General features: G+C 72.7%; 48 protein-coding genes (1 of these 48 running past the window's edge). 18 read left to right on the top strand and 30 right to left on the bottom strand.

Translation table 11 applies throughout. The features are described from left to right. Window positions 1-165: 165 nt before the first annotated feature. The 13 genes from pgi to ACIBEA_RS09080 all read right to left on the bottom strand — a co-directional run bounded on the left by pgi (window position 166) and on the right by ACIBEA_RS09080 (window position 15,880). The gene (pgi, locus tag ACIBEA_RS09020) at window positions 166-1,818 is read right to left on the bottom strand and encodes a glucose-6-phosphate isomerase (protein ID WP_399259527.1); all 1,653 of its coding nucleotides are present in this window, start codon (window positions 1,816-1,818) and stop codon (window positions 166-168) included. Between the two features lie 151 nt (window positions 1,819-1,969). Next, on the bottom strand, window positions 1,970-2,305 hold the full coding sequence (locus tag ACIBEA_RS09025) for an RNA polymerase-binding protein RbpA (RefSeq protein ID WP_008741068.1): 336 nt from the start codon (window positions 2,303-2,305) through the stop codon (window positions 1,970-1,972). 180 nt (window positions 2,306-2,485) lie between these two features. Then, a complete protein-coding gene (secG, locus tag ACIBEA_RS09030) occupies window positions 2,486-2,725 on the bottom strand; it encodes a preprotein translocase subunit SecG (protein WP_399259181.1) in 240 nt (79 codons plus the stop codon). Between the two features lie 119 nt (window positions 2,726-2,844). Beyond that, window positions 2,845-3,621, bottom strand: a complete 777-nt coding sequence (gene tpiA, locus ACIBEA_RS09035; protein ID WP_399259182.1) for a triose-phosphate isomerase — start codon at window positions 3,619-3,621, stop codon at window positions 2,845-2,847. A gap of 6 nt (window positions 3,622-3,627) precedes the next feature. Beyond that, the gene (locus ACIBEA_RS09040) at window positions 3,628-4,839 is read right to left on the bottom strand and encodes a phosphoglycerate kinase (RefSeq protein ID WP_399259183.1); all 1,212 of its coding nucleotides are present in this window, start codon (window positions 4,837-4,839) and stop codon (window positions 3,628-3,630) included. A gap of 140 nt (window positions 4,840-4,979) precedes the next feature. Then, the gene (gap, locus tag ACIBEA_RS09045; RefSeq protein WP_385776675.1) at window positions 4,980-5,984 is read right to left on the bottom strand and encodes a type I glyceraldehyde-3-phosphate dehydrogenase; all 1,005 of its coding nucleotides are present in this window, start codon (window positions 5,982-5,984) and stop codon (window positions 4,980-4,982) included. A gap of 209 nt (window positions 5,985-6,193) precedes the next feature. Continuing rightward, complete coding sequence (locus tag ACIBEA_RS09050) at window positions 6,194-9,157, bottom strand: M14 family zinc carboxypeptidase (RefSeq protein ID WP_399259184.1); 2,964 nt, start codon at window positions 9,155-9,157, stop codon at window positions 6,194-6,196. A 141-nt stretch (window positions 9,158-9,298) separates the two neighbouring features. Continuing rightward, a complete protein-coding gene (whiA, locus tag ACIBEA_RS09055; protein ID WP_399259185.1) occupies window positions 9,299-10,294 on the bottom strand; it encodes a DNA-binding protein WhiA in 996 nt (331 codons plus the stop codon). Beyond that, window positions 10,285-11,355, bottom strand: coding sequence for a uridine diphosphate-N-acetylglucosamine-binding protein YvcK (yvcK, locus tag ACIBEA_RS09060; protein ID WP_399259186.1), 1,071 nt, complete (start codon window positions 11,353-11,355; stop codon window positions 10,285-10,287). Before yvcK ends, whiA begins: the two co-directional genes overlap by 10 nt. Then, window positions 11,352-12,299: an RNase adapter RapZ gene (gene rapZ, locus ACIBEA_RS09065; protein WP_399259187.1), complete on the bottom strand. Its 948-nt coding sequence runs from the start codon at window positions 12,297-12,299 to the stop codon at window positions 11,352-11,354. The genes yvcK and rapZ overlap by 4 nt, the downstream gene beginning before the upstream one ends. Beyond that, window positions 12,296-14,359, bottom strand: coding sequence for an excinuclease ABC subunit UvrC (uvrC, locus tag ACIBEA_RS09070; protein WP_399259188.1), 2,064 nt, complete (start codon window positions 14,357-14,359; stop codon window positions 12,296-12,298). Before uvrC ends, rapZ begins: the two co-directional genes overlap by 4 nt. Before the next feature lie 85 nt (window positions 14,360-14,444). Beyond that, window positions 14,445-15,290: a hypothetical protein gene (locus ACIBEA_RS09075; protein WP_399259189.1), complete on the bottom strand. Its 846-nt coding sequence runs from the start codon at window positions 15,288-15,290 to the stop codon at window positions 14,445-14,447. After that, window positions 15,287-15,880, bottom strand: coding sequence for a papain-like cysteine protease family protein (locus ACIBEA_RS09080; protein WP_399259190.1), 594 nt, complete (start codon window positions 15,878-15,880; stop codon window positions 15,287-15,289). Before ACIBEA_RS09080 ends, ACIBEA_RS09075 begins: the two co-directional genes overlap by 4 nt. 230 nt (window positions 15,881-16,110) lie before the next feature. Between ACIBEA_RS09080 and ACIBEA_RS09085 the strand changes: the two genes are divergently transcribed. Then, complete coding sequence (locus ACIBEA_RS09085; protein ID WP_399259191.1) at window positions 16,111-17,112, top strand: hypothetical protein; 1,002 nt, start codon at window positions 16,111-16,113, stop codon at window positions 17,110-17,112. A 37-nt stretch (window positions 17,113-17,149) separates the two neighbouring features. On the opposite strand, the gene ACIBEA_RS09090 is transcribed toward ACIBEA_RS09085, so the two are convergent. Next, window positions 17,150-17,584 (bottom strand): Rieske (2Fe-2S) protein, encoded by a 435-nt coding sequence (locus ACIBEA_RS09090; RefSeq protein WP_399259192.1) that lies wholly within the window; start codon window positions 17,582-17,584, stop codon window positions 17,150-17,152. A gap of 143 nt (window positions 17,585-17,727) precedes the next feature. On the opposite strand from ACIBEA_RS09090, the gene ACIBEA_RS09095 reads away from it, so the two are divergent. Further along, complete coding sequence (locus tag ACIBEA_RS09095) at window positions 17,728-18,615, top strand: carbohydrate kinase (RefSeq protein ID WP_399259193.1); 888 nt, start codon at window positions 17,728-17,730, stop codon at window positions 18,613-18,615. Here the strand turns inward: ACIBEA_RS09095 and ACIBEA_RS09100 are convergent. Further along, window positions 18,605-19,219: a TetR/AcrR family transcriptional regulator gene (locus tag ACIBEA_RS09100; protein ID WP_399259194.1), complete on the bottom strand. Its 615-nt coding sequence runs from the start codon at window positions 19,217-19,219 to the stop codon at window positions 18,605-18,607. The genes ACIBEA_RS09095 and ACIBEA_RS09100 overlap by 11 nt on opposite strands. A gap of 70 nt (window positions 19,220-19,289) precedes the next feature. On the opposite strand from ACIBEA_RS09100, the gene ACIBEA_RS09105 reads away from it, so the two are divergent. After that, window positions 19,290-19,940 carry an NAD(P)-dependent oxidoreductase gene (locus ACIBEA_RS09105; protein ID WP_399259195.1) on the top strand — a complete coding sequence of 217 codons (651 nt, stop codon included), beginning with the start codon at window positions 19,290-19,292 and terminating at the stop codon, window positions 19,938-19,940. Between the two features lie 158 nt (window positions 19,941-20,098). Here the strand turns inward: ACIBEA_RS09105 and uvrA are convergent, their stop codons facing one another. After that, window positions 20,099-23,101 (bottom strand): excinuclease ABC subunit UvrA, encoded by a 3,003-nt coding sequence (gene uvrA / locus ACIBEA_RS09110; RefSeq protein ID WP_399259196.1) that lies wholly within the window; start codon window positions 23,099-23,101, stop codon window positions 20,099-20,101. Window positions 23,102-23,279: 178 nt separating this feature from the next. Between uvrA and ACIBEA_RS09115 the strand changes: the two genes are divergently transcribed. The 3 genes from ACIBEA_RS09115 (at window position 23,280) to ACIBEA_RS09125 (ending at window position 26,115) form a co-directional block, all read left to right on the top strand. Further along, entirely contained in the window at window positions 23,280-23,969 is a 690-nt protein-coding gene (locus ACIBEA_RS09115; RefSeq protein WP_399259197.1) for a maleylpyruvate isomerase family mycothiol-dependent enzyme, read from the top strand. Between the two features lie 10 nt (window positions 23,970-23,979). After that, window positions 23,980-24,636 (top strand): MBL fold metallo-hydrolase, encoded by a 657-nt coding sequence (locus ACIBEA_RS09120; RefSeq protein WP_399259198.1) that lies wholly within the window; start codon window positions 23,980-23,982, stop codon window positions 24,634-24,636. Window positions 24,637-24,780: 144 nt separating this feature from the next. Next, on the top strand, window positions 24,781-26,115 hold the full coding sequence (locus ACIBEA_RS09125) for an MFS transporter (protein WP_399259199.1): 1,335 nt from the start codon (window positions 24,781-24,783) through the stop codon (window positions 26,113-26,115). A 13-nt stretch (window positions 26,116-26,128) separates the two neighbouring features. On the opposite strand, the gene ACIBEA_RS09130 is transcribed toward ACIBEA_RS09125, so the two are convergent. From ACIBEA_RS09130 to uvrB, 4 genes are all read right to left on the bottom strand, one after another. After that, window positions 26,129-27,124, bottom strand: coding sequence for a TerC/Alx family metal homeostasis membrane protein (locus ACIBEA_RS09130; protein WP_399259200.1), 996 nt, complete (start codon window positions 27,122-27,124; stop codon window positions 26,129-26,131). 264 nt (window positions 27,125-27,388) lie between these two features. Then, a complete protein-coding gene (locus ACIBEA_RS09135; RefSeq protein WP_399259202.1) occupies window positions 27,389-29,407 on the bottom strand; it encodes a TerD family protein in 2,019 nt (672 codons plus the stop codon). A gap of 58 nt (window positions 29,408-29,465) precedes the next feature. Beyond that, entirely contained in the window at window positions 29,466-30,044 is a 579-nt protein-coding gene (locus tag ACIBEA_RS09140; RefSeq protein WP_399259203.1) for a TerD family protein, read from the bottom strand. 83 nt (window positions 30,045-30,127) lie between these two features. Beyond that, window positions 30,128-32,245, bottom strand: a complete 2,118-nt coding sequence (gene uvrB, locus ACIBEA_RS09145) for an excinuclease ABC subunit UvrB (protein WP_399259204.1) — start codon at window positions 32,243-32,245, stop codon at window positions 30,128-30,130. 330 nt (window positions 32,246-32,575) lie between these two features. Here uvrB and ACIBEA_RS09150 point away from each other — a divergent pair, with 330 nt between their 5' ends. The 3 genes from ACIBEA_RS09150 to ACIBEA_RS09160 all read left to right on the top strand — a co-directional run bounded on the left by ACIBEA_RS09150 (window position 32,576) and on the right by ACIBEA_RS09160 (window position 35,790). Then, complete coding sequence (locus ACIBEA_RS09150) at window positions 32,576-33,526, top strand: glycerophosphodiester phosphodiesterase (RefSeq protein ID WP_399259205.1); 951 nt, start codon at window positions 32,576-32,578, stop codon at window positions 33,524-33,526. Window positions 33,527-33,617: 91 nt separating this feature from the next. Then, the gene (locus tag ACIBEA_RS09155) at window positions 33,618-34,169 is read left to right on the top strand and encodes a methylated-DNA--[protein]-cysteine S-methyltransferase (RefSeq protein WP_399259207.1); all 552 of its coding nucleotides are present in this window, start codon (window positions 33,618-33,620) and stop codon (window positions 34,167-34,169) included. Window positions 34,170-34,512: 343 nt separating this feature from the next. Further along, complete coding sequence (locus tag ACIBEA_RS09160) at window positions 34,513-35,790, top strand: MFS transporter (protein WP_399259528.1); 1,278 nt, start codon at window positions 34,513-34,515, stop codon at window positions 35,788-35,790. 39 nt (window positions 35,791-35,829) lie between these two features. Here the strand turns inward: ACIBEA_RS09160 and ACIBEA_RS09165 are convergent, their stop codons facing one another. Next, complete coding sequence (locus ACIBEA_RS09165; RefSeq protein ID WP_399259208.1) at window positions 35,830-36,234, bottom strand: cupin domain-containing protein; 405 nt, start codon at window positions 36,232-36,234, stop codon at window positions 35,830-35,832. A gap of 185 nt (window positions 36,235-36,419) precedes the next feature. Between ACIBEA_RS09165 and ACIBEA_RS09170 the strand changes: the two genes are divergently transcribed. Together ACIBEA_RS09170 and ACIBEA_RS09175 are read left to right on the top strand one after the other, a co-directional pair. After that, the gene (locus ACIBEA_RS09170; protein ID WP_399259209.1) at window positions 36,420-37,343 is read left to right on the top strand and encodes a pseudouridine-5'-phosphate glycosidase; all 924 of its coding nucleotides are present in this window, start codon (window positions 36,420-36,422) and stop codon (window positions 37,341-37,343) included. Further along, window positions 37,337-38,266, top strand: a complete 930-nt coding sequence (locus tag ACIBEA_RS09175) for a carbohydrate kinase family protein (RefSeq protein ID WP_399259529.1) — start codon at window positions 37,337-37,339, stop codon at window positions 38,264-38,266. Before ACIBEA_RS09170 ends, ACIBEA_RS09175 begins: the two co-directional genes overlap by 7 nt. Before the next feature lie 190 nt (window positions 38,267-38,456). On the opposite strand, the gene ACIBEA_RS09180 is transcribed toward ACIBEA_RS09175, so the two are convergent. Then, on the bottom strand, window positions 38,457-39,104 hold the full coding sequence (locus ACIBEA_RS09180; RefSeq protein ID WP_399259210.1) for a uridine kinase: 648 nt from the start codon (window positions 39,102-39,104) through the stop codon (window positions 38,457-38,459). A 92-nt stretch (window positions 39,105-39,196) separates the two neighbouring features. Between ACIBEA_RS09180 and ACIBEA_RS09185 the strand changes: the two genes are divergently transcribed. Further along, window positions 39,197-40,636: a WGR domain-containing protein gene (locus ACIBEA_RS09185; RefSeq protein ID WP_399259211.1), complete on the top strand. Its 1,440-nt coding sequence runs from the start codon at window positions 39,197-39,199 to the stop codon at window positions 40,634-40,636. Between the two features lie 145 nt (window positions 40,637-40,781). Continuing rightward, on the top strand, window positions 40,782-41,474 hold the full coding sequence (locus tag ACIBEA_RS09190; RefSeq protein WP_399259212.1) for a DUF2293 domain-containing protein: 693 nt from the start codon (window positions 40,782-40,784) through the stop codon (window positions 41,472-41,474). Here the strand turns inward: ACIBEA_RS09190 and ACIBEA_RS09195 are convergent. Further along, the gene (locus ACIBEA_RS09195; protein ID WP_399259213.1) at window positions 41,444-42,118 is read right to left on the bottom strand and encodes a chaplin; all 675 of its coding nucleotides are present in this window, start codon (window positions 42,116-42,118) and stop codon (window positions 41,444-41,446) included. The two genes, ACIBEA_RS09190 and ACIBEA_RS09195, sit on opposite strands and share 31 nt — an antisense overlap. A gap of 162 nt (window positions 42,119-42,280) precedes the next feature. Between ACIBEA_RS09195 and ACIBEA_RS09200 the strand changes: the two genes are divergently transcribed. Next, on the top strand, window positions 42,281-42,823 hold the full coding sequence (locus tag ACIBEA_RS09200) for a hypothetical protein (protein ID WP_399259214.1): 543 nt from the start codon (window positions 42,281-42,283) through the stop codon (window positions 42,821-42,823). Between the two features lie 13 nt (window positions 42,824-42,836). Here ACIBEA_RS09200 and ACIBEA_RS09205 read toward each other — a convergent pair whose 3' ends face one another. Both ACIBEA_RS09205 and ACIBEA_RS09210 read right to left on the bottom strand, forming a co-directional pair. Further along, window positions 42,837-44,048 (bottom strand): SWIM zinc finger family protein, encoded by a 1,212-nt coding sequence (locus tag ACIBEA_RS09205; protein ID WP_399259215.1) that lies wholly within the window; start codon window positions 44,046-44,048, stop codon window positions 42,837-42,839. Next, complete coding sequence (locus tag ACIBEA_RS09210) at window positions 44,045-46,969, bottom strand: DEAD/DEAH box helicase (RefSeq protein ID WP_399259216.1); 2,925 nt, start codon at window positions 46,967-46,969, stop codon at window positions 44,045-44,047. Before ACIBEA_RS09210 ends, ACIBEA_RS09205 begins: the two co-directional genes overlap by 4 nt. Before the next feature lie 239 nt (window positions 46,970-47,208). On the opposite strand from ACIBEA_RS09210, the gene ACIBEA_RS09215 reads away from it, so the two are divergent. Together ACIBEA_RS09215 and ACIBEA_RS09220 are read left to right on the top strand one after the other, a co-directional pair. Beyond that, window positions 47,209-47,835, top strand: a complete 627-nt coding sequence (locus ACIBEA_RS09215; protein ID WP_399259217.1) for a hypothetical protein — start codon at window positions 47,209-47,211, stop codon at window positions 47,833-47,835. 71 nt (window positions 47,836-47,906) lie between these two features. Further along, on the top strand, window positions 47,907-48,164 hold the full coding sequence (locus tag ACIBEA_RS09220; protein ID WP_399259530.1) for a DUF6343 family protein: 258 nt from the start codon (window positions 47,907-47,909) through the stop codon (window positions 48,162-48,164). Window positions 48,165-48,189: 25 nt separating this feature from the next. Here ACIBEA_RS09220 and ACIBEA_RS09225 read toward each other — a convergent pair whose 3' ends face one another. The 4 genes from ACIBEA_RS09225 to rpsA all read right to left on the bottom strand — a co-directional run bounded on the left by ACIBEA_RS09225 (window position 48,190) and on the right by rpsA (window position 52,240). Continuing rightward, complete coding sequence (locus tag ACIBEA_RS09225) at window positions 48,190-48,561, bottom strand: tetratricopeptide repeat protein (RefSeq protein ID WP_399259531.1); 372 nt, start codon at window positions 48,559-48,561, stop codon at window positions 48,190-48,192. 276 nt (window positions 48,562-48,837) lie between these two features. Beyond that, on the bottom strand, window positions 48,838-49,446 hold the full coding sequence (gene coaE, locus ACIBEA_RS09230) for a dephospho-CoA kinase (RefSeq protein ID WP_399259218.1): 609 nt from the start codon (window positions 49,444-49,446) through the stop codon (window positions 48,838-48,840). Window positions 49,447-49,512: 66 nt separating this feature from the next. Beyond that, window positions 49,513-50,451, bottom strand: a complete 939-nt coding sequence (locus ACIBEA_RS09235; protein WP_399259219.1) for a PAC2 family protein — start codon at window positions 50,449-50,451, stop codon at window positions 49,513-49,515. Between the two features lie 265 nt (window positions 50,452-50,716). After that, the gene (gene rpsA / locus ACIBEA_RS09240; RefSeq protein ID WP_399259220.1) at window positions 50,717-52,240 is read right to left on the bottom strand and encodes a 30S ribosomal protein S1; all 1,524 of its coding nucleotides are present in this window, start codon (window positions 52,238-52,240) and stop codon (window positions 50,717-50,719) included. Between the two features lie 350 nt (window positions 52,241-52,590). Here rpsA and ACIBEA_RS09245 point away from each other — a divergent pair, with 350 nt between their 5' ends. After that, window positions 52,591-53,442 (top strand): class I SAM-dependent methyltransferase, encoded by an 852-nt coding sequence (locus ACIBEA_RS09245; protein WP_399259221.1) that lies wholly within the window; start codon window positions 52,591-52,593, stop codon window positions 53,440-53,442. A gap of 3 nt (window positions 53,443-53,445) precedes the next feature. Continuing rightward, on the top strand, window positions 53,446-56,160 hold the full coding sequence (locus tag ACIBEA_RS09250) for an ATP-dependent RNA helicase (protein WP_399259222.1): 2,715 nt from the start codon (window positions 53,446-53,448) through the stop codon (window positions 56,158-56,160). On the opposite strand, the gene ACIBEA_RS09255 is transcribed toward ACIBEA_RS09250, so the two are convergent. Then, window positions 56,157-56,633, bottom strand: partial view of a DUF3068 domain-containing protein gene (locus ACIBEA_RS09255; protein ID WP_399259223.1) — the end only. 531 nt of this gene lie beyond the right edge of the window; only the last 477 of its 1,008 coding nucleotides appear in the window; the start codon falls outside the window, past its right edge — the gene reads right to left on this strand; it ends in the stop codon at window positions 56,157-56,159. The genes ACIBEA_RS09250 and ACIBEA_RS09255 overlap by 4 nt on opposite strands.

Raw genomic sequence — 56,633 nt, forward strand, 5'->3', positions numbered from 1 at the left:
CACCCCCAGCCGGTCCTACGCCTAGACCCCCGGCGGGCAGCCCCCGCCCCCCCCCCCCGGTAAAACCCCGGGGGGGGGGGACCGGGGCTGGGCGGCGGCGTCGCCGGGGGGGGGGCCCCCCCGCGTCCGTACGGCCCGTGCGGGCCCCCTCGGAACGGGGTCGGCTCAGCGGCCGCGCAGCTCGCGGTAGGTGGCCACCAGGGCCCGGGTGGAGGCGTCCAGGCCGGGCACCTCGGCGCCCTCGGTGAGCGCGGGCTCGACCCGCTTGGCCAGGACCTTGCCCAGCTCCACGCCCCACTGGTCGAAGGAGTCGATGTTCCACACGGCGCCCTGGACGAAGACCTTGTGCTCGTAGAGCGCGATCAGCTGGCCGAGCACCGACGGGGTCAGGTCCCGCGCCAGGATGGTGGTCGTCGGGTGGTTGCCGAGGAAGGTCTTGTGCGGGACCAGTTCCTCGGCGACGCCCTCCGCGCGGACCTCGTCCGGGGTCTTGCCGAAGGCCAGCGCCTGCGTCTGCGCGAAGAAGTTCGCCATCAGCAGGTCGTGCTGGGCCGCGAGGGCCGGGGAGAGCTCGGCGACCGGGCGGGCGAAGCCGATGAAGTCCGCCGGGATCACCTTCGTGCCCTGGTGGAGCAACTGGTAGTAGGCGTGCTGTCCGTTGGTGCCGGGCGTGCCCCACACGACGGGGCCGGTCTGCCAGTCCACCGGATTGCCCTCGCGGTCCACGGACTTGCCGTTGGACTCCATGTCCAGCTGCTGCAAGTAGGCCGTGAACCGGGACAGGTAGTGGCTGTAGGGGAGCACCGCGTGCGCCTGCGCGTCGTGGAAGCCGCCGTACCAGATCCCCAACAGGCCCATCAGGAAGGGGGCGTTCTGCTCCGGCGGGGCGGTGCGGAAGTGCCGGTCCATGGTGCGGAAGCCTTCGAGCATCTCGCCGAAGGCGCCGGGGCCGATCGCGATCATCAGGGAGAGCCCGATGGCCGAGTCGAAGGAGTAGCGGCCGCCGACCCAGTCCCAGAACTCGAACATGTTGTCCGGGTCGATGCCGAAGTCGGTGACCTTCTCGGCGTTGGTCGACAGGGCGACGAAGTGCCGTGCCACGGCCGCCTTGTCGCCGCCGAGGCCCGCGAGCAGCCATTCCCGCGCCGACGTGGCGTTCGTGATCGTCTCGATGGTGGTGAAGGTCTTCGAGGCGATGATGAAGAGGGTCTCGGCCGGGTCCAGGCCCAGGACCGCCTCGTGCAGGTCGGCGCCGTCCACATTGGAGACGAAGCGCAGGTTCAGCCGGCGGTCGGTGAAGGCGCGCAGCGCCTCGTAGGCCATCGCCGGGCCGAGGTCGGAGCCGCCGATGCCGATGTTGACGACGTTCTTGATCCGCTCGCCGGTGAAGCCGCGCCACTCCCCCGACCGGACCCGGTCGGCGAAGCCGCCCATCTTCGCGAGCACGGCGTGGACGGCGGGCACGACGTTCTCCCCGTCGACCTCGACGACGTCGTCCGGCGCGGCGCGCAGCGCGGTGTGCAGGACCGCGCGGTCCTCGGTCGTGTTGATCTTCTCGCCGCGGAACATCCGCTCGCGCAGCTCCGCGACGCCCGTCGCGGCCGCCAGCTCGCGCAGCAGCCCGAGGGTCTCGTCGGTGACGAGGTGCTTCGAGTAGTCGATGTGCAGGTCGCCGGCCCGCAAGGTGTACCCGGTGCCCCGGCCCGGGTCGGCTTCGAACAGCTCCCGCAGATGCGTCTGCCCCAGCTCTTCCCGGTGCTTGCCGAGTGCAAGCCACTCCGGCGTCCGGTTGAGCCTCGTACGTCCGTCTGCGTTCATCTCGGACATCAACCCACTTCTTCCGTCCTGTTGTGCCCCGCCGTACCCCAACCTAAGGGATCAGAAGCCGGACAACGCACACAAAGAGACCCGGCCCGCGGAAGAAGCTCTTCCGCGGGCCGGGCCCGAAGTCGTGTGTGGGTCGCGCCGCTCAGATCTCGCCGCGGAGCTTGGCGAGGGCTTCGGCGAGGATCGCCTCGCCGTCCGCGTCCGTGCGCCGCTCCCGTACGTACGCCAGGTGCGTCTTGTACGGCTCCGTGCGCGGGGGCGCCGGAGGGCTGTCCCGGTCCTGGCCCGCCGGGAACCCGCAGCGCGGGCAGTCCCAGGTGTCCGGCACCTGTGCGTCGCTGGCGAAGCTGGGCTGTGTCTCGTGCCCGTTCGAGCACCAGAAGGAGATGCGCAGGCGGGGCGCGGACTCGCCGCGCTCGGCCTCGCCCATCGGCCCCGCTCCGACCCGACTTCCACGGATCGCGTTGCCACTTGCCACGGTCGTAACTCCCTGCGTGATGGTGCCGCGAAGCGTGAAATGGAATTCCGCTGCGGGCGCCCCAGTCTACGTAAGGCCCAACGCGCGTCCAGTGACCGGAGTTACTACTTCCGGACCACTGACGCGGACCTCATGATAGATCGGGCGGGGCCTGCCGGACCGCCGAAATGGCCGGATCGCTCAGTTACCGCTCGACTTCATCAACAGACCGAGCGCGATGATGCTCGCGAACCAGAGCAGGCCGATCACCATGGTGATGCGGTCGAGGTTGCGCTCGGCGACCGAGGAACCACCGACGGACGACTGCATACCGCCTCCGAACATGTCGGAGAGGCCGCCGCCCTTACCCTTGTGCATCAGCACCAGCATCATCAGCATCAGGCTGAAGACGACCAGGGCGATCGAGAACCCCATAATCACGGCTGATTCCTACTTTCTGGCTTTCCCTGGCGTGCGGTGGAACCCCGACGGGGGCCAGCGGCTGTCGATGCAGCCTGCTGGCCCCCGCAAGGGTACGACGGATCCGTCCTACCGCATACTCACTGGTCGCGGAAGCGGACGATCTTGACGAACTCGTCGGCGTCCAGCGCGGCGCCGCCGATCAGGGCGCCGTCGACGTCGGGCTGCGCCATGATCGCGGCGATGTTGCCGGACTTGACCGAGCCGCCGTACTGGATGCGGACCTTGTCGGCCAGCTCCTGCGAGTACAGCTCCGCGAGGCGGGTGCGGATCGCCCCGCAGACCTCCTGCGCGTCGTCCGGGGTGGCGACCTCGCCGGTGCCGATGGCCCAGACCGGCTCGTAGGCGATCACGATGGACTCGGCCTGCTCGGCCGGCAGGTCCTTGAGGCCGCCGTCGAGCTGCGCCAGCGTGTAGGCGACCTGGTCGCCGGCCTTGCGGACGTCCAGGCCCTCGCCGACGCACAGGATCGGGGTGATCCCGTTCGCGTAGGCGGCCTTGACCTTGGCGTTGCAGAGCTCGTCGCTCTCGCCGTGGTACTGGCGGCGCTCGCTGTGGCCGACGGCCACGAAGGTGCACTTCAGCTTCGACAGCATCGCGCCGGAGATCTCACCGGTGTACGCGCCGGACTCGTGCGCCGAGATGTCCTGGGCGCCGTACTTGATCTTCAGCTTGTCGCCGTCGACCAGGGTCTGGACCGAACGCAGGTCGACGAAGGGCGGCAGGACCGCCACCTCGACCGCGTCGTAGTCCTTGTCGGCGAGCGCGAAGGCGAGCTTCTGGGTGTGCGCGATGGCCTCAAGGTGGTTGAGGTTCATCTTCCAGTTGCCGGCCATGAGAGGGGTGCGCGTGGTCATGCGGGGTCAGACCTCCAGAGCGGCGATGCCGGGGAGCGTCTTGCCCTCGAGGTATTCGAGGGACGCGCCGCCACCGGTCGAGATGTGGCCGAACTTCGTCTCGTCGAAGCCCAGGTTGCGGACGGCGGCGGCGGAGTCGCCACCGCCGACCACGGTGAAGCCCTTGCTGTCGAGCAGCGCCTGCGCGACGGCGGTGGTGCCGCCCGCGTAGTCGGGGTGCTCGGCGACGCCGACCGGACCGTTCCAGAAGACGGTCTCGGCATCGACGATCTTCGAGGCGAACAGCTCGCGGCTCCGGGGGCCGATGTCCAGACCCTCCTTGTCCGCGGGGATCTTGTCCGCGTCGACGACCTCGAAGTCGGCCGGGGCCTTGGTCTTGAGGTCGGGGAAGTCCTTGGAGACGAGCACGTCCACGGGCAGGACCAGCTCGACGCCGTTCTTCTTCGCGCGCTCCATGTATTCGAGCACGACCGGGATCTGGTCCTCCTGGAGGAGGGAGATGCCGACCTCGTGGCCCTGCGCCTTGAGGAAGGTGTAGGCCATGCCGCCGCCGATCAGCAGGCGGTCGGCCTTGCCGAGCAGCTCGTCGATGACGGCGAGCTTGTCGGAGACCTTGGCGCCGCCGAGGATGACCGTGTACGGACGCTTGACGTCCGAGGTCAGCTTCTTCAGGACGCCGACCTCGGCGGCGATCAGGTAACCGGCCGCGTGCGGGAGGCGCGCGGGCAGGTCGAAGACCGAGGCGTGCTTGCGGTGGACGGCGCCGAAGCCGTCGCCGACGTAGACGTCGGCGAGCTCGGCGAGCTGGTCGGCGAAGGCGCCGCGCTCGGCGTCGTCCTTGGCGGTCTCACCGGCGTTGAAGCGCAGGTTCTCGATGACGGCGACCTGGCCGTCGGTGAGGGCGGCCACCGTCTCCTTGGCCGAGGCACCGACGGTGTCGGTGGCGAAGGCGACGTCCTGGCCGAGCAGCTCACCGAGCCGGGCGGCGGCGGGAGCCAGCGAGAAGGCGGGGTCCGGGGCGCCCTTGGGGCGGCCCAGGTGGGACGCGACGATGACGCGGGCGCCGGCGGCGGCGAGCTTCGCGATCGTCGGCTGGACGGCGCGGATGCGGCCGTCGTCCGTGATGGTCGTGCCGGCGAGCGGCACGTTCAGGTCGGCGCGGACGAAGACCCGCTTGCCGGAGACGCCCTCGGCGAGAAGTTCGTCGATCGTCTTCATGTGTATTTCTACTCCTTATCCCCATACATGGCATTCGCCTGTGCGGAGCGAGAGGTACGAGGCAAACAACAGGGCCCGCACAGCGCTTCATCGCGCTGCCCGAGCCCTGATGCTTCACATCGCGGTGCCTGCCCTGAAGATTAGAGCTGGCCGCCGACGAAGACGGTGAGGTCGACGAGACGGTTGGAGTAACCCCACTCGTTGTCGTACCAGCCGATGACCTTGACGCTCTTGCCCTGGACCATGGTCAGGGAAGAGTCGAAGGTGCAGGAGAACGGCCAGTTCACGATGTCGGAGGAGACGATCGCGTCCTCGGTGTAGTCGAGGATGCCCTTCAGCTGGCCCTGGGAGGCCTTCAGGAAGGCGGCGTTGACCTCTTCCTTCGTGGTCTCGCGCTCCAGCTCGATGACGAGGTCGGTCACGGAACCGGTGGGAACCGGGACGCGCATCGCGATGCCGTCGAGCTTGCCCGCCAGCTCCGGGATCACCAGCGCGGTGGCCTTGGCGGCACCGGTGGTGGTCGGGATGATGTTCTCGGCGGCGGCGCGGGCGCGGCGCAGGTCCGAGTGCGGGAAGTCCAGGATGCGCTGGTCGTTCGTGTACGCGTGGACCGTCGTCATCATGCCCTTGACGATGCCGAAGTTCTCCAGGAGGACCTTGGCCATCGGCGCCACGCAGTTGGTGGTGCAGGAGGCGTTGGAGATGACGTGGTGGTTGGCCGCGTCGTACTTCTCCTGGTTGACGCCCATCACGATCGTGATGTCCTCGTCCTTGGCCGGAGCCGAGATGAGGACCTTCTTCGCGCCGGCCGCGATGTGCTTGGCGGCGTCGGCCTTCTTCGTGAAGATGCCGGTCGACTCGATGACGATGTCGGCGCCCAGCTCACCCCAGGGGAGGTTCGCGGGGTCGCGCTCGGCGAACGTCTTGAAGGTGTTGCCGCCGACCGTGATGGTGTCGGCCGTGTGGGAGACCTCGTGCTTGAGGCGGCCCAGGATGGTGTCGTACTTGAGCAGGTGCACCAGGGTCGCGTTGTCAGTCAGGTCGTTGACACCGACGATCTCGATGTCCGCTCCCTGCTCCAGGAGCGCCCGGAAGTAGTTACGGCCAATTCGGCCAAAACCATTGATGCCTACGCGGATCGTCACGAACCGATCTCCTCGTTGGTGCGCCGGCCTGTCCGCCGGCGAGCTGTATGGGATGTCCCCGACCGCTTATGACCCTACCTCTCCGTGAGCTTCGGGGTGACATCGACGGGGGCCTGACACGCCCCGGCGGCCCGTACCACGCGCTCCGGTACGGGCCGACGGGGACTTTCGCCCCCCTCACGCTGCGTGAGCGCGGGAGGGGTCGCAGGTCAGTGGTTCAGCGAGCGGAGGGCCTTACCGACGAGTACCGCTCGGTCCTTCGCGGCCGGCAGGTGCTCCAGGCCGAAGCCGAGGAGCACCGTGTCACGCGTAGTGACCGCGGCGTAGGACTTGAACAGCTCGCCGGAGCGGGACCAATCTCCCGGAACTTCGGGACTTCCGGCAGGTGCGCCCTGGGCGGTCCAGACCCCGAGCGAGGTCTCGAAGCCCTCGGCCGCCTGGTCGACGCCGCCCACCGACAGGCGCGCCTCGTCCGCGAAGACCCCGCGGCCGCCGGAGCCCGGGTCGGTGATGGAGGAGAGCGAGACCTCGACGGTCCTGCCCGCGTAGGCGCTCAGATCGAAAGAGACCTGCTTCCAGCCGCCGGACGACCCGGTGAAGCTGTTCCAGGTGCCGCTGCTGCCCTGCGCGGTGCAGCCGCCCGCACCGAGGGTGAGGTAGTGGCGCAGGAAGGGGTGCTCGTTGATGAAGAAGCCGCCCCCGCACTCCGCCGGGACCGTGGCGCCGGTCTGGCCGTTCGCCTCGGGCAGGGTGGTCCAGTCCTCGGCGCCCGTGGTGTGGGCCTCCAGGGCGGCGTGGTCGTAGCCCGGCTCGGTGTCCCAGTTGAGGGCCATCTTGAGCTGGGGCTTGTCCGCCGCGGTGACCCCGGTCAGGTCGATCGTGCGGACCAGGCGCTTCCAGTCGTTGTCGTTGTGGATCGCCGAGGCCATCCAGGACCCGGCGTACGGGGCGTACGGGTTGACGATGCCGTCGTACCGGCCCGCCTGGGCGCTCTTGAACTGCGGGTACTGCGCGGCGGGCAGCGCGTCGGAGGTGACGCTGTAGGCGCCGGGCTTGTCGAGCGGGTTGCCGGGGGTGCCCGGCGCGTCGCCGAGCGCTCCCTTGACCCCGCCGAGGGCGCCCGCGCCGGCGAAGCCGGTGGCGCCGCTGCCGCTGCTGCGGTCGTAGGCGCCGAGGTAGTACTGGCTGAAGTCGTCGGTGACGGCGCGGCCGACCTTGGCGTTGCCGCCCGCCAGCTCGCCGGCCTCGATCAGCTTGCCGCCCTCGTTGAGGAAGTCGCGGACCGCCAGCTGCGTGTCCCCGCCGGGGGCCTGGGCGCCCGTGTAGTGGACGGCCGTGCCGAAGTGCGAGAGCACCCCGAGGTGGTGCGGGGCGCCCTGGGTGGCGACGTCCCAGACGGCCGCCGAGCGCCCGTTGGCGCGCAGCGCGTCGACGTACTTCTGCGCCTGCTGGGCCTTGGCCCCCTCCTCCGCGATCACCAGGACGTCCGCGCGCGGCCGTTCGGCCACGGTGTAGGTGAAGTGCTCGCTGGAGACCTGCTTGGCGCCGTCGCGGCCGGTGAACCAGACCTCGACCTTGTCACCGGGCCTGGCACCCTCCACGGAGGCGCGGTACTCGTCGAACCAGTTGTTGTCGTCGCCGCCGTAGCTCTCGCCGCCCTTCCAGGCCTTGAGGTCCTCGTCATGGACGCGGCCGCCGTTGATCCGGTAGTTGAGTTCCTTGTCCTTGAGCGCCTTGCGGGCCGTCACGGAGACCTTCTGGTCCTCACCGCGGGCCGCGTAGGAGGTGGTGAAGGGGTCGGTCGTGAAGTCGGCGGCGCTCAGGCCCACCGAGGAGACCGGCTTGTCCGGGTGCGCGGCGGACTGGGCGACCGAGAGCGCGAAGGGGACGTTCTTCAGGAACTCCGTCTGGATGAGCTTCTCGTCGTCCGGGAAGTTGAAGCCCGAGGCGCAGTCCTCGGACTTCCACTGGTCGTTCGGGTCGCTGTCGGAGGCGGTCTGGCAGGTGGTCATCTCCGGCGTGAACATCATGACGCCGTTGACGTTGGCGGCGTGGCCGTCCGCCTCGCCGTTGGTCGTGTACAGCTCCGAGGAGACCTGCGGGTAGTAGCCGGGGATCGCGGAGTGCTCCGGGGTGCCCGCGAGCGCCTTGTACGCCACGTCGTCGGGGGTCGGGGTGGCGACCTGCCAGCCCACGCCGTAGAGCAGCAGCTCGGCGGCGGAGTGGTAGTTGACGGCGTACGCGAAGCCGAGCCGCTTCTCGAAGGAGTCCAGGGCCCTGGTCTCCGGCTCGGACGCCGCCTTGGGGCCGCGGTAGGTCTGGTTCGAGGGGTCGTCCGAGGAACCCTCGTTGTCGTAGCCCCACTTGTAGGCGAAGTTGCGGTTGAGGTCGACGCCGTCGAGGGCGGTGGTCTTGCCGTCGCCGTTGTTGTCGCGCATGTTCTTGCGCCACAGCCGGTCGCCGTCGGGGGTGTGGGTGTAGTCGTAGCCGTCCGGGTTGGCGGAGAGGACGAACCACATCTCGGTGGAGTCGACCAGCTGTGTGACGCGCTGGTCCTTGCCGTAGTTGTCCAGGTAGTAGTGCATCAGCCGCCGGGTCATCTCGGGGGTGATCCACTCGCGCGCGTGCTGGTTGGACATGTAAAGGACCGAGGGCTTGGAACCGTCCTTGGCCTGCCGGGCGTTCTTGCTGACCTTGAGGGCGAGGATGTCCTTGCCCTGGACGGTCTTGCCGATGGAGACGACTTTGGCGAGGCCGGGATTGCTCTGGCCGGTCTTGACGATCTCCTCCTGGAGGCCGCCCTTGCCGCTGTAGGGGCGGAAGACCCCGTCGCCCGCCGCCTTGGCGCGCGCGGCGGCCTGGGCCGGGACCTTGCGCTCGGCGAGCTTGACGCCCTGGGCGCCGAGCTTCTTGGCCTGCACGGTGGTGAGGAACAGCTCGACCTTGGCGGTGCCGTGCTCCGGCGCCTGTTCGGTCAGCTCGTGGGCGTCCTGGCCGGCGGCGAGGACGAGCGGGACCTGTTCCTTGGTGATGTCGGCGTCGTAGACCCTGACCTCGTCGGCGGCGGGTCCCGCGGCCGGTCCGTTCTGGGCCTGTGCGGTCACCGGTAAGGCGGCGAGTGAACCGAAGACGAGTGCGCTAGCGGCGAGGATCGATCTCGCGCGGTGCCTCATGTGCCCCCCTGGGCGTCGTCTGCCACGAAAGCGTTCGCACGACAGGCTCACGACCCCCCATGCCCATGTCAATGGGAAATGCCGAAAGGGGCCCGTACGCGATGCGTACGGGCCCCTTTCGGACGAGAGCGGACGGACCGGTCAGCCGACCAGGTTGTCCGCCATCTCCTCGGCCTCGGTGATGCTCGACTCCGTGCCCGGGATGCCCAGGTCCTGGGCCCGCTTGTCGGCCATGGCCAGCAGGCGCCGGATCCGGCCCGCGACCGCGTCCTTGGTCAGCGGCGGGTCGGCGAGCGCGCCCAGCTCCTCCAGGGAGGCCTGCTTGTGCTCCATGCGCAGCCGGCCGGCCGCCGCCAGGTGCTCGGGCACCTCGTCGGCGAGGATCTCCAGGGCGCGCTGGACGCGGGCCCCCGCGGCCACCGCGGCCCGGGCCGAGCGGCGCAGGTTGGCGTCGTCGAAGTTGGCGAGCCGGTTGGCGGTGGCGCGGACCTCGCGCCGCATCCGGCGCTCCTCCCAGGCCAGCACCGAATCGTGGGCGCCGAGACGGGTCAGCAGGGCGCCGATCGCGTCGCCGTCGCGGACCACGACCCGGTCCACCCCGCGCACCTCGCGCGCCTTGGCCGCGATGGAGAGTCTGCGGGCGGCGCCCACCAGGGCCAGGGCGGCCTCCGGACCGGGGCAGGTGACCTCCAGGGAGGAGGACCTGCCCGGTTCGGTGAGCGAGCCGTGGGCCAGGAAGGCACCGCGCCAGGCCGCCTCCGCGTCACAGGTGGCCCCGGAGACCACCTGTGGCGGCAGACCCCGGATCGGGCGGCCGCGGCCGTCCACGAGGCCGGTCTGGCGCGCGAGCTGGTCACCGCCGGCGACGACCCGGACGACGTACCGGTTGCCGCGGCGCAGCCCGCCGGGGGCCATGATCACCAGGTCCGAGGAGTGGCCGAAGATCTCCAGGATGTCCTTGCGCAGCCGCCGGGCCGCGATCCCCGCGTCCAGCTCCGCCTCGATGACGATGCGGCCGCTCACCAGGTGCAACCCGCCCGCGAACCGCAGAATGGCCGAGACCTCCGCCTTCCGGCAGCAGGTTCGGGTGACGGGCAGCCGGGCGATCTCATCCTTCACCGCGGGCGTCATCGCCATGGGCCGATCCTTCCATGCATCCGAAAAATACGGTCGTACGCGGCGGCCAACAGCTCCGGATCGTGCTTCGGAGCCCCGTCGGGCCTGGCCACCGGCGCCAGCTCGACCGCGGCACCGAAGCGTTTTGCGGCATCGGCGAGGGACTCGCGGTCGGGCACGGCGGCCTCGTCGGCCAGCACCACGTCCAGGGCGAGTTTAGGGGCGTGTCGGGCCAAAACCTCCAAATGACGCTGCGGAGAGAAGCCCTCTGTTTCGCCGGGTTGCGGCGCGAGGTTCAGCGAGAGCACCCGCCGGGCCTTCGTCTCGACCAGCGCGTCGAGCAGTTCCGGCACCAGCAGGTGCGGAATCACCGAGGAGAACCAGGAGCCCGGGCCGAGCACCACCCAGTCCGCGTCCAGCACCGCGGCGACGGCCTCCGGCACGGCCGGCGGGTCGTTCGGCACCAGCTGTACGGACTGCACCTCGCCCGGCGTCAGCGCCACCGTGGCCTGCCCGCGGACGGTGTCCACGTCGTCCGGCCGGGCCGGGTCGTGGCCGCGCACCAGCGCCTGCAGCTCCAGCGGCACCGCGGACATCGGCAGCACCCGGCCGTGCGCGCCGAGCAGCTTGCCGACCAGGTCCAGGGCCTGCACCGGGTCGCCGAGCTTCTCCCACAGGGCGACGATCAGCAGATTGCCTACGGCGTGCCCGTGCAGGTCGCCCCGGGACTCGAAGCGGTGCTGGATGACCCGGGCCCAGGTCTGGCCCCAGTCGTCGTCACCGCACAGCGCGGCCAGCGCCTTGCGCAGGTCGCCGGGGGGCAGGACGCCCAGCTCCTCGCGCAGCCGACCGCTGGAGCCGCCGTCGTCGGCGACGGTGACCACGGCCGTGAGGTCGCCGGTGATCCGGCGCAGCGCGGCCAGCGAAGCCGACAGGCCCATGCCGCCGCCGAGGGCGACGACCTTGGGCGCCACCGCCTCGGGCGCGACACCGCGACGCAGCTCGGCGGCCGGGGCGCCGTCAGCGCCCCGGCCCGCCGTCAGCCGCCTCAGGCGGCGCAGCCGCAGGCTCCGTCCGGTCACTCGCGCCCCATGTCCCTGTGTACGACGACGGTCTCTACTCCCTCGGAGGCGAGGCGGGCGGCGAGCTTCTCGGACATCGCCACGCTGCGGTGCTTGCCGCCCGTACAGCCGACCGCGATGGTCACGTACCGCTTGCCCTCGCGTCGGTAGCCGGTGGCGATGAGCTGGAGCAGCTCGGTGTAGCGGTCGAGGAACTCCTTGGCGCCGGGCTGGCTGAAGACGTAGCCCGAGACCTCTTCGTTGAGCCCGGTGAAGGGGCGCAGCTCCGGGACCCAGTGCGGGTTCGGGATGAAGCGGCAGTCCACGACGAGGTCGGCGTCGACGGGCAGGCCGTACTTGTAGCCGAAGGACATGACGGTGGCCCGCAGCTCGGGCTCCTCGTCGCCCGCGAACTGGGCGTCCATCTTGGCGCGCAGCTCGTGCACGTTCAGGCTGGAGGTGTCGATGACGAGGTCGGCGTCACCGCGCAGCTCGCGCAGCAGGTCGCGCTCGGCGGCGATGCCGTCGACGATCCGGCCGTCGCCCTGGAGCGGGTGCGGGCGGCGGACCGACTCGAAGCGGCGCACCAGCGCGTCGTCGGAGGACTCCAGGAAGACGATGCGCCGGGTCACCCCGCGGGCTTCGAGGTCGGAGAGCGATTCGCGCAGCGCGTCGAAGAACTGTCGGCCGCGGACGTCGACGACGACGGCGATGCGCGCCACGTTGCCCTGGGAGCGGGCGCCCAGCTCCACCATGGTGGGGATCAGCGCCGGGGGCAGGTTGTCGACGACGAACCAGCCCAGGTCCTCCAGGCACTTGGCCGCCGTACTGCGGCCGGCTCCGGACATGCCGGAGATGATCACCAGCTCGGGGATGGCCGCCTCGGCGGTATCTCCGGGCTCCACTGTCGTGCCCGTACTCACCTGTGCTCCGTCTCGGTCGCGCTCTGCTTCGTGCTCGGTCATTGCTCGCTCCCCCGTTCGGGCGATGCTCCCGCGGGCGCGGGGGCCTCGTCCTCAATGATCTCTCCTGTGGCCGTGTTGACGGCCGGAGCGGCGGGAGCCGCCTGGGCGAGGGCCACGGCCACGGTCTCGGCCGTCTTGCGGCCTATGCCCGGGACCTCGCAGATCTGGTCGATTGTCGCCTGTCTCAGCTTTTTCACCGAACCGAAGTGCTTGATCAGCGCCAGCCTGCGGCTCTCGCCCAGGCCGGGCACGTCGTCCAGCGGTCCGGATTTCAGCCGCTTGGCCCGCTTGCCCCGCTGGTACTGGATGGCGAAGCGGTGGGCTTCGTCACGGACCCGCTGGAGCAGGTAGAGACCCTCGCTGGTGCGGGGCAGCACCACCGGGTCGCTCTCGCCGGGCAGCCAGACCTCCTCCAGTCGCTTGGCGAGTCCGCACACGGCCACGTCGTCGATGCCCAGCTCGGCCAGGGCCCGCTGGGCGGCGGCGACCTGCGGTTGGCCGCCGTCCACCACAACGAGCTGGGGCGGGTAGGCGAAACGCCTGGGGCGGCCGTCGTCCTCGACGACGGCCGGGACCTCGCCGCCGACCATGTCCGTGCCGTCCGCGACCCCGGCGACGTCCTCGTCCGCGTCCGCGGGAGGCGACCACTCCCCCGTCCTGAGCTTCTCGCGCAGGTAGCGCCGGAAGCGGCGGGAGACCACCTCGTGCATGGAGCGGACGTCGTCCTGCCCCTCGAAGCCCTTGATCTCGAAGCGGCGGTACTCGCTCTTGCGGGGCAGGCCGTCCTCGAAGACCACCATGGAGGCCACCACGTCGTCGCCCTGGAGGTGCGAGATGTCGAAGCACTCGATGCGCAACGGCGCGGTGTCCAGTTCCAGCGCCTCGGCGATCTCCTCCAGGGCCCGGGAGCGGGTGGTCAGGTCACCGGCGCGCTTGGTCTTGTGCAGGGCCAGGGACTGCTGGGCGTTGCGGTGGACGGTCTCCATGAGGGACTTCTTGTCTCCCCGCTGCGGGATGCGCAGGCTGACCTGGGACCCGCGGCGGCCGCCGAGCCACTCGGCCACGGCGGGCGCGTCCTCGGGCAGGGCCGGGACCAGCACCTCCTTGGGCACGGCCTCGCCCCGCTCCTCCCCGTACAGCTGCTGGAGGGCGTGCTCGACCAGCCCGGCCGTGTCGACGGCCTCGACCTTGTCGGTGATCCAGCCGCGCTGGCCGCGCACCCGCCCGCCGCGGACGTGGAAGATCTGGACGGCGGCCTCCAGCTCGTCCTCGGCGACCGCGATCAGGTCCGCGTCGGTGGCGTCGGCGAGGACCACCGCGTTCTTCTCCATGGCGCGGCGCAGCGCCCCGATGTCGTCGCGGAGCCGGGCGGCCTTCTCGTACTCCATGTCCTCGGCGGCCTCGTGCATCTCGGCTTCGAGGCGGGTGAGGTAGGTGCCGGTGCGCCCGGCCATGAAGTCACAGAAGTCCTCGGCCAGTTCCCGGTGCTCCTCGGGGGTGACCCGGCCGACGCAGGGCGCGGAGCACTTGCCGATGTAGCCGAGCAGGCAGGGGCGGCCGATCTGGGCGGAACGCTTGAACACCCCGGCGGAACAGGTGCGTACGGGGAAGACCCGCAGCATCAGGTCGACGGTCTCGCGGATGGCCCAGGCGTGTCCGTACGGACCGAAGTAGCGCACGCCCTTCTTCTTCGGACCGCGCATGACCTGGACCCGGGGGTACTGCTCGTTCAGGGTGACGGCGAGCGAGGGGTAGCTCTTGTCGTCCCGGTACTTGACGTTGAACCGGGGGTCGAACTCCTTGATCCAGGAGTACTCCAGCTGGAGCGCCTCGACCTCGGTGGAGACCACCGTCCACTCGACGGAGGCGGCCGTGGTCACCATGGTGGCGGTCCGCGGGTGCAGGCCCGCCACGTCCTGGAAGTAGCTGGCCAGGCGCTGGCGCAGGCTCTTGGCCTTCCCGACGTAGATCACCCGGTGGTGCTCGTCGCGGAATTTGTAGACCCCCGGGGAGTCGGGGATCTGTCCCGGTCTGGGGCGGTAGCTGGAAGGGTCGGCCATGGCATCAGCCTACTTGCGGGGTGTGACAACCGGGCGCGCCGCGGGGCCCGACCGTCTGGCTGACGGCCGGGCCCCCTCCGGGCGGCTACACCCGCACCGCCCGGCGGCGGGAGCGGCGCACGGTCAGTGCGCCGGCGGTGGCGAGGACGAGCACGCCCGCCGCGGCGCCGCCCACCAGGGGCAGGACGTCGGGCGCCGTGGCCGCAGCGGCCCGCACGGTGTCGGCCCGCGCGGTGTCGGTGCGCGCGGTGTCGGCTTCCGTGGGGGCGAAGCCGCCCGCCTTGCCGCCCTTGGCGTAGGCGGAGCCGGGGAGTTTGTCCCCGTACGCCGTGGTGACGCGCTCGCGGTAGGCGGCGAGGGTGGTGCCCCGCGCGCCGACGGCCCGGATGGCGTCCTCGTCCAGGGGCAGGACCTCGGCGCCCCCGGCGACGTACCAGGCGTCGATCTGCGGTTCGCGGAAGACGGTCCCGCCGGGGAGTTTGGCGGCTCCCAGTTGTGCGTAGCGGAACTCGTCGTCGCCGGTGGCGATGTTCACCACCTGCCAGCCCGTGTCGGTCTTGGCGGTCCACAGGGCGGCCTGCTGACCGTCGGAGGCCACCGCCTTGCTGGCGAGGAACTCCAGCCGGGCGACGGGGGCGCCCGGCTTGCCCGCCACGAAGTCCGGGGAGAGGTAGCTGACGGGGATCGCGTCGCCCTCGATGCGGGGTCGGGCCGCGGTCAGCGAGACCTTGCCCTCCCGGGAGAAGAACCGGGAGAGGGTGGCCAGGGTGTCGGGTGCGGCGGCGGCCTGGTGGGCGGCCGCCCTGGTCTCGGCGGTGGCGGACTGGGGTTGCGGGACGGGGGTGGCCGAGGCCTGCGGGGCCAGGCTCAGCACGGTGGCGGCGAGGGCGCCGGTGATCAGGGCGCAGGCGCGTCGGTTCATGGCGCTCACGCCCCTATCCGGTAGAGCGAGTGGGTCCAGGAGAAGGTGCTGTTGTCGACGTACCAGGCGTGGGAGGCCCAGTTGTAGCGGTCGCTGGAGGGCCAGGGGTCGCCCCAGTAGACCCAGCTGCTGGCGGTGTCGTAGCCGTAGATGACGTGCATGTGGCCGCCGCCGTTGGCCCACTGGATGCGGGTCTCGACGGGACGGTTGGCGTTGATCTCGCTCTGGACGGTGGAGTACTGGAGCCAGCCGGTCACGTACGAGCCGGAGTTGATCCCGGCCCAGCGCAGGGCGGTCTGCACGTTCGCGAGGTTGGCCTGGTTGTTGGGGCAGTCGTAGCCCTGCTGGCGGTTGAAGGCCGCGTTGCAGAACTGGTTCTGGCTGTAGGTGCGGCCGAACCAGGTGGCGATGGTGTTGCCGCTGGCGGCCCAGCACCAGTTGGTCTTCTGCTGTGCCTGCATGGTGATGTTCAAGCGCTTGGCGGCGAGCGTCGCGCTGCCCGCTCCGGCGTCGGCGGCGGTTGCCGTGCCGGTGGGCAGCGCGAACAGGAGGGCGGTGAGGAAGGCGGCCAGGGAAAGCCGCCCATTTCTGTTGCGCATCGCGTTCCTCCCGAAGTGGGGAGAGTGGGGGTGGAGGAGCGCGTCCGGACGCTGTGGAGGAGCATCGGGCTGTTGTCGCGATCAGGTCAACACGCTTCAATACGCGGTGACATTGCAATGTGAATGAGGAGACCAGGGTGTGAACGGCTGCCGCCCCGTCACCTGGACCCCGGACGCCACCGGCGCGGTCTCCCGCCCCATCGAGCGTGAACGTTCACAAAGGAGTCGCCATGTTGCCGACCGTACGAAGAAGCGGGTACGGCGCCGTGGGCGACCCTCCGGGCACCTCGCGCGCCGCCCCCGACGGCCGCGACCCGGAGGAGTTCGGGCTGCTGTTGCGCGCCGGTCCCTTCCACCTCGCGCTGCGCGCCGCGCTCGCCGCCCGCGGCCTGCCCCTGCACCGGGTCCAGCACCGGCTGGCCGCCCGCGGCATCAAGGTGGGCGTCACCAGCCTCAGTTACTGGCAACAGGGCGCCCGGCGGCCCCGGCGCGCCGAGTCGCTGCGCGCGGTGCGGGCCCTGGAGCAGATCCTGGAGCTGCCGGCGGGCACGCTCCTGCGGCTCCTGAACGGGCCCGAGGGCGCGGGCGCCGACGCCGCCCGGCCGCCTTCGCGGCCGTACCGGACCCTGGCCAGCGCGGGCACGGCCGTCGAGGAGTTACTGGCGGGCATGGACCTCCCGACGGACGGCGGGCTGCACACCCTCGGCCATCACGAACGGGTCCGCATCGGCGCCCGCCGCGAGCTGATCGGCCGGGATTCGCAGCAGGTCGTACGGGCCCACCGCGACGGCGTCGACCGCTACCTCGCCATCCACCACGGCGACCCCGGCTGCGATCCGGCCGCCGTGCGGGTGCTGGCCCACGAGAACTGCCGGACCGGGCGGATCCGCCGGGACCCGGAGGCGGGACTGGTGGTGGCCGAGCTGCTCTTCGACGCCCGGCTGCGCGGCGGGGACACGTACGTCTTCGGCTACGGCTTCGAGGACGGCACCGGCAGCCGTAGCAGCGAGTACGTCCGGGGGTTCACCTACGCCGGCGGGCAGTACGTGCTCCAGGTCCGCTTCGACGCCGCCGCCCTGCCCGTGAGCTGCCGGCGCTTTCGCCAGTCGGGCCCGACCGCCCCGCGCCGCGAGCTGTCGCAACTGACCCCGAGCGGCGGCCACCGCGCCGTCCACCTGGTGGAACAGGGGGTCCGGCGCGGCATCCTGGGGATCGGTTGGGAGTGGGACTGAAACGGCGCCCGCCCGGGCGCGGGCCCGGCGTGGGCGGTCAGCCCGCGATGAGCTTGCCGCCCTCGGCGCGGACGGGCACCGCCGGCAGCGGGTCGGTCGCCGGGCCCTGCACGACCTTGCCGGTGGCCGCGTCGAACCGGCTCCCGTGGCAGGGGCAGTTGCCGTGCCCCTCCACGATCTTGTCCAGGACGCAGCCCGCGTGGGTGCACTGGGCGCTGAACGCCGTGTACTGGCCCTGGGCCGGGCAGTGCACGAGGAGCTTCTCCTTGCGGTAGAGCTTGGACCCGCCCACCGGCACGTCGGCCGCGGCGCCCAGGTCCACCGGCGCGGTGGGGGTCGCGGGGGTGTCGCCGCCGCTGTCGGTCCCGGGCGAGCAGGCACCGAGCGCGACGACGGCCCCGGCGGACCCGGCGAGGGCGGCGGCGCCCTTGAGCACGGTGCGGCGGGCGGCGGCTGACTGCGGCGCGGACATGAGGCTCTCCTGGCGGTACGACGGTACGGATGGACACCGGTGGTCCGGCCGGGACGGACGGTGGGACGGATGGGGCGGTCCCGGCGGCCCACCCGACGATACCGCCGCCCGATACCGCCACCCGATGGGGTAGCTTCCCCCGCGTGATCGTCGTCGCTGGAGAAGCCCTGATCGACCTGGTGCCCGTGGCCGGGCCGCCGGGCGCGCTGGTGCCCCGGGCGGGCGGGGGCCCGTACAACACGGCACTGGCGCTGGGTCGGCTCGGCGGCCGAGTGGCCTTCTGCTCCCGGGTGTCGACGGACGGCTTCGGCGGGACGCTGCTCGCCGGGCTGCGAGCGGCCGGGGTGGACCTGTCCCTGGTCCAGCGCGGCCCGGAGCCGACCACGCTGGCCGTCCCCTCGCTGGCCCCGGACGGATCCGCCGCCTACGGGTTCTACGTCGAGGGGACCGCCGACCGGCTGTTCGCCCTGCCCGACGCGCTCGCACCGGGGACGCGGGCGCTGGCCCTGGGCACCTGCTCGCTCGTACTGGAACCGGGGGCGAGCGCCTACGAGGCGCTGCTGCGCCGGGAGTCGGCGCGCGGGCTGCTGACCCTGCTCGACCCCAACATCCGCCCGGCGCTGATCGCGGACCCGGCCGCCTACCGGGCCCGTTTCCTGTCGTGGCTGCCGTACGTCGGCGTCCTCAAGCTCTCCGAGGAGGACGCGGCCTGGCTGGGCGGGCGCCCCGAGGAGTGGCTGGCGGCGGGACCGTCGGCGGTGGTGCTGACCCGGGGCGCGGCGGGGCTCGCGGTGTGGACCCGGCGGGGCGAGCGGTTCGCGGTGCCCGCGCGCCGGGTCGCCGTGGTGGACACGATCGGCGCGGGCGACACCGTGAACGCGGCGCTCCTGCACCGCCTCGCCGGCTCCCCGGAGGGGATCGACGCGGCGGAGGACTGGCCCGGGGTGCTGGCGTACGCCGCCCACGCGGCCGCCCTGACCTGCACCCGGGCGGGCGCGGAGCCGCCGTACGCCGTCGAGCTCAGCGGATAGCGGCCCAGACCGCGGCGGCCACGTCCGGGGCGAACTCCGCCACCGGTCGGACCGTCGCCGGCCCGGAGAAGTGCAGGAAGAACGCCCGCTGGAAACAGGCGCCGAGCAGCAGCGAAGCGGCCGCGCGGGGGTCGACGTCGGCGCGGATCCGGCCGTGCTCGCGCTCACGGCGCAGGCAGTCGACGAGGGCGTCGAGCACCATGTGCGGACCCATGCCGATCTCCCGGAGGCCCTCGCGGTGCCGGCTGAGCAGGGCCGGTTCGGCGAAGAGCGAGCCCGCGATGGGCATGGCGTCGGCGTAGAAGCGCGCCGCGTGCCCGGCGATGGCGGCCAGCCGCTCCGCCACGGGCGCCTCCCCCGGGTCCTCGGCCAGCGCGCCCATCAGGGCGCCCGCGTTCGGCGTGCGCTCCAGCAGCACCCGCACGAACAGCTCCTCCTTGTTCGCGAAGTGCTTGTAGAGCGCGGCCTCCGAGCAGCCGGCCTCCCGGGCGATCGCCTTGGTCGTCGCGTTGGCGAGCCCGGCGGTGCGCATCAGGGTCTCGGCGGCGTCCAGCAGCCGCTGCGGGGTGGGCCGGGCGGGATCGCTTGACTTCGGAGTGAGCATTCACTCACCCTAGTGGAAGGGAAGGGTGAGTGAATGCTCACCCACCCTCGCGCAGAGGGGACGTACGACCATGAGGATCACGGTGTTCGGGGCTACGGGAGGAGTGGGCCGCGAGGTGGTCCACCAGGCGCTCGACGCGGGCCACGAGGTCACCGCCGTGGTGCGGGACCCGGCGCGGCTGCCCGTGGCGGGGCACGAGCGGCTCCGGGTGGCGACGGTGGCCGACGTCACCGACGCGGACGCGCTGGGCCCGGTGCTGCACGGGCAGGACGCGGTGGTCTGCGCGCTCGGCGCGCACAGCAACAAGCAGGCGCGGCTGGCTCCGGTGGCCGGACCCGCGCTCGGCGCGATCGTCTCGGCGATGGACCGGGCGGGGGTGCGGCGACTGTCCGCCGTGAGCGCGGCCCCGCTGGGACCGGACCACGAGGACGACGGCGCGTTCACCCGCGCGGTGTTCATGCCGCTGCTGCGGCGGGCCCTGCGCGACGTGTACGCGGACCTGGCGGTGATGGAGGCCGTGATCGGCGCCAGCGGGACGCAGTGGACGGTGATCCGCCCGCCGAAGCTCCTCGACAGCCCCCGGACCGGGACCTACCGGCGGGCCGTGGACGCGAACGTCCCGCGCGGCCGCTCCATCGGCCGAGCCGACGTCGCGGACGCCCTCCTGTCCGCCCTGACGGACCCCACCACCACCGGCCACACCCTGGGCGTGGCGACCTGACGTCCTTCGCAGCCCCGCCGGCGCAAACCCAGCCCCGCCGGCGATTGAGGCGCGAGCCCCGGGGCGGAGCCCCGGCGTGCCGCGGGCGCACAGCCGACCCCGGCCCCGGCCCCGGCCCCGGACGCGACGGCACCGGGGCCGGGGCCGGGGCAACACCCCTAGGCCTTGCGGGCCCGGGTCGCCTTCTTCGCCGGGGCCGCCGCCTTCTTGGCGGTGGCCTTGGTCGCGGCCACCTTCTTCGCCGCGGCCGCGGTCTTCTTCGCCGGGGCCCGCTTCTTCGCCGCGGGCAGCGCCACCGCCACCGCGGCATCGGAGACCCGCTCCGCACCGAGGATGTCCCGCAGGAACTTGCCGGTGTGGCTGGCCCCGACCGAGGCCACCTGCTCCGGCGTGCCCTCCGCGACCACCAGGCCGCCGCCGTAGCCGCCCTCGGGGCCCATGTCGATGACCCAGTCCGCGGTCTTGACGACGTCGAGGTTGTGCTCGATGACGATCACCGAGTTCCCCTTGTCGACCAGCCCCGACAGCACCTTGATCAGCTTCGAGATGTCCTCGAAGTGCAGACCCGTCGTCGGCTCGTCGAGCACGTACACCGTCCGGCCCGTCGACCGCTTCTGCAGCTCCGACGCCAGCTTCACGCGCTGCGCCTCGCCGCCGGAGAGGGTCGGCGCGGACTGGCCGAGGCGGACGTAGCCGAGCCCGACCTCGTTCAGCGTGCGCAGGTGCCGGGCGATCGTCGGAACCGCCTCGAAGAAGCCGAGGGCCTCCTCGATCGGCATGTTCAGCACCTCGGCGATGGACTTGCCCTTGTAGTGGACCTCCAGCGTCTCCCGGTTGTACCGGTCTCCGTGGCAGACCTCGCACGGAACGTAGACGTCCGGCAGGAAGTTCATCTCGATCTTGATCGTGCCGTCACCGGAGCAGTTCTCGCACCGGCCGCCCTTGACGTTGAAGGAGAAGCGGCCCGGCAGATAGCCGCGCACCTTCGCCTCCATGGTCTCCGCGAACAGCTTGCGCACGTGGTCGAAGACACCGGTGTACGTCGCCGGGTTGGACCGCGGGGTGCGGCCGATCGGCGACTGGTCGACGTGGACGACCTTGTCGACGAGGTCGTCGCCGTCCACCCGGGTGTGCCGCCCGGGAACCGTCCGGGCGCCGTTCAGCTCGCGCGCCAGGTGCGTGTACAGGATGTCGTTGACCAGCGTGGACTTGCCGGAGCCGGACACACCGGTGACTGCGGTCAGCACCCCCAGCGGGAACGACACGTCGATGTCGCGCAGGTTGTTCTCCCGCGCGCCGTGGACGGTGAGCTTGCGGCTCTCGTCCACCGGCCGGCGCACGTCGGGCAGTTCGATGGACTTCTTCCCGGACAGGTACTGCCCGGTCATCGACTCGGTGTTCTTGAGCAGGTCCTTGAGCGAACCGCTGTGCACGACCTTGCCGCCGTGCTCACCGGCGCCGGGGCCGATGTCCACGACCCAGTCGGCCACCTTGATGGTGTCCTCGTCGTGCTCGACGACGATCAGCGTGTTGCCCATGTCCCGCAGCCGGACCAGCGTTTCGATCAGCCGGTGGTTGTCGCGCTGGTGCAGGCCGATCGACGGCTCGTCCAGCACGTACAGCACGCCGACCAGACCGGAGCCGATCTGCGTGGCCAGTCGGATGCGCTGGGCCTCGCCGCCGGACAGGGTGCCGGCCGCGCGGTTGAGCGAGAGGTAGTCCAGACCGACGTCCACGAGGAAGCGGAGCCGCTCGTTGACCTCCTTGAGCACCCGCTCGGCGATCTTCTTGTCGCGCGCGTCGAGGCGGAGCTCGCCCAGGAACTCGGCGCACTCGCTGATCGACATCGCGGACACCGCGGCGATGGACTTCTCCATCACGGTCACCGCGAGCACGATCGGCTTGAGCCGGGTGCCCTCACAGGTCGGGCACGGCACCTCGCGCATGTAGCCCTCGAAGCGCTCGCGACTCGTGTCGCTCTCCGCCTCCGAGTGCCGCCGCTTGACGAAGGGCACGGCGCCCTCGAAGGCCGTGGTGTACGCCCGCTCCCGCCCGTAGCGGTTGCGGTAGCGGACCTCGATCTGCGTCTTGTGGCCGTGCAGCAGGGCCTTCTTGGCCCGCTGCGGCAGCCCGGCCCAGGGGATGTCCGTGCGGAAGCCCAGCTCGCCCGCGAGCGCGCCGATCAGCCGCTGGAAGTAGTCCTTGGTGTGACCCAGTGACCACGGGGAGATCGCACCCTCGTCGAGGGACTTGTCCTCGTCGGGGATGATCAGCTCGGGGTCCACCTCCATGCGCGTGCCGATGCCGGTGCACTCGGGGCAGGCGCCGAAGGGCGAGTTGAAGGAGAAGGAGCGCGGCTCCAGCTCCTCGAAGGACAGGTCGTCGTACGGGCAGTAGAGGTGCTCGGAGAACATCCGCTCGCGCTCGGGGTCGTCCTCGGCGAGGTCGACGAAGTCCAGGATCACCATGCCGCCGGAGAGGCCCAGGGCGGTCTCCACCGAGTCGGTGAGCCGCCGCTTGGCGCCGTCCTTGACGGTGAGGCGGTCGACGACCACCTCGATCGTGTGCTTCTCCTGCTTCTTCAGCGTGGGCGGCTCGGAGAGCTGGATCGTCTCCCCGTCCACCCGGGCCCGGCTGTAGCCCTTGGTCTGGAGGTCGGCGAAGAGGTCGACGAACTCGCCCTTGCGCTCGCGCACGAGCGGCGAGAGCACCTGGAAGCGGCTGCCCTCGGGCAGCGCGAGCACCCGGTCGACGATCGCCTGCGGCGACTGTCGCGCGATCGGACGGCTGCACTGGGGGCAGTGCGGCTTGCCGATGCGGGCGAAGAGGAGGCGGAGGTAGTCGTAGACCTCGGTGATGGTGCCGACGGTGGAGCGCGGGTTGCGGGAGGTCGACTTCTGGTCGATGGAGACGGCCGGGGAGAGGCCCTCGATGAAGTCGACGTCGGGCTTGTCCATCTGCCCCAGGAACTGGCGGGCGTAGGACGACAGCGACTCGACGTAGCGGCGCTGGCCCTCGGCGAAGATCGTATCGAAGGCCAGGGAGGACTTGCCCGACCCGGAGAGTCCGGTGAAGACGATGAGTGAGTCGCGGGGCAGGTCGAGCGAGACGTTCTTGAGGTTGTGCTCGCGAGCGCCACGAACGATGAGACGGTCGGTCACGCCGGTCCGCACCTTTCTTGAGAGAGCGGGGGACGGGCCCCGGCCGTCCAGAGTATGGGGGTCGGGAGGCGCCGCTGGGTGGTCTGGTGTGCTCCTCCGAGCGTATAGCACGTGCATTCGATTTCCGGCACTCCGAAGAGCGCTTCACCCGATCGTGTGGCGGCGCTAGGGTCGGCTCATGATTGATCATGCGCACGACCTGCGATCCCTGCGTGAAGCCACGGACCGACTGCTGACCGCGGCCACGAAACTGGACAACGCGGCCGTGGCCGAGGCGTCACGCCTGCCCGGTTGGTCCCGGGGCCACGTACTCGCCCACCTCGCCCGCAACGCGGACGCCCTCGTGAACGTGTTCGAAGGGCGCCCCATGTACGAGAGCGCCACCGCGCGCGACGCCGACATCCAGCGCGATGCCGCTCGGCCCCTGGTGGAACAGCTGGAGGACGTCCGGAATTCCGCCGCCGCGTTCCAGGCCGTGGCCGACGCGCCCCAGGACTGGTCCCGCACGGTCGAGCTGCGCAACGGGGTCACCGACAGCGCCTCCCGGATCCCCTTCCGCCGCCTCGTCGAGATCGAGCTGCACCACGTGGACCTCGGCATCGGCTACGAGCTGACGGACCTCCCGGACGAGTTCACCGCCCGGGAGATCGAGTTCCTGGCCGACCGCTGGTCCGGACACCCGGAGGTGCCGCCCGTGACGCTCTCCCCCGGCGACGGCCGCACCTGGCACACCGGCGGCGCCGAGGGCGCCCCCGTCACCCTGTCCGGCACCCCGGCCCAGCTCCTGGCCTGGCTGGCGGGCCGCGGCGACAAGGGCGACGCCCTCAGCACGGCGGGCGGCCCCCTCCCCCTGCTCCCGCCGCTCTAGGATTCAGGACATGACCTACAGCGGAGCGGTGAAGGTCGGCGGTCCGGCCGACGTGCATGAACTCGCGGACCTGATGATTTCCAAGGTCGCCGTCGGCGACATGAACAACAACGCCTACCTGCTGCGGTGCCGGGCGACCGGCGAGCAGCTGCTGATCGACGCGGCCGCCGAGGCCCCCACCCTGCTCTCCCTGATCGGTGACGACGGCATCACCTCGGTCGTCACCACCCACCAGCACGGCGACCACTGGGGCGCGCTGCGGGAGGTCGTCGACACGACCGGGGCCCGGACCTACGCCGGGCGCTACGACGCCGAGGGCATCCCGGTGCCCACCGACGTCGCCGTGGAGGACGGGGACACGATCACCTTCGGTCGGATCGTCCTGACCGCCCGCCACCTGGTCGGACACACCCCGGGCTCGATCTCCCTGGTCTACGACGACCCGCACGGCCACCCGCACGTGTTCACCGGCGACTGCCTCTTCCCGGGCGGCGTCGGCAACACCTGGGGCGACCCGAAGGCCTTCGCCCGGCTGATCGACGACGTCGAGGAGAAGCTCTTCGGCCAGCTCCCCGACGAGACCTGGGTCTACCCGGGCCACGGCAACGACACCACGATCGGCGCCGAGCGCCCGCACGTCGCCGAGTGGCGCGAGCGCGGCTGGTAGGTCGGCCCGCACCCGAACGACCGGGCCGCGCCTCCCCGACGGGAGGCGCGGCCCACGTCAACACCGGTGCGGCGCGGCACTCCTTCCGGTGGAGGATCCGCGTTCCGCTCCCCCGGCCCCGCGGACCGGGGTATCTGCTGCACCATGCACCAAGATCGCTCCCCGCACCCCGGCCGGCCGCCCTCGATGCTGCGCCTGGCCTCGGCCTCCCTCATCGGGACCGCCATCGAGTTCTACGACTTCTTCGTCTACGGAACCGCCGCGGCCCTGGTCCTCGGCCCCCTGTTCTTCCCCACCTTCTCGCACCTGGCCGGCACCCTCGCGGCCTTCGGCACCTTCGGCATCGGCTTCCTCGCCCGCCCGCTGGGCTCCGTGCTCTTCGGGCACGTCGGCGACCGGTACGGCCGGCGGCCCGTGCTGCTGGCGTCCCTGCTGCTGACCGGCCTCGCCACGGTGGCGGTGGGCTGCGTGCCGACGTACTCCTCGATCGGTGTCGGCGCCCCGCTGCTCCTACTCCTGCTGCGCTTCCTCCAGGGCCTCGGCCTCGGCGGCGAGTGGGGCGGGGCGGTGCTGCTGACCGCCGAACACGCCCCGGAGGGCCGGCGCGGGCTGTGGTCGAGCTTCCCGCAGATGGGCCCGGCCGTCGGGTTCCTGCTGGCGAACGGGCTGATGCTGGGGCTGTCCACGACGCTCACCGACGGCCAGTTCACCTCCTGGGGCTGGCGGGTGCCCTTCTGGGCGGCCGGGCTGCTCGCCCTGTCGGGCCTGTGGCTGCGCCGATCGGTGGAGGAGACCCCGGAGTTCCGCGCCCTGGCCGCCGACGACCGGCGGGCGACCACGCCGATCGCCGAGGTGGTCCGCGGCCACTGGCGCCTGCTCCTGCTCACCGGCGGGGCGCTCGCCGTCGGCTACGCCGTCTTCTACGCCGTGACCACCTGGTCCCTGGCCTACGCGACCGAGCACCTGGGGGTCGGCCGCAGCGTGATGCTCGCCTGCATCATGGTCGCCGTCGCCCTCAAGGGCGCGCTCACCCCACTGGTGGCGGTGCTGGGCGACCGGTACGGGCGCCGCCCGCTCTGTCTGGCCGGGAGCGCGGCCTGCGCGCTGTGGATGTTCCCGCTGGTGGCCCTGCTCGGGACGGCCGATCCGCTGCTGATGACCCTGGGCTGCCTCGGCGCGCTGCTGGGCATGGTGACGATGTTCGCGGTGGTGGGCGCGTACCTGCCGGAGCTGTACCCGCCGCGGGTGCGGTGCACGGGGGCGGCCGTCGGCTACAACCTGGGCGGGGTGCTCGGCGGGGCGCTGACGCCGGTCGTGGCCACGGCGCTGGCCGACGGTTCGGGGCCGGCGTGGGGCGTGGGCGCGTACCTGACCGGGATCTCCCTGGTCAGCCTGGTCTGTTTCGCCCTGCTGCCGGAGACGAATCCGGCGGTGGTGCGCGCGGCGGCGGGGGCGGCCGAAGCGGCCGCCCCCGCCTGAGCGCGGCTCCGGGTCAGCTGCCGACGCTGTCCTGGTGCTCGGCTTCCTGGGCGGCGGCCTCGGCCGCCGCCTGCTTCTTCGAGGCGATCAGGCTGGTGATCGTGGTGATCACCAGGACGCCGCAGATGACGCCGAGCGAGACCGGGATGGAGATCAGCGGGACGTGCACCCCGGATTCGTGCAGGGCGTGCAGCACGAGCTTGACGCCGATGAAGCCGAGGATGATCGACAGGCCGTAGCTGAGGTGGACCAGCTTCTTGAGCAGGCCGCCGATGAGGAAGTACAGCTGGCGCAGGCCCATCAGGGCGAAGGCGTTGGCCGTGAAGACGATGTACGGGTCCTGGGTCAGGCCGAAGATCGCGGGGATGGAGTCCAGGGCGAAGAGGATGTCGGTCGTGCCGATGGCGAGCATGACGACCATGAGCGGCGTCAGGACGCGCTTGCCGTTCTTCTGGATGAAGAGCTTGGTGCCGTGGTAGCTGTCGGCGACGCCGAACTTCCTCTCCACGGTCTTGAGCAGGCGGCTCTCCTCGAACTCCTCGTCCTCCTCGTCCTTGCGGGCCTCCTGGATGAGCTTCCACGCGGTGTAGATCAGGAACGCGCCGAAGATGTAGAAGACCCAGGAGAAGCTGGCGATGATCGCCGCGCCGGCCGCGATGAAGATCGCGCGCAGCACCAGGGCGATCAGCACGCCCACGAGCAGCACCCGCTGCTGGAGGTGGGACGGCACCGCGAACTTCGCCATGATCAGGACGAAGACGAAGAGGTTGTCGACGCTCAGCGACTTCTCGGTGATGAAGCCGGCGAAGAACTCCTGGGAGGCCTGGCCGTTGCCGAAGAACAGCAGGCCGAGGCCGAAGAGCGCGGCGAGGGCGATCCAGACGACCGTCCAGATGCCCGCTTCCTTGATCGATACGTCGTGCGGTTTACGGCCGATGAAGAAATCGGCTCCGATGAGGATGCCCAGACCGAGAATGGTCAGCACCCAAAGGGTCCACGAAACGTCCACGTTGAACACGCCTCCGGCGGATGGCTCAGCACTTCGTCAGCGTCATCGCTGCCGGAGGTCTCTTCCACCCGGGCGACCTGGAGGCCGTGGGCCGACGCCCCGGGACCGGTTACGGTCCGTATTGACGGGCACGTCGTAGCAGGAAAGCAGGAATACTCCCCTCCGCAGACACCAGCGTACCCGTCTCGGGCGCATAAGGTAAAGGGATAACCAAGAGAAGGTCAGGGAATGGTCAGCCGGTGCGGCCCGGCGGGGCCGCACCGATCAGATGCCGCGCCCCCTCCGCGCCTCCGCGATCCGTTCCAGCGCCTGGTCCAGGACCCGACTGCCGGGCGGCGGGAAGGACGCCTCGAAGGTCCAGGCGTGGCCGACCCACGGATCGGCGAGGTGGTCGTCCGGCACCGGGGAGAGCCGCATCAACGAGCGCCACAGCGGGTCCAGCAGCGGCCCGTACGCCGACGCCTCGTCACGGTCCGCCACCATCAGGAGGTGGACGCCGACCGCGGGACCTTCGTCGGCCAGGTAGCGCAACTGGGTGACGGCCCGGTCGTCGAAGCCGTGCGGGAAGTCGTGGACGACGAGCAGCTGCTCGGCGGTGTCCAGGTCCGGCGGCAGGTCCTCGGGCGCTCCCGCCCGCACCGCCATCTGTACGAGGTCCACCCGGCGGGTGAGCCGCGCGAGGGTCTCGGTGACTCCGGCGGAGCCGGCGGCGGGCGGCGCCGCCAGGACGCCGGCCCGCACGAGCGGGGCCAGCGAGGACGCCCCGGCCCCGGCGGCGTCGATGACGTGGACCGAGAAGCGGCCCGCGGGGTGCACGGCGAGCAGGCGCACGGCGTGCGCGACGGCCATGTCCATGGCGGCCCGGCGCAGCGGGGCGGTGTCCGCCATCATCGCCGCCTCGGAGCCGGTGCGGCCGTTGTCGATCCACAGGCCGCGCTCCATCGGGAACCGCACCAGCATCGGGATGCGCAGCTCCGGGCACTCGGGCAGGTGCAGATCGCCCAGCCGCAGGGCGAGCGGGGCCTCGGCGGGGATCCGGTGGGCGTGCCAGACCGGGTTGGCCCAGCCGGCGAAGGCGGCGGGGAGCGCGGGCTCGACCACCTCCACCTCCGCCTTGAGCTGGGCGAGGTCGCGGTCGAGGACGGCCCGGGCCTGGGAGACGAGCTCGTCGCGGCGGGCCCTGGCGCTCTCGCGGGCGCCGTCCCCGGATCCGCCGAGGCGGCTGCGCGGGTCGGCGAGGGCCGCGTCCAGCTCGCGCTCCAGCCGGGACTCGGCGAAGTCGGCGGCGCTGCGGTAGGCCGAGACCGAGCGGGCCAGGTCCTCGAACATGCCCCAGACCTGGTTGTACAGCCGCTCGTCCATGGACCAGCCGGTGGCGTCGCCGGCGACCGGGCGTGGCGCTTCCCCGGGCTGAGCCGGCGGGGCCTGTGGGGCGGGCTGCGGGGGCTCCGTGGTGCGGTCGCGGCGCGGGTGGGCGTAGCTGATCGTGGGCGGGCCCTCCGGGTCGGGGCCGGGCGCGGGGTCCGCGGGCGGCGGCGGGGGCACCGGGCCGGGGACCGGGGTCCGGGGCACCACCGGGGTCGCCAACGGCGTCGGGGTGTCCGAGGAGGCCGGCGCGGGCGCGGGCGCGCCGCCCGGGGCGGCCGAGGGGGTGGAGTACGGCGATCCGGCGGCCGGCGGCGCGGCGCCGGCCGCCGCGCCCGTGGGCACCGCGGTGGCGGGGGCGGGGCCCGGCACGGCGCCGCCGGCCGCGTGGGCGCGGGCGGCCAGATCCGCGGCGTCTCGGACGCTGAGGCCGTGGTCCGCGAGAAGGGCCGGGAGCCCGTCGGCGTACCCCTGGCCGACGGCGCGCACCTTCCAGGCGCCCTGGCGGCGGTACAGCTCGACCGCTATGACGGCGCTCTCCGCGTCCAGTCCGGTCAGGGTGTAACCGGCCAGCTCGGCGCCGTCGGGGGCGGCCACGGCCACGTACGGCGCGGCGACCGCACCGAACCGGGTCGGGCCGCCCTGCGGCAGCGCCAGCACGATCCCGATCCGGTGGACGACGGCGGGCACCGCGTCCAGGTCGACCTCGAAGGCGTGCCGCGCGGCGGCGGCCACGGGCACTTCCAGGCCGGGCACCCGCGGCTCCCCCGGGTGGGCCAGCGACCCGGGGTCGGCCAACCGGCCCCCGTCGTCGCCCAGCGCGGCCCCGGCGAGCACGGGTGTGCCCGCCGAGACCCTGATCTCCACCCGGTGCCGGGACAAGGGGTGGTTCTGCCCCCGGACCAGTTCGGCCGTCATCGTGCAGCCCCTCCCCCGTCGTACGCGTTCTCCCGTGCGCCTGCTGCGGCGCGCCGGCTTACAGGTGCGGCAGGATCGCCGGCAGCAGGTCCTGGAAGGTCCGGCCGTTCGCCGGGTTGCCCAGGGCCGTCATCTTCCAGCCGGTGCCCGCGCGGTGCACCTTCGCCATGATCTGCGCGGTGTACTGACCGCCGCCGTCGAGCGTGTAGCGGGCCAGTTCCTGGCCGTTGGTCTCGTCGACGATGCGGCAGAAGGCGTTCTGCACCTCCTGGAACGTCTGCCCGGTGAACGAGTTCACCGTGAAGATGATCTGGTCGATGTGCACCGGCACACGCGCCAGGTCGACGAGGATCGACTCGTCGTCGCCGCCCTGACCGGCGCCGCCGACCAGGTTGTCACCGGTGTGCCGGACCGAGCCGTCCTTGCTCTGCAGCTGCCGGAAGAACACCACGTCCATGGGCTCCTTGCCGGCGAACAGCACGGCCGAGGCGTCCAGGTCGATCTCCCGGGTACGACTGCCGAACAGGCCGCGGCGCTTGGCCGCCTGCCAGCCGAGGCCCATCCGGACCGCGGTCAGCGTCCCTCCGTCCGACTTCTGCAGACTGATGGCCTGACCCTTGGTCATGTTGACCGTCACGTGCTGTCCCCTCTCCATAGCCACCCCCAGGCAGCGCGTGCCTGTGGCTGTTCCACGCCCGAACACTACTGACCGGCCACGGCTCAGGCGAGGCCCGCTTCCTTCATCTGCCGCAGCTCCTTCTTCAGCTCGCCCACCTCGTCGCGGATCCGGGCCGCGACCTCGAACTGCAGCTCGGCCGCGGCCGCCCGCATCCGCTCGGTCATCTGCTCGATCAGCGAGGCCAGTTCGGCCGCGGGGCGGTCGGTCAGCACCTCGCCCTTGCCGCCCTTGGCCGCACGGCCGCCCAGCGCGGGTACGGGGGCCTTCGCGTCCTTGCCGCCCTTCTGCTGGCGGTAGCCGCTGCCGAGCAGTTCCTCGGTGTCGACCTCCTCGCGGGCGATGGTGGCGACGATGTCGTTGATCTTCTTGCGCAGCGGCTGCGGGTCGATGCCGTGCTCGGTGTTGTAGGCGACCTGCTTCTCCCGCCGCCGGTTGGTCTCCTCGATGGCCTTCTCCATCGCCGGCGTCATCCTGTCCGCGTACATGTGGACCTGGCCGGAGACGTTGCGCGCGGCGCGGCCGATGGTCTGGATCAGCGAGGTCCCCGAGCGCAGGAACCCCTCCTTGTCGGCGTCGAGGATCGCCACCAGGGACACCTCGGGCAGGTCGAGGCCCTCGCGCAGCAGGTTGATGCCGACCAGGACGTCGTACTCACCGGCCCGCAGCTCGCGCAGCAGCTCGATCCGGCGCAGCGTGTCCACGTCGCTGTGCAGGTAGCGGACGGCGATGCCCAGCTCCAGGAAGTAGTCCGTGAGGTCCTCGGCCATCTTCTTGGTCAGGGTGGTGACCAGGACGCGCTCGTCCTTCTCGACGCGCTGGCGGATCTCGTGCACCAGGTCATCGATCTGGCCCTCGGTCGGCTTGACGACGACCTCGGGGTCGATCAGGCCGGTGGGTCGGATGATCTGCTCGACGAACCCGTCGCCGCGGGAGAGCTCGTACTTGCCGGGGGTGGCCGACAGGTAGACCGTCTGACCGATCCGCTCCTGGAACTCCTCCCACTTCAGCGGACGGTTGTCCAGCGCGGAGGGCAGGCGGAAGCCGTGGTCGACCAGGGTCCGCTTGCGCGAGGCGTCGCCCTCGTACATCGCGCCGATCTGGGGCACGGTGACGTGCGACTCGTCGATGACGAGGAGGAAGTCCTCGGGGAAGTAGTCGATGAGGGTGTTGGGCGCGCTGCCGCGCTCGCGGTCGTCCATGTGCAGCGAGTAGTTCTCGATGCCGGAGCAGGAACCGATCTGGCGCATCATTTCGAGGTCGTAGGTGGTGCGCATGCGCAGCCGCTGGGCCTCCAGCATCTTGCCCTGCTTCTCCAGCTCCGCGAGGCGGTCGGCCAGCTCCACCTCGATGCCCGCGACCGCCTTCTCCATGCGCTCGGGCCCGGCGACATAGTGGCTCGCGGGGAAGATGTACAGCTCGCGGTCCTCACTGATGACCTCGCCGGTCAGCGGGTGCAGGGTGGAGAGCGCCTCGATCTCGTCGCCGAACATCTCGATGCGGACCGCGAGTTCCTCGTACACGGGGAAGATCTCGATGGTGTCGCCGCGCACCCGGAAGGTGCCGCGGGTGAAGGCGACGTCGTTGCGGGTGTACTGGATGTCGACGAAGCGGCGCAGCAGCTGGTCGCGGTCGAACTCCTCGCCGACCTTGAGGGGGACCATCCGGTCGACGTACTCCTGCGGGGTGCCGAGGCCGTAGATGCAGGAGACGGACGCGACCACGATGACGTCGCGGCGGGTCAGCAGCGAGTTGGTCGCGGAGTGGCGCAGCCGCTCCACCTCCTCGTTGATGGAGGAGTCCTTCTCGATGTAGGTGTCCGACTGGGGGACGTACGCCTCGGGCTGGTAGTAGTCGTAGTAAGAGACGAAGTATTCGACGGCGTTGTTCGGGAGCAGCTCGCGGAACTCGTTCGCCAGCTGGGCGGCCAGCGTCTTGTTCGGTGCCATGACCAGCGTCGGACGCTGGAGCTTCTCGATCATCCAGGCCGTGGTGGCCGACTTTCCGGTGCCGGTCGCACCGAGCAGGACCACGTCCTTCTCACCCGCGCGGATGCGCTGCTCCAGCTCGGCGATGGCCGCCGGCTGGTCACCGCTGGGCTGGTAGGAACTGACGACCTCGAAAGGCGCCACCGTGCGTTCGATCTTCGATACGGGCCGCATGGGTCAACCGTACGGCCCCCCACTGACACTCACGCGTCCGCGCGCCCCGCGGGCCCCGCGCCCGGCGCCCGACCCCCGTCCGACCAGCGCACGACACGCGTCGGTGACGACTCGGCACGCAGGGTGACCCTGGTCCGTTTGTCGTAGTTCGGTGGCGACGGCCGGATCGTGAACGGCATTATCGCGATGAGTCACATTTCACGACAGACCGTCAGATACGCCAAGAGGGGCGGGATACGGCCATCACCGCCCGACGTCCCCCGCCCGTCCGCGCGTCCGGCCGGGCCGCCGGTCGCCCCCTTCATGACCCGTGACCCGAGGAGACCGCACATGTACGTCCGAACCGTTGCCGCGGCTGCCGCCGTGCTCGGCATCACCCTCTCCGCACTGGCCGGCCCGGCCTCCGCCACGCCGCCGCCGCTGCGGACGGGCGGCCCGAAGGCCGGACCGGCCGCGGCTCCCCACGCCGGGCCGAAGGCGCCGCCGCTGGCCGGGCTGCTCGGGCTCCCCGTGGTGTACGCGCACCGGGGGGCGTCGGCCTACGCCCCGGAGAACACGCTGGCCTCCATCGACCTCGCCGCTCAGCTGGGCATGGACTGGGTGGAGAACGACGTCCAGCGCACCAAGGACGGCGTGCTCGTCGTGATCCACGACGACACCCTCAAGCGGACCACCGACGTCCAGAAGGTGTTCCCGAAGCGCAGCCCCTGGCGGGTGAAGGACTTCACGGCGGCGGAGATCGCCCGGCTCGACGCGGGCAGCTGGTTCCGCCCCGAGTTCGCCGGCGCCCGGATCCCGACGCTGCGCGAGTACCTCGACCGGGTCCAGCTCAATCAGGGCCGGCTGCTGCTGGAGGTCAAGAAGCCGGAACTGTACCCGGGGATCGAGCGCGAGATCCTCGACCTGCTCGACAGCAGGGGCTGGCTCGACGCGCGGCACGTCGCCTCCCGCCTGGTCGTGCAGAGCTTCAGCGCCGACTCCGTGGCCCTGGTGCACCGGATGCGGCCGGACGTGGTGACGGCCTTCCTCGGCGCGCCGCCGGAGGAGGACCTGGAGCGGTACGCCGCGTTCTCCGACCGGATCAACCCCTGGTTCCGGGAGATCAACGCCGAGTGGGTGGCGCGGGTGCACGCCCTCCGGGGGCCGCACGGCAAGGCCATGGAGGTCGACACCTGGATCGTGGACGACCCGGACACGACCCAGCGGGTCGTGGAGATGGGCGTGGACGGCATCATCAGCAACCGGCCCGACCTGGTGCGGCGTACGGTGTACGGCTACTGACGGCTCCCGCGCTCCGGGGCCGCCCCGGCCGACGACGCCCCGCGACCCGCGGCCCCGGAGCGTTGTCGGTGCGGCATCGTACGGTGGTCGTGTGGACAGCACCGAGCGGCCCCGGGGGCCGCACCTCGAATGGACCGTGGTCGCGAGCGCCATCGGTCCGCTCCTCCTCGCCGCGACCCCCGAGGGTCTGGTCAAGGTCTCCTTCCATGCATCGCCCGAGACGGCCGGGCCGCTGATCGACCGGCTCGGCGCGGCGGCCTTCCGTCCGGCGCCGGGCGAAGAGGTGCTGCTGGCCGAGCCCATACGTCAGCTCGCCGCCTACTTCGCCGGTGACCTGCGGCGCTTTCGTCTCCCGCTGGACTGGCGGCTCAGCTCCGGCTTCCACCGCCAGGTCCTCCAGGAGCTCGACCGCTCCGTTCCCTACGGGGCGGTCGTCGGGTACGGCGAGCTGGCCGCCCGGGTCGGCCAGCCCGGCGCGGCCCAGGCCGTGGGCGCGGCGATGGGATCCAACCCCTTGCCGCTGGTGGTGGCCTGCCACCGGGTCGTGGAGAACGGCGGCGGGATCGGCGGCTTCGGCGGCGGGGTGGAGACCAAGCGGACCTTGCTGGCGCTGGAGGGCGTCCTGCCGGAGCCGCTCTTCTGAGGGCGGTACCGGCAGGCTGGCGACCCGGTGTCGATCAGCTGCTGACCAGGTGCTGACCAGGTGCTGACCAGCGACGATCCGGTCCGCCCGCGGAGCCGCCACCGGTTCCCCCACGGGGCGGGCGGTGCGACACTGCGCCGGTGACTGCTGCCGCGGCCCAGCCCGCCGTCCCCCGCCCCGCACCGCCCGTCCGCTCCTGTCCGAAGGACCGGAGGTGCACGTCGTGAGCGCCCCGCACGGTACGGACCGCTCGCCCGGATCCGCCGGACCGGACCGTACGGCCCGCACGGCCCCCGCGGCCCGCTCGACCCGCGAGGAGCGGAAGGAGCGCGAGGTCCGGGGGCTGACCGACGCCGACCTGCCCCGGCTGCGCCGGCGCACCTCCGGCGTGCTCATAGCCGCGCAGGTCCTGGGCGGGCTCGGCATACCGATCAGCATCGCGCTGGCCCCCGTACTGGCCACCGAGGTCAGCGGCACCGAGGCCGTGTCCGGACTGGCCTCGACGGCCTCCGTCGTCGGCACCGCCCTGGTCTCGCTGCCGCTCGCGGCCCTGATGACCGCGCGCGGGCGACGGGCGGGGCTGGTCCTGGCCTATGTGATCGGCGCGGTCGGCGGCGGGCTCGTGGTGCTGGCCGCCGTGCTGAAGAACTTCCCGCTGCTGCTGCTCGGCATGGCCGCCTTCGGCGCCGCCTCCTCCGCCAACCTCCAGTGCCGGTTCGCCGCCGCCGACCTGGCGGCCCCCGACCGGCGGGCCCGGGCGATCTCGACGGTCGTGTGGGCCACGACCATCGGCGCGGTGCTGGGACCCAATCTCTCGGCCCCGGCCAGCCGGAGCTTCGCGGGGACGTCCATACCCGACAAGGCGGGCCCGTTCCTGTGGGCCGCCGGGATCTTCCTGCTCACCGCACTGCTGATCGGCGTGCTGCTGCGGCCGGATCCGCTGCTGGCCGCGCGCGCACTGGCCGGCCCGGCCGAGCAGACGGCCGCGGGCCGCTCGCTGCGGGCCGCCTTCGCCGCCGTACGGGCCTCCCCCCGGGCCCGGTTGGCTCTGGTGACGGTCGCCGTGACCCACACCGCCATGGTCTCGATCATGGTGATGACCCCGGTGGACCTCGGGCACCACGGCGCCGACCTCCAACTGATCGGGCTGGTGATCAGCGGCCACATCGCCGGAATGTTCGCCTTCTCCCCGGTGATGGGCTGGCTGGCGGACCGGCTCGGCAGACTGTCGGTGATCGGCCTGGCGGCAGGGCTGCTCTCGATCGCCGCCCTGCTCGCGGGCACCGCCGGGGCGAACCACGCGCAGACCGCGGCGGGCCTGTTCCTGCTGGGGCTGGGGTGGTCGGCCGGGCTGGTCTCCGGTTCCGCGCTGCTGACGGACTCGGTGCCACAGGCCGCGCGGGCCGCGGTACAGGGCCTGTCCGACCTGACCATGAACACCTGCGCGGGCGTCGGCGGCGCCGTGTCCGGGCTGATCGTCTCCCAGGCGGGCTACGGCTGGCTCAACGCCGTCGGGGCGGCGCTGCTGCTGCCGATGGCCGGGCTCGCGCTCTTCACGGCGCGCCGCCACCCCGCGCCCGTCGAGGGCGCCGGGGCGGATGCGGGAGCCGTCGCGGACTGACGGGCGCGGAGGCTGGTCAGGGGTCTCGCCAGCGGCTCGTCAGAGGCTGATGTGGTAGGCCTTGCGCAGCGTCTCGTGCACGGTCCAGGTGGTCTTGTCGCCCTCCCGGAGCACGCAGGCGGTGCCGGGGCCGACCTCCAGTCGCCCGCCGCCCTCGATCTCGATGGTGGCCCGGCCGCTGACGACGACGAACAGCTCGTTCGCCTCGGTGTCGGTGACCACTCCGGGGGTGATCTGCCAGATCCCGCGCAGTTGCTTGCCGTCGGCGGACTCCCACAGCACCTTGCCCGTCACCACGGGGTCGCCGGAGACGATCTGTCCCGGGTCGAGCTCCTCGGTCTCCAGCTCGGCGTCCGGTACGTCGGGCACGGACACGGCGAAGGAGGCGGGACCTGTATCGGGGGCCGCGGGGGCGGACGGGGCGGCGGGGTCTTCGGTGCTCATGGCGCGAAACACTAGCCCGGCGGGACGGCCGCGCGCGGTGGCCAGGTCGTCCAGGATCGGCGGGGCGCACGAGTCACCCTGTCCAGGGCGCGGGCCCGGATCACGGGCCGACGCACCCCGCGCATCTCGGACAGTTGGGCCGGGGGCGCGTTTGGGGGCGCGGATCCCGTGCCATGGATGGGGACATGTCACAGCACACAGCGGTTCCCGTCCTGTCGGAAGAGGTGCGCGACGCGCTGGCGGAGCAGCGACCGGTCGTCGCCCTCGAATCGACGATCCTCGCGCACGGCCTGCCCCGACCCCGCAATCTCCAGGTGGGCCTGGAGCTGGAGGCGATCGTCCGCTCGGAGGGAGCGGTTCCGGCGACCGTCGCGGTGCTCGACGGGGTGCCGTACGCCGGGCTCGACAAGGCACAGCTGGAGCGGATCGCCAACGGCGACGGCGTGCGCAAGTTGGGGCACCGGGACCTGCCCCCGGCCATGGCGGCCGGCGCCACCGGGGCCACCACGGTGTCGGCGACGGCGTTCCTGGCCGCGCGGGCCGGGCTGCGCGTCTTCGCCACCGGCGGGCTGGGCGGCGTACACCGCGACTGGGCGCGGGCGCAGGACGAGTCGGCCGACCTGTCGCTGCTCGCCCGGACCCGGATCACGGTGGTCTGCGCGGGGGTGAAGTCGATCCTGGACGTGCCGGCCACGCTCCAACGGCTGGAGACGCTCGGGGTGGGGGTGCTGGGCTTCGGGACGGAACGGTTCCCCGGCTTCTACCTGAGCAGTTCCGGCGAGCCCGTCGACTGGACGGTGCACCGGCCGGAGGAGGTGGCCGGGGTGATGGCCGCTCAGGACGCCCTGGGCGGGCCCGGGTCCGCGCTGCTGGTCGCCAACCCGGTCCCCGAGGTCGACCAGCTCGATCCGGACCTGCACGACCGGGTACTGGCCCGGGCCCTCGCGGAGTGCCGGGAACGCGGCGTCACGGGGCAGGCGGTGACCCCGTTCCTCCTCGACTTCCTGGTCCGCGCGACCGGCGGGGCCTCGCTGGAGGCGAACCTGGCGGCGGTGCGCGGCAACGTGCGCCTGGGTGCGCGGATCGCGGCGGCGTGGGCGGCCTGGTGACCGGGCCGGGGGGCGGGCCGGCCGCGGAGTTCGCCGGCAGTCTGCTGGTCGTCGGGGACGTGGTCACGGACGTGGTGGCCGTGCACCTGGAGCCGCTCGCTCCGGCCACCGACACACCGGCCCGGATCCGTACGATGCCCGGCGGCGCCGGGGCCAACGCGGCCTGCTGGGCGGCCCACCAGGGAGCCGCCGACGTCGCGCTGCTCGCGCGGGTGGGCGCGGAGTCGGCGCAGTGGCACGAACGCGCCCTGCTGGCCGCCGGGGTGCGGCCGCTTCTGGTGGTCGACCCGGTGGAGCCCACCGGGACGGTGGTGGCGCTGGTCGGCAAGGACGCGGAACGGACCTTCCTGACCGACAGCGGGGCCGTGCTCCGCCTCTCCCGGGCCGACTGGACCCCGGACCTGCTGGACGGGGTGGCCCATCTGCACCTGTCCGGCTACCTGTTCTTCGGGGACACCAGCCGCGAGCTGGCCCGCCTGGCACTGCGCTCGGCGCGGGAGCGCGGGATCGCGGTGAGCGTGGACCCCGCATCGGCCGGGTTCCTGGCCGCGCTGGGGGTGGACCGCTTCCTCGACGCCGTCGCGGGGGCCGGCGCACTGCTGCCCAACGAGGACGAGGCGCGGCTGCTGGCCGGTCTGCCCGGGCCTGCCCCTTCGGCCCGGGCGGCGGCGGAGTTGAGCCTGCGGGTGCCGCTGGTCGTGGTGACCCGGGGGGCGGCCGGGGCGCTGGTCGCCGAGGGCGGCCGGGTGACCGCGGAGGTCACCGCGGAGCCCGCCCTGGCGGTGGATTCCACAGGCGCGGGCGACGCCTTCACCGGCGGCTTCCTGGCGGCCCGACTGGCGGGCGCGGACCCGGTGGAAGCGGCGCGGGCCGGCTGCCGCGCGGGAGCGGTGGCGGTGACCCGCCTGGGCGGAAGACCATAGCCCGCCCCGTCCACCTCCCCCGGCCAGCGGGCGCGGACCTCCCGGGGCCGAACCCCTCCAGCCCCGCCGGCAATTGGGGCGCCCCCGGAGAACACGCCGAGGACCGGCCGAACCCAACCAGCCCCGCCGGCGATTGAGGCGCCCCCGGAGGGCACGTCGGGGACCGACGGGATCCGCAGGCCCCCAAGGGTCAGTGCGGGACGCCGGTCCAGGCCGGGTGCCTGGGGTCGTCGGCGCGGACCAGGACGTCGGCCGCCGACCCGGGATCCGTTTCGGCGTCGTAGCGCGCGAAGGCCGGCACGGTCCAGCGTTCGTCCTCGGCCGTACGCCGCGCCAGGGCCCCGGCGGAGAGCCGGACGTGGACGCTGAGGTCGAACGGGAACCAATGCCCCATCAGGAACGGTCCGTGCAGGATCACCACCCCACCCGCCGGCAGCGCCACGTACGGGCTCCGGGTCGCCCGGTCCGTGACCGGATCCCACAGATCCGGGAGCACCCGGCCGGTCCCGCCGGGATCCAACGGCCCGATGACCTCGCGCCAGAGCGCGGCCGTGTCGTACCAGCCGCCGAGGTACGCGTCGACGTCCCGCCGGCCGTACTCGAAGCGCAGCGAGGCCGGCCGCAGGAAGCCACCGGTGGGCACGACGAGGACCGAACGGCCGCGCCGGCGCAGGGCGTCCGCGAGCCGGTCGGCGAGCACGTCCGTACCGGCGGCGGGCGCACCGTCCACGGCCACCCGTAGCCAGGGCGCACCGCCGCCCGGGTCCTGCGGGGCGCCGTCGAGATGGCCCGCGAGCCGCTCGGCCATCCCCTCCCATGTGATCGCTTCCAGCTGCACGGTCCCATTGTCAGTCCTCACCCGTAGCGTTTCTCATCAAGGGATCACCGACGCGAAAGAGCCGTCGGCCCGACCTTGGGGAGGGGTCTGTCATGGCTCGCGAGACGACGTACCTGGAGCTGTCGCAAGAGGGTGGCGGCGCGCACAAGTTCTATGAGGTGACCGTGGACGGCACGGCCGTCTCGGTGCGTTACGGCCGGATCGGAGCCGACGGGCAGCTGCAGAACTCCTCCTTCCCGACCATCGAGAAGGCGCGGGCGGCCGCCGCGAAGAAGGTCGGGGAGAAGGTCCGCAAGGGGTACGCACCGGCCGTACAGGGGCAGCGGACGGCGCGCGCCGTCTCCCGCCGCGAGGTGACCTCGGCACCGTCGACCGCGCGGGCGGTGGCGCCGGTGCTGTGGCGGTTCCGCACCGGGGCCTCGGCCTTCGGGATCCGCGTGGACGAGGACCGGTGCTGGGTCGGCAACCAGGCGGGCGACGTCTACACGCTGAGCCACGGCGGCGAGGTACTGGCCCGCTATTCGCTGCCGGACGGGGTCAAGTGCCTGGTGGCGGACGAGTTCTGGATCTATGCGGGCTGCGACGACGGCACGGTCTACGACCTGTCGTCGAAGGTCCCCTTCGGGGCCTACGACATCGCGGCGGACGTGGACATCTTCTGGCTGGACATCCGCGAGGGCGTGCTCACCGTCTCCGACCGCAACGGCGGTCTGACGGTCATCGACCACGAGGACGAGTTCCAGTGGTCGCGCAAGTCCGCCGGCTCCAACGGGTGGATGGTCCGGGCGGACGGGGACGCGGTCTACCACGGACACTCCTCGGGCGTGACGGCGTACGCCCAGGACGGTTCCGGGGAGTTGTGGCACGCGCCGACCAAGGGCCAGGTGCTCTTCGGCTGGCAGGAGGACCACGCGGTGTACGCGGGGACCTCCCGCTACACCGTGGAGCGGATCGCGAAGGCGACCGGGGCCGTCGAGGCCACCTACCGGTGCGACGGTTCGGTGTACTCGTGCGCGACCTCCCCCGACGGCCGGCACGTCTTCGCGGGTGACTCCTCCTCGTCGGTGTACTGCTTCGACGCCGATGGGCAGCGGCTGTGGAAGCTGGGTACGGGCAGCGGCTCCGCGCTGTCGATGCAGTACCTGGACGAGCGGCTGTACCTGGTGACCACCGACGGCTCGTTGGTGTGCGTGGACGCGAGCGAGGCGGCCATCGCGGCGGCCCAGCAGGGCTCGGTGCCGACCGCGATGGACGTGAAGTCGGCCGCGGCGCTGCCCGTGTTCACCCCGGCGGCCTCGGCCGCCGCGGTGGCGACGGTGACGGTCGCGCCCGCGGGCGGCGTGGTGGTCGAGTGCGTCCAGCAGGGCGGTCGGACACGGGTGCAGGTGGTCTCGGGCGGCTTCGAGACGTCGTGGAACGTGCAGTTCCCGCGGGGCATCCGGGAGGCGGGGGCCCGGTACGTGGTGGACGGGCTGCATCCGGCCCCGGGAGGGTTCTACCGCGTGCGCGGGGAGATCCGCCGCCTGGTGTGAGCGCGGGCGCGCGGAGCGGTCCGGGGTGGGGGCCTCGGACCGCTCCGGGGGGGGGAACGCGGGGGGGCTCGGGAGGGAGCTTCAAGGGGACAACTGCCGGGCGCTCCCAGGTGATAGGGGGCCGCTGCGGCGGTATCACACCTGTATGGACCTCGTCGTCTTCGAGTCGCTCAAGCGGATCAGCTGCGCGGAGTGCGGGAACGGCCCGCTCCCGCACCTCGTCCGCCCGTCCGGTGTTCCCCGCTGCCTGGACTGCGCCGACCTCGGACACCTCGTCTACCTGCCGCGCGGGGACGCCGCCCTCACCCGCCGGGCGCGGACGGGTAGTTCGCTGTGCGCGGTGGTGGTCCGCTTCAACAAGCGCCATCGCCGCCACGAGCGCCAGGGCCTGCTGGTCGAGGAGCCGGCGCTCGCCCGGGCCGAGGCCGCCTGCCTCGCGGACGCCGAGGCGCGGGCCCGGCGCCGGGCCCGCGACCGGCTGCGCCGGGCCGCCGAGGACACCCGGTTCACCGCGCTCTTCGCCGCCGAGATAGCGCGGCTGTTCCCCGGGTGCCCGCCGGAGCGCGCCCTGGCGATCGCGGCGCACGCCTCGCTACGGGGCAGCGGGCGGGTCGGCCGCAGCGCGGCGGGCCGGGCCCTGTCCGAGCAGGCCGTCTCGGTGGCGGTCCGCGCGGCGATCCGGCACGAGGACACGGAGTACGACGCCCTGCTGATGGCGGGCGTCCAGCGGTTCGAGGCCCGCGCCCGGCTCGCCCCGCGGATCGAGGCGGTCCTCGCCTCCTGGCGGTCCGGCCCGGCGCAGGCCGCTCAGCTGGTGCGGGAGCGGGAGCGGCGGTAGAGCAGGGCCCCGCCGAGGAGCAGTGCGGCGCTGCCCGGGATCAGGTAGTCGAGCCCGTCGGCGCCGGTGTGGGCCAGCGCGGGACCCGTCACCCGGGGCGGCGCGGGCGGGGTGACCGGACGCACCACCGCGGGCGGCTGCACGGGCTTGCCGACGGTGGGCGGAACTCCGTTGACCGAGGTGTTGCCCGCGGCGGAGTTGCCGGCGCCGACGACGCTCACCGCATTGCCGCTGATGTTCACCGGGAGATCGATCGGCAGCTGGATCCCGTTGCCGGACAGCAGGCCAGGCGAATCCTTTCCGCGCCCTTCCGCGAGCGCTCCGACGCCGCCGGCCGCTCCCCCGCCGTGCCCGGCACCCTGCCGGGAGGGGCCCGTCGCGGACGACGGGCCCGACGGATGCGAGGGGCGCGGATCCGGATGTTCGCCGGGACCCGCGTTGGCACACCGGTTCCCCGCGGCGGAGTTGAGCAGGCCCACCACGCTCACGGTGTTGCCGCACACGTTCACCGGCGCGTGCACCGGCAGCTGCACCACGTTCCCCGAGAGCAGCCCCGGCGAGCGCTGCGCCGAACCGCCCGCGTCCGCATCGGCGTGGGCGAGGCCCCCCACACTCGCGGCGGCCAGGCCACCTCCCGCAACCACCGCCGCGATCAAGCCATTTCGACGACTGCTTCGCATCAGTGTCCCTACCTTCCGGAGGAGTTCGCGGGTGTGCACCCGCATCCGGAACAACGCCCTGAACCCGTTCGGGTTATAGCGCCGGTAGGCATTTCACTCCATCGTGTACTGGGTAGTGCGTACTTCATGATGGACAGACCACTGCTGCTCCTCGATGTGGACGGCCCGCTCAACCCGTTCCGGTCGCGCCTCGCAGGGCTGCACGGATACACCACGCACCGGATGCACCCGGCCCTCTGGATGGCCCGCCGCGCCCCGGATTCGCCGAGCGCGCGCCGGGGCCTGCGGGTCCGCCTGCATCCCACGCACGGCCCGCGCCTCCAGGCCCTGCCCTTCGAACTGGCCTGGGCCACCACCTGGATGCACCAGGCCAACACGATGATCTCCCCGCACATCGGGCTGCCCGGCGACCTTCCCGTCATCGAGTGGCCGGAACTCTTCGCCCACGACCCGGACGGCCTCTACTGGAAGACCCGGCCGCTCCTGGAGTGGGCCGCCGGACGCCCCTTCGCCTGGGTCGACGACATGATCACCGCCAAGGACCGCGCCTGGGCCCGCGCGCACCACCCGGCGCCGTCCCTCCTCCTGCGCATCCGCCCCCGTCACGGCCTGCGCGCACGCGACTTCACCACCCTCACCCGCTGGGCGGCCTCCTTGCCGGGGACCTGAGCCGGGGGCCGGGTCAGCGGAGGGTGGCGAGCGCCGTGAGCGGGTCGGGGGACGGCGGCCCGCAGGGCCACCAGTCCTCCTCGTCCGGTTCGGACTCGTAGGCGTACCAGAGGCCGTCGCGACCGAGCCGGAGCTGGGAGGTGCGCCCGCTGAGGCGGTTGCGGTGGGGCCGGAAGGGACCCCGCCCCGCGGCCGACAACGCCGGGCGGGCCCGGTCGAAGGGGCCCGCCGGCGGGTCCCACTCCTCCTCCAGCACCAGCAGCCCCGCCGAGCCGCCCTGGCGCCAGGCCGACACCGCGCGGGCCAGCTCGCCCGGTGAGCGCCCGGTGGCGGCGGCCAGATCGCGGTACAGGGCGCGGGTGGAAGCGGCCAGGCCCGAGGTCGGCGGCTGCGCGGTGGCGAGGCGGACCGCGTCCTGCCAGAGCGTGAGGCCGGCGATCGGGTCCTCGCCGGTGGCGAGGAGGGCGTGGGCGCGCGCCGCGGCATCGGAGGCGAGCTGGTCCAGGGCCAGCGGATCCGGGGCGCCCCGCTCGTCCGGGTAGGCGGGGGCGGCGCCGACGGTCGGTGCGTCGAGCGGGGCGGGCAGCGGCGCCCGGGTGGTGTGGTGCACGGCCGTGCGCGCCGGGACGCCGGGGAAGTCGACTTCGGCCACGGGCCGTTCACGGGCGGCGTGCGCGGCATTGCGGCGGGCCAGCTCGTCGAGGAGGTCCCGCTCGCCCCGGCCGCGCAGCAGCATCAGGACGAACGGGTCCTCATCGAGCAACCGGGCCGCGCGGTAGCAGAGCGCGGCGGCGTGCTTGCACGGCGGACGCCCGACGTCCGGGCAGGAGCACTGCGGCACGAGGTCCCCGGCGCCCGGCAACAACCGGTCGGCCAGGGCCTGCGGAACCTCGCGCTCCAACAGCGCGGCCAGAGCCGCCGGCTGGGCGGCCGTGTCCTCCAGCAGCTCGTCCCACTCCTCCTCGGTGAAGACGGTCAGGGCCAGCTCCGTGCGGTACGGCCGGGCCCGGCTGCCCCGCACGTACGCCACGATCCGCCCGGGGGTGACCGTCACCGCGTCGACGTGCCCGTCCTGCGCATACGCCCGCCCGCGCCCCAGGCGCGCCGCGTCACCGGAGCGCTCCTCCAGTGCGGCCACCCAGGCCCGCCCCCACCAGCTGGCGGCCCCGGCCCCGGCGGGCAGCGATTCGAAGGTGCGGCGCAGGTCGTCGCGCGCGGTGATCACGAGCGCCTGCGCAGGGAGACGAGGTCGGCGAGCTCGCGGTCGGTGAGCTCGGTCAGCGCGGTCTCGCCCGATCCGAGGACCGCCTCGGCCAGGGCCCGCTTGGCCTCCAGCATCTCGGCGATGCGGTCCTCGACGGTGCCTTCGGCGATGATCCGGTGGACCTGGACGGGCTGGGTCTGGCCGATGCGGTAGGCGCGGTCGGTGGCCTGTTCCTCGACGGCGGGGTTCCACCAGCGGTCGTAGTGGACGACGTGTCCGGCGCGGGTGAGGTTGAGGCCGGTGCCCGCGGCCTTGAGCGACAGCAGGAACACCGGGACCTCGCCGTCCTGGAAGCGGTCCACGAGCTCCTCGCGGCGGGCCACCGGAGTCCCGCCGTGCAGCAGTTGGGCCGGGATCCCGCGGGCCGCCAGATGCCGCTCCAGGATCCGGGCCATCGTCACGTACTGGGTGAAGACCAGCACCGAACCGCCCTCGGACACGATCGTGTCCAACAGCTCGTCCAAGAGGGCGAGTTTGCCGGAACGGTGCGCGATCCGGGGCCGCTCCTCCTTGAGGTACTGCGCCGGGTGGTTGCAGATCTGCTTGAGCGAGGCCAGCAGTTTCATGATCATGCCGCGGCGTTCGATGCCTTCGCTCGCCTCGATCACGGCCATCGCCTCGTCCACCGCGGCCTGGTAGAGGGAGGCCTGTTCCCGGGTCAGCGAGACGGGGTGGTCGGTCTCCGTCTTGGGCGGCAGCTCGGGCGCGATCCCCGGGTCCGACTTCTTGCGGCGCAGCAGGAACGGCCGTACCAGCGCGGCCAGTCGGGCCACCGCGGCCTCATTGCCGCCGTCCTCCTCCTGCTGGTGCTCCACGGGCCGGGCGTGGCGGGCCCGGAAGGCGGTCAGCGGGCCGAGCAGACCGGGAGTGGTCCAGTCGAGGAGGGCCCACAGCTCGGAGAGGTTGTTCTCGACGGGGGTGCCCGTCAGCGCCACCCGGGCCGGTGCGCCGATGGTGCGCAGCGCCCGCGCGGTCGCCGAATGCGGGTTCTTGATGTGCTGCGCCTCGTCGGCGACGACCATCCCCCACTCCTGACCGGCCAGCCGGGAGGCGCTCGCCCGCATCGTCCCGTAGGTGGTGAGGACGAAACCGCCGGACAGGCCCTCCAGGCTGCGCCCCGCCCCGTGGAAGCGGCGCACCGCCACCCCGGGGGCGAACCGCTCGATCTCGCGCTGCCAGTTGCCGAGCAGGGACGCGGGACAGATCACCAGGGTCGGCTCGGGGCGGGCCCGGTGCAGGTGGAGGGCGATCAGCGTGACGGTCTTGCCCAGCCCCATGTCGTCGGCGAGGCAGCCGCCGAGGCCGAGCGAGGTCATCAGGTCGAGCCAGGCCAGGCCGCGCGCCTGGTAGTCGCGCAGGGTGGCCCGCAGCCCGGGCGGCTGCGGCAGCGGCGTCAGCTCCCCGGTCAGCCGGTCGCGCAGGGCGGCCAGCGAACCCACCGCGACCGCCGGCACGGGCTCCCCCTCGACCTCGGCCTCGCCGGTCAGTACGGCCGCCAGCGCGTCCACCGGATCCAGCAGCCCCAGCTCCCGCTTGCGGGCCTTGCGGACCAGGTCCGGATCGACCCGCACCCACTGGTCTCGCAGCCGCACCACCGGACGGTGGGCCTGCGCGAGGGCGTCCATCTCGCCGGGGGTCAGCCGGTCCCCGCCCAGCGCGAGCTCCCAGGAGAAGGCGAAGAGCCCGGCCGCGTCGAAGAAGGCGGTCCCGTCGGTGGCCGAACCGGGCGCGGTCGACCGTACGACGGCACTCGCGCTCAGCGTCCGGGCCAGGTCCCGGGGCCAGTGCACGCCGACCCCGGCCGCGGCGAGCCGGGTCGCGGCGACGCCCAGGAGGTCCTCCAGCTCGGGGTCCGACAGGGCCAGCGCCTCGGGCACGGGCTGCTCCAGCAGCCGCAACAGCGGCGGCCACACCCGGCCGGCCCGGCGCAGCGCGAGCACCGCGTCGACCCGGGCCCGCGGGCCGAACCGGTCGGTGGCCGTACCCGCCCACAGCGCGCCCGCGTCGGCGACCAGCGTCGGATCGGCCAGGCTGTGCACCTGGACCACGGCCGCACCCGCCCGGCGCACCTCGGCGGCGTCCTGCCGGGCGTCCCGCCCGGTGTCCCGCCCGGTCTCCTCCTCGGTGTCGAAGAGCCGGTACGAGGAGAGGTCGAGCCGTAGCGAGATCCCCACCCCCGCGTCCGCCCCGGCGGCGACCTGCGCCGCCCACTCCCGCAGGCCCGGCACCTGCTGCGGTTCGACCGAGGCGAAGGGGCGCCCGGCGGCGACCGGCGCGGCCGGTGTGCGCGGCAGGGTGTCGGCGACGGCGTCGAGGAAGGCGCGGACCAGGGCCTCCGGTTCGGGCAGGAGCAGCGGGCGGCGCCCGGGCAGCGGCGCGGCGTGCCCCTCGTACGGCAGGGCGGCCGCGACCGCGCGGAGGTAGGCGATGTCCTCGCCGTCCAGGGGGCCGACGCGCCAGGCGTCGACGCCCTCCGGGGTCAGGCCGGGGAGCAGCCGGCCCCGCGCGACGAGCGCGAGGGCCTGGCGGGCGGCGGTGCCCCAGGCCCGGGTGGCCGGGTGGGCGGCGGGGCGGTGCGGGGCGGCGACGAGCAACGGGAGCGCGGCGGCGAGCGGGAGGACGAGCGAGGGCACGGTCCGGGTCCGCAGGGAGTTGCCCGCGGGATGCACCGTGCCCAGCGCTTCGCGGACCAGGTCCGGCAGGCCGGGAAGCTCCGCGGGATCGGGCAGCTCCTCGCCGGCCGGCGACCAGAAGGCGATCCGGCTCCGGCGCGGAACGGCGTCCGGCAGGAACAGGGCGGCATGGCGCAACAGGGCGGCGGGCGGCCCGGGCACGGTCCGGTCCGCCCGCCGGAGCCGCTGCTCCGATTGCGCCTGCGCCATCGCCTTCCCCCCTCCCGGACTCGTCACCACGGATGCACCACGAATGTCACCACACATACCACTGCCAACGAGTCTAGGTGCGACCACTGACAATGCCGCTGACCTGGGGTGTTGACCTTCGCATTACCAGGGCCCGACCGGGGTATGGCTGTCCCGACGGCCCGCTCTGCACGGGCCCGGCGACCAAGACCGTCCCGTTCCACCGCCCTACCGACCCACCGACCTCGGGGAGTCCGCCCATGTTCCGACGCGCCACCGCCACCGCCTCGGCCACCGTCCTCGCCGCCGCAGCCGCGGCCGCGCTCGCGCTCACCGCGTCCGCCCCGGCCGTCGCCGCCCCGGCCGCCACCGCACCCGGCTTCCTCGCCGGTACCGATCTGCCACCGCACCCCAGTTCCCCCTGGACCCAGGGCAAGGTCACCAAGGGGCTCCCGGAGTCCGCACCCTTCTGCCTGGACGGCGCGCTGCCCGCCGCGGGCAGCTGGCACCGCGCCTTCGGCACGGACCTCGACACCAGCGCGGTCCAGGTCTCCGTGCGCACCGCCTCCGACGCGGCGGCCAAGAAGCTGGCGACCGCCTTGGAGCGGAAGGTGGCCGCCTGCGCGGCCGACTGGCTGCGCGCGACCCCGGGCGGGACGGCCTCCTGGCAGGACTACGGCCCGATCCGGGTCGAGGAGGGGGCGCACGTGTACGGCGTGCACACCTCGATCCCCGATTCCGAGCCCGGCGTCCACCTCTACGGCATCGGGCGCGACGGATCCACGGTGACCGTCGTGAAGTGGGGCCAGATGGGGGTGCTGGCCGACGCTCCCGTGACCGCCTTCAAGAAGACGACCACCACCGCCGTGCACAAGCTGAACCCCTGACGCACCGCGCGTGGGACCATGGACGGACAGGGAAAGACGGCCGGTCGGGCGACGGATCCGAGGCGATGGCCATGCGTACCGGGAACGAACCGGTGACCGCGCGCAGCCCGCTGCGACTGCGGTTCTGGCTCAGCGTGTGGGGCCTGCTCTGGGCCGCTGCAGGCACGGCCGCCTTCGTGGCCGCCGGGCAGCCGGCCTGGGCCGCGTTCTGCGGCGCGTTCCTGCTCCTGGTGAGCGTGGACATGGCGATGATCGTGCGCCACATCCACCAGGGTCCGCACTACCAGCCGGGGCGCGACGTCCCACCGTACGAGCCTCCGCACCGCTGAAACACGCACATCCGTCGGACACCCCCTAGTCCTCGAAGGCCGCGGCCCGGAGGTACTCCGGCTGCGGGTCCAGGGCCGCGGCGAGCCGGAAGTGCCTGCGGGCGCGCTCCGGCCGGCCGGCCCGTTGGTGCGTGCGGGCCAGCGCGAAGTGGGCGAAGGCGTTGTCCGGCTCCCGCTCCAGGACCAGCTCGAACTCCAGGGCCGCCGGTCTCAGTTGGGCGGCGGCGAAGAAGGCGCGGGCGCGCAGCAGTCGGGCGGCGGTGTTCTCCGGATGGGCGGCTATCACCGAGTCCAGCAGTTTCACCGCGCCTCTCGGGTCCCGGGCCGCGAGCAGCTGCTCGGCGGCCCGGAAGTCGATGACGTGGGTCTCCGGGCTGCCGGACCCCGCACCGGCCACCGGCTCCCGCCCGGACTCGGACTCGGACCCGGGCTCCGGTACGGACGCGGACGGTGGCGTGGTGTCGGACACGATGGGATTCCTTCCCTCTCCGGAGGCCTTCAACGCGCCACGGACCCAAGGTCGTTGCGCCACGGACCCGAGGCCGGTCGCGTCACGGGCCCGAGGCCGTTGCGCCGCGGGCCCGAAGTCGTCGCGCCACGGACCCGAAGTCGTCGCGCCACGGACCCGAGATCATTCGCCGGCGCCGCCCGGGACCGGCCTTCGCGCCGCCGTTCAGTCCCGGGGAGCGGCCGCGCGCGCGGTGAGTTCCTCCCACACCTTGCGCACCTGCGGCTCCAGCGCCGCCAGCGGCCCGTCGTTGTCGATGACGAGCGTCGCCACGGCCAGCCGCTGCTCCCTGGTCGCCTGCGCCGCCATCCGGGCCCGCGCCTCGCCCTCGTCCATGCCGCGCAGTGCGGTCAGCCGGGCCAGCTGGGTCCCCGGCGCCGCGTCCACGACGACGACCAGGTCGTACAGCGGGGCCAGGCCGTTCTCGGTGAGGAGCGGTACGTCGTGCACGACGATCGCGTCGGGGCCCGCGGCCGCTTCCAGCTCGGCCGAGCGCGCGCCCACCAGCGGGTGCACGATCGCGTTCAGGGTGCCCAGGAGTTCCCGGTCGGCGAAGACGATCGAGCCGAGCTTCGGCCGGTCGAGGCCGCCGTCGGGAGCCAGTACCGACTCCCCGAAGGCCGCCACCACCGCCGCGAGCCCGGGCGAGCCCGGTTCCACGACCTCTCGCGCGATCCGGTCGGCATCCACGATCACCGCCCCGTACCCCGCCAGCAGTCGTGAGACCGCGCTCTTGCCGGCACCGATTCCGCCCGTCAGGCCCACCTTCAGCATGGCCCGCAGCCTACTGCGGCGGCCTGGAGCCCCGAACGGGCCCTCCCCCTCGGCCCTCGCGCGCCCTCAGCCCTCGCCCTCGCGCTCCGCGAGGAAGCGCTCGAACTCGCGGCCGATCTCGTCCGCCGAGGGGATCTCGGCGGGCTCCGCGATCATGTTGCCCCGCGTCTCCGCTCCGGCCGCCGCGTCGAACTGGTGCTCAAGGCCCTGCACCAGGGCGACCAGCTCCTCGTCGCCCTCCCGGATCTGCCGGTCGATCTCCGTCTGGGTGCGGTGCGCCTCGGTGCGCAGCGCGTGCGCCACGCTCGGCAGCACCAGGCCGGTCGCGCCCGTGATCGCCTCCAGGGCGGTCAGCGCCGCGTCCGGGTACGAGGAGCGGGCGACGTAGTGCGGTACGTGCGCGGCGACGCCCAGAACGTCGTGTCCGGCCTGGGCCAGCCGGAACTCCACCAGGGACTCCGCGCTGCCGGGCACCTGCGCCTCGTCGAAGGGGCTGCGGTGTCCGGGCATCAGGTCCGTGCGGTTGCCGTGCGGGGTGATGCCGACGGGGCGGGTGTGCGGGACGCCCATCGGGATGCCGTGGAAGTTCACCGAGAGCCGGACGCCGAGGCGCTCCACGATCTGCTCGACGGCCGCGGCGAAGCGCTCCCACTCCACGTCCGGCTCGGGGCCGGACAGCAGCAGGAAGGGCGCGCCGGTGGCGTCCTGGACCAGCCGGACCTCCAGGGCGGGGGCATCGAAGTCGCTCCAGTGGTCCCGCTGGAAGGTCAGGAGCGGGCGCCGGGCCCGGTAGTCCACGAGCCGGTCCGCGTCGAAGCGGGCCACCACCTGGTGGGGCAGGGCGTCGAGCAGCCGCTCGACGATCTGCTCGCCGGTCTCACCCGCGTCGATGTACCCCTCGAAGTGGTAGAGCATGACCAGCCCGGCGGACTCCTGGGCGAGCGCCAGGTCCACCACGGCCAGACCCTTCGCATCCCACTCGTACAGGCCTTGCGGATCAAGCACCGTCACCACTCCCCTTCGTCTCGTTCTCTGCCAAGAACGTTCAAGGAGGCGCTGCCATTCCCCAGTTGGCGGCCCATCGGGGGGAAACCGCCACCGTTCATCGGGGGGACACACCACGGGACCGTCGAGGGACACGCCACGGGATCGTCGTGGGGCGCACGACGGAACCCGCACATGCGACGAGGCCCGCCCCCCGAAGGGGACGGGCCTCGTCGTTCTCAGCTCAGCTCAGCCGCGCGCCGGAGCGCGCCGCCGTGCGCTGCGATCAGCTCTGGCCGCCGGCCAGCTTCTCGCGCAGCGCGGCCAGGGCCTCGTCCGACGCCAGGGCGCCGGAGGTCTCGTCCGCACCCTCGGAGGAGTACGAACCGCCACCGGAGAGGCTCGCGCCGCCACCGGTGTTGCCACTGGCGGCCGGAGCGGCAGCGCCCTCGGCAGCAGCGGCCTCGTCGGCCTCGCGGCTCTTGATGACCTGCGCCTGGTGCTGCTCGAAGCGAACCTGCGCCTCGGCGTACTGGCGCTCCCACGTCTCGCGCTGGGAGTCGAAGCCCTCGAGCCAGTCGTTGGTCTCGGGGTCGAAGCCCTCGGGGTAGATGTAGTTGCCCTGGTCGTCGTACGAGGCAGCCATGCCGTACAGCGTCGGGTCGAACTCGACCGAGGCCGGGTCGGCACCGAAGGACTCGTTGGCCTGCTTCAGCGACAGCGAGATCCGGCGACGCTCAAGGTCGATGTCGATGACCTTGACGAAGATCTCGTCGTTGACCTGGACGACCTGCTCCGGGATCTCCACGTGGCGCTCGGCCAGCTCGGAGATGTGGACCAGACCCTCGATGCCCTCGTCCACGCGGACGAACGCACCGAACGGAACCAGCTTGGTGACCTTACCCGGGACGACCTGGCCGATCTGGTGCGTCCGGGCGAACTGCTGCCACGGGTCTTCCTGCGTCGCCTTGAGCGACAGGGAGACGCGCTCGCGGTCCATGTCGACGTCGAGGACCTCGACGGTGACTTCCTGGCCGACCTCGACAACCTCGGACGGGTGGTCGATGTGCTTCCAGGAGAGCTCGGAGACGTGGACGAGACCGTCGACGCCACCCAGGTCCACGAAGGCACCGAAGTTGACGATCGAGGAAACGACGCCGGAGCGGACCTGACCCTTCTGCAGGGTGGTGAGGAACGTCTGGCGAACCTCGGACTGGGTCTGCTCGAGCCACGCGCGGCGGGACAGGACCACGTTGTTGCGGTTCTTGTCCAGCTCGATGATCTTCGCCTCGAGCTCCTTGCCCACGTAGGGCTGGAGGTCGCGGACGCGACGCATCTCGACGAGAGAGGCCGGCAGGAAGCCACGGAGGCCGATGTCGAGGATGAGACCACCCTTGACGACCTCGATGACGGTACCGGTGACGATGCCGTCTTCTTCCTTGATCTTCTCGATCGTGCCCCAGGCGCGCTCGTACTGAGCGCGCTTCTTGGACAGGATCAGACGGCCTTCCTTGTCCTCCTTCTGGAGAACCAGGGCCTCGATCTCGTCGCCGACCTTGACGACGTCGTTCGGGTCGACGTCGTGCTTGATCGAGAGCTCGCGGCTGGGGATCACGCCTTCCGTCTTGTAACCGATGTCGAGGAGAACCTCGTCCCGGTCCACCTTGACGATGACGCCGTCGACAATGTCGCCGTCGTTGAAGTACTTGATCGTCTCGTCGATCGCCGCGAGGAACGCTTCCGCGTCGCCGATGTCGTTGACCGCTACCTGCGGAGGAGTGGTGGCGGTGGTCTCGGTGCTGCTCGTCATGTGGGAAAGGGCTCCGGTTACGGACAGAAAGTCGTAGGTACTGCTACGCCGGGAGCCCTTATCGCCATCTGCCTATGACCGGACAGCCAAGGAGGTCTCCGGAACGCTCCGAGGAGCGAAGAGGAGCCTCGAAAACCGAGGGGACTACAACAGAAGCGAGCGCAGCCTGCTAGGTCTGAGGAGCGCAGGCTCGCAGCGCAACTTGTAGCATACGGGGGCAGCCGGACAGGGTCAATGCGCGAAGGCGGACACCCGGGGCAGAACGCCACATGACCGGCACAATTCGTAGGCGGGGAACCCGTGATGACCGGCTCCCTACCTCTTTTTCGAAGACTACGACGACGGGCCCCATGAACCAAGAGGACTACGACACCGAAGAAGCGTACGAAGCGGGAACGTCCGCCGGGGACGACGACGCCGAGGCCACGCGCCGTACCGCCGGGGAGGCGGAGAGCAGCCGGGCCAGTCGCAGCTGGTGGGACCGCAACGCCGACGAGTACCAGAGCGACCACGGCGCCTTCCTCGGGGACGACCGCTTCGTCTGGGGTCCCGAGGGCCTGGACGAGGCCGAGGCCGGCCTGCTCGGCCCCGCCTCGTCCCTGAAGGGGCTCGACGTCCTGGAGATCGGCGCGGGCGCCGCCCAGTGCTCGCGCTGGCTGGCCGCCCAGGGCGCGCGTCCGGTGGCCCTCGACCTCTCGCACCGCCAGCTCCAGCACGCCCTGCGGATCGGCGATGACGTCCCGCTGGTCGAGGCCGACGCCGGGAAGCTGCCCTTCCGCGACGGCTCCTTCGACCTCGCCTGCTCCGCCTACGGCGCGGTCCCCTTCGTGGCCGACCCGGTGAACGTGATGCGCGAGGTGCACCGCGTGCTGCGCCCCGGCGGCCGGTGGGTCTTCTCCGTCACCCACCCCGTCCGGTGGGCCTTCCCCGACGAGCCCGGGCCCGAGGGCCTCTCCGTCGCCGCCTCCTATTTCGACCGGACCCCGTACGTCGAGCAGGACGAGCAGGGCCGCGCCGTGTACGTGGAGCACCACCGCACCCTCGGCGACCGCGTCCGGGACGTGGTCGCGGGCGGTTTCCGCCTCGTCGACCTCGTCGAGCCCGAGTGGCCCGCCTGGAACGGCCAGGAATGGGGCGGCTGGTCCCCGCTGCGCGGGAACCTGATCCCGGGCACCGCGATCTTCGTCTGCGAGCGCGGCTGACCCATGGCGTCCGTCCCCCGTACCTCCGCCCTGGAATCCCTCCCGGTCGGCGCGGCCGTGCCCGCGCTGGTCGCGGCGCTCGACGCGCACGGCACGGCGGTGCTGTGCGCGCCGCCCGGGACCGGCAAGACCACGCTGGTCCCGCTGGTCCTGGCCGGCCTGGTGGGCGCCGGCCCCGCGCGCAAGGTGATCGTCGCCGAGCCCCGACGGATCGCCGCCCGGGCGGCGGCGCGCCGGATGGCCTGGCTGCTGGGCGAGCGCGTCGGGGACTCGGTCGGCTTCACGGTGCGCGGCGAGCGGGTCGTGGGCCCGGGCACCCGGGTCGAGGTGGTGACCACCGGGGTGCTGCTCCAGCGCCTCCAGCGGGACCAGGAGCTGGCCGGGACGGACGTGGTGGTCCTGGACGAGTGCCACGAGCGGCACCTGGACGCCGATACCGTCGCGGCCTTCCTCCTCGACGTACGGGCGACCCTGCGCCCGGAGCTGCGGCTGCTCGCGGCCTCCGCGACCACCGACGCGGCCGGGTGGGCCCGGCTGCTGGGGGACGCGCCGGTGGTGGAGGCCGCCGGGGTCGCGCACCCGGTCGAGGTGGTGTGGGCCCCGCCGGTACGTCCGGTGCGCCCGCCGCACGGCATGCGCGTCGACCCCGCCCTGCTGACCCACGTCGCGGCGGTGGTGCGGCGGGCGCTGGCCGAGCGGGCGGGGGACGTGCTGTGCTTCCTGCCCGGGGTCGGCGAGATCTCCCGGGTCGCGGGGCAGCTGGGTGCGGTGGACGCCGAGGTGCTCCAGGTGCACGGACGGGCTCCGGCCGCGGTCCAGGACGCCGTGCTCGCGGGCGGGGACGGGCGGCGCCGGGTGATCCTGGCGACGGCGGTGGCGGAGTCCAGCCTGACCGTGCCGGGGGTGCGGACCGTGGTGGACGCGGGGCTCGCCCGCGAGCCGCGGGTGGACCACGCGCGGGGCCTGGGCACGCTGGCGACCGTACGGGCGTCCCGCGCGTCGGCGCGCCAGCGGGCGGGCCGGGCCGGGCGCGAGGCGCCGGGGGCGGTGTACCGCTGCTGGGCCGAGGCGGAGGACGGGCGGCTCCCCGCCTTCCCCTCCCCCGAGATCCGGATCGCCGATCTGGCCCAGTTCGCGCTCCAGGCCGCCTGCTGGGGTGATCCGGACGCGTCCGGGCTGGCGCTGCTGGACCCGCCGCCGGCCGGTGCGATGGCGGCGGCCCGGGAGGTACTGGCGGCCGTGGACGCGGTGGACCGGGCCGGGCGGGTGGGTCCGCGGGGCCACGCGATGGCCCGCCTCGGCCTGCACCCGCGGCTGGCCCGAGCCCTGCTGGACGGCGCGGCCGAGGTCGGCGTGCGTCGGGCGGCGGAGGTGGTGGCCCTGCTGAGCGAGGAGCCGCCGCGTGAGTACGGCGACGACCTGGCCGCCGCATGGCGTCGGGCCCGCCGGGGCGGCGACGCCTACGCCCCCCGCTGGCGCACCGAATCCCACCGCCTGACCCGAGCCCTCCCTCCGGGGGCGCCTCAAACGCCGGCGAGGCCGGATCCGGCCGGGCCCACGCCCACGAACGAGCCGACCACGACGGCACAGGCGTCACCCCATCCAGCCCCGCCGGCGTTTGAGGCGCCCCCGGAGGGAAGGACGGCGCGAGCAGCGCACCCGACCCCGCAGGCGATCGAGGCGCCGCCCGAGGGGACGACTCGCGCGCATCCGGTCGGCGAGGGCGGAGGCCTCGGGGACGATGCCGTCGCCGGACTGATCGTCGCGCTCGCCTTCCCGGAGCGCGTCGCCCAGCGCAAGGCCGAGGGCTCCTACCTCATGGCCAACGGCACCGGCGCCGACCTGAACGACGGCTCCCCCCTGCGCAACGCCCCCTGGTTGGCCGTGGCCGTCGCCGACCGCACGCCCCACTCCCCCTCCGCCAGGATCCGCCTCGCCGCCCTCCTGGACGAGGACACCGCCCGGTCGGCCGCGGCCCATCTGCTGTCCGCCGACGCCGAGGAGGTCCGCTGGGAGAACGGCGACGTCAGCGCCCGCCGCGTGCACCGCCTCGGCGCGATCGAGCTGACCGTGCGCCCGCTGCGTGACCCCGCCCCGGGCCGGGTCCGGGCCGCCCTGCTGGACGGGCTCCGCACCGACGGCCTCGGCCTGCTGCGCTGGTCCGCCGACGCCCGGACCCTGCGGGCCCGCCTCGCGTTCCTGCACCGCACCCTCGGCGCCCCCTGGCCGGACGTCGCGCGCGACGACGTGCTCCTGGCCCGGGCGGACGACTGGCTGGAGCCCGAGCTCTCGCGCGCCCGGCGCCGCACCGACCTCGGTCGGATCGAGGCGGGCCAGGCGCTGAACCGGCTGCTGCCCTGGGCCACCGGGCAGGCCGCCCGCCTGGACGAACTGGCCCCGGAGCGGATCGAGGTCCCCAGCGGTTCCCGGATCCGGGTGGACTACGGCGACGGCCAGCCCGTCCTGGCGGTCAAGCTCCAGGAACTGTTCGGGCTGGCGCGCACGCCCCTGGTCGCGGGGGTCCCCGTACTCGTCCACCTGCTGTCGCCCGCCGGACGCCCGGCGGCGGTCACCGCCGACCTGGCGTCCTTCTGGCAGGACGGCTACCGCGCCGTGCGCGCCGAACTGCGCGGCCGCTACCCGCGCCACCCCTGGCCCGAGGACCCGGCATCCGCCGAACCCACCCGCCACACCAACAACAGGCTGCGGCGCTCCTAAACGGCCGCCTGAACGGGCGCCGGCGTCGGCTCGGGGTCGTCGTCCGTCCCGCGCCGCCGGCGCCCGCGCGCCTCCAGCCATAGCGCGAGCCCGCACAGGCCGAGGCCCACGATCAGCAGCCCCGCCGGCCCGTAGGTGTGCAGCGCGAGGACCTTGGTGCGGTTCGCCTTGACCAGGTCGACGGTGTAGTCGAGGTAGTCGGGCCGGATCTTCACGTCTCCGGCGAAGGCGGTGAGCTTGCCGTCGGGCCGCGCGGCCGCGATCCCGCCGCGCATCTCCTGCTGGATGCTCTGCTCGGCGTTGACGGGCGCCCCGGTCACCGGGTCGACCCAGAACTTCATGGTGGCCGAGTACCAGAGCGACGTCCCGGTCTGCTCCTCGATCTTCGTCGGGTCGATGCCGGGGATCGGCATCTTCTTCGGCATGGGGACCTTGGTCCAGGGGACCGTCATCTCGAAGTAGTAGACGTCCAG

Source organism: Streptomyces sp. NPDC051555 (assembly GCF_044454405.1).
GTDB lineage: Bacteria > Actinomycetota > Actinomycetes > Streptomycetales > Streptomycetaceae > Streptomyces.

What these genes read in the sequence shown, in the direction of transcription:
- pgi (WP_399259527.1), bottom strand. Translation starts at nt 1,818, where the DNA reads ATGAACGCAGACGGACGTACGAGGCTCAACCGGACGCCGGAGTGGCTT.
- tpiA (WP_399259182.1), bottom strand. Translation starts at nt 3,621, where the DNA reads ATGACCACGCGCACCCCTCTCATGGCCGGCAACTGGAAGATGAACCTC.
- ACIBEA_RS09040 (WP_399259183.1), bottom strand. Translation starts at nt 4,839, where the DNA reads ATGAAGACGATCGACGAACTTCTCGCCGAGGGCGTCTCCGGCAAGCGG.
- ACIBEA_RS09050 (WP_399259184.1), bottom strand. Translation starts at nt 9,157, where the DNA reads ATGAGGCACCGCGCGAGATCGATCCTCGCCGCTAGCGCACTCGTCTTC.
- whiA (WP_399259185.1), bottom strand. Translation starts at nt 10,294, where the DNA reads ATGGCGATGACGCCCGCGGTGAAGGATGAGATCGCCCGGCTGCCCGTC.
- rapZ (WP_399259187.1), bottom strand. Translation starts at nt 12,299, where the DNA reads ATGACCGAGCACGAAGCAGAGCGCGACCGAGACGGAGCACAGGTGAGT.
- uvrC (WP_399259188.1), bottom strand. Translation starts at nt 14,359, where the DNA reads ATGGCCGACCCTTCCAGCTACCGCCCCAGACCGGGACAGATCCCCGAC.
- ACIBEA_RS09080 (WP_399259190.1), bottom strand. Translation starts at nt 15,880, where the DNA reads ATGCGCAACAGAAATGGGCGGCTTTCCCTGGCCGCCTTCCTCACCGCC.
- ACIBEA_RS09085 (WP_399259191.1), top strand. Translation starts at nt 16,111, where the DNA reads ATGTTGCCGACCGTACGAAGAAGCGGGTACGGCGCCGTGGGCGACCCT.
- ACIBEA_RS09090 (WP_399259192.1), bottom strand. Translation starts at nt 17,584, where the DNA reads ATGTCCGCGCCGCAGTCAGCCGCCGCCCGCCGCACCGTGCTCAAGGGC.
- ACIBEA_RS09100 (WP_399259194.1), bottom strand. Translation starts at nt 19,219, where the DNA reads ATGCTCACTCCGAAGTCAAGCGATCCCGCCCGGCCCACCCCGCAGCGG.
- ACIBEA_RS09105 (WP_399259195.1), top strand. Translation starts at nt 19,290, where the DNA reads ATGAGGATCACGGTGTTCGGGGCTACGGGAGGAGTGGGCCGCGAGGTG.
- ACIBEA_RS09115 (WP_399259197.1), top strand. Translation starts at nt 23,280, where the DNA reads ATGATTGATCATGCGCACGACCTGCGATCCCTGCGTGAAGCCACGGAC.
- ACIBEA_RS09120 (WP_399259198.1), top strand. Translation starts at nt 23,980, where the DNA reads ATGACCTACAGCGGAGCGGTGAAGGTCGGCGGTCCGGCCGACGTGCAT.
- ACIBEA_RS09125 (WP_399259199.1), top strand. Translation starts at nt 24,781, where the DNA reads ATGCACCAAGATCGCTCCCCGCACCCCGGCCGGCCGCCCTCGATGCTG.
- ACIBEA_RS09135 (WP_399259202.1), bottom strand. Translation starts at nt 29,407, where the DNA reads ATGACGGCCGAACTGGTCCGGGGGCAGAACCACCCCTTGTCCCGGCAC.
- uvrB (WP_399259204.1), bottom strand. Translation starts at nt 32,245, where the DNA reads ATGCGGCCCGTATCGAAGATCGAACGCACGGTGGCGCCTTTCGAGGTC.
- ACIBEA_RS09150 (WP_399259205.1), top strand. Translation starts at nt 32,576, where the DNA reads ATGTACGTCCGAACCGTTGCCGCGGCTGCCGCCGTGCTCGGCATCACC.
- ACIBEA_RS09165 (WP_399259208.1), bottom strand. Translation starts at nt 36,234, where the DNA reads ATGAGCACCGAAGACCCCGCCGCCCCGTCCGCCCCCGCGGCCCCCGAT.
- ACIBEA_RS09170 (WP_399259209.1), top strand. Translation starts at nt 36,420, where the DNA reads ATGTCACAGCACACAGCGGTTCCCGTCCTGTCGGAAGAGGTGCGCGAC.
- ACIBEA_RS09185 (WP_399259211.1), top strand. Translation starts at nt 39,197, where the DNA reads ATGGCTCGCGAGACGACGTACCTGGAGCTGTCGCAAGAGGGTGGCGGC.
- ACIBEA_RS09190 (WP_399259212.1), top strand. Translation starts at nt 40,782, where the DNA reads ATGGACCTCGTCGTCTTCGAGTCGCTCAAGCGGATCAGCTGCGCGGAG.
- ACIBEA_RS09200 (WP_399259214.1), top strand. Translation starts at nt 42,281, where the DNA reads ATGATGGACAGACCACTGCTGCTCCTCGATGTGGACGGCCCGCTCAAC.
- ACIBEA_RS09210 (WP_399259216.1), bottom strand. Translation starts at nt 46,969, where the DNA reads ATGGCGCAGGCGCAATCGGAGCAGCGGCTCCGGCGGGCGGACCGGACC.
- ACIBEA_RS09215 (WP_399259217.1), top strand. Translation starts at nt 47,209, where the DNA reads ATGTTCCGACGCGCCACCGCCACCGCCTCGGCCACCGTCCTCGCCGCC.
- ACIBEA_RS09220 (WP_399259530.1), top strand. Translation starts at nt 47,907, where the DNA reads ATGCGTACCGGGAACGAACCGGTGACCGCGCGCAGCCCGCTGCGACTG.
- coaE (WP_399259218.1), bottom strand. Translation starts at nt 49,446, where the DNA reads ATGCTGAAGGTGGGCCTGACGGGCGGAATCGGTGCCGGCAAGAGCGCG.
- rpsA (WP_399259220.1), bottom strand. Translation starts at nt 52,240, where the DNA reads ATGACGAGCAGCACCGAGACCACCGCCACCACTCCTCCGCAGGTAGCG.
- ACIBEA_RS09245 (WP_399259221.1), top strand. Translation starts at nt 52,591, where the DNA reads ATGAACCAAGAGGACTACGACACCGAAGAAGCGTACGAAGCGGGAACG.
- ACIBEA_RS09250 (WP_399259222.1), top strand. Translation starts at nt 53,446, where the DNA reads ATGGCGTCCGTCCCCCGTACCTCCGCCCTGGAATCCCTCCCGGTCGGC.